Annotated in this window: 49 protein-coding genes (2 of these 49 only partly in view); 18 read left to right on the top strand and 31 right to left on the bottom strand. The window is 33.5% G+C overall.

What is annotated here, in order from left to right:
- The 4 genes in view from OD917_RS09425 to OD917_RS09410 are tightly spaced (at most 49 nt apart) and all read right to left on the bottom strand, a layout consistent with a single transcriptional unit that may run on beyond the window.
- Positions 1-848 carry the 5' portion of a hypothetical protein gene (locus OD917_RS09425; protein WP_263523286.1) on the bottom strand. Its footprint begins 370 nt before the window's first position, so only the first 848 of its 1,218 coding nucleotides appear in the window; its start codon is at positions 846-848; its stop codon lies off the left edge, out of view.
- Positions 849-858: 10 nt separating this feature from the next.
- The gene (locus OD917_RS09420; protein ID WP_263523285.1) at positions 859-1,299 is read right to left on the bottom strand and encodes a hypothetical protein; all 441 of its coding nucleotides are present in this window, start codon (positions 1,297-1,299) and stop codon (positions 859-861) included.
- A 49-nt stretch (positions 1,300-1,348) separates the two neighbouring features.
- Positions 1,349-1,795 (bottom strand): hypothetical protein, encoded by a 447-nt coding sequence (locus tag OD917_RS09415; RefSeq protein ID WP_263523284.1) that lies wholly within the window; start codon positions 1,793-1,795, stop codon positions 1,349-1,351.
- A 40-nt stretch (positions 1,796-1,835) separates the two neighbouring features.
- Positions 1,836-2,012: a hypothetical protein gene (locus OD917_RS09410; protein ID WP_263523283.1), complete on the bottom strand. Its 177-nt coding sequence runs from the start codon at positions 2,010-2,012 to the stop codon at positions 1,836-1,838.
- A 351-nt stretch (positions 2,013-2,363) separates the two neighbouring features.
- On the opposite strand from OD917_RS09410, the gene OD917_RS09405 reads away from it, so the two are divergent.
- Entirely contained in the window at positions 2,364-3,386 is a 1,023-nt protein-coding gene (locus tag OD917_RS09405) for an LLM class flavin-dependent oxidoreductase (protein WP_263523282.1), read from the top strand.
- A 51-nt stretch (positions 3,387-3,437) separates the two neighbouring features.
- On the opposite strand, the gene bioB is transcribed toward OD917_RS09405, so the two are convergent.
- The 5 genes from bioB to OD917_RS09380 all read right to left on the bottom strand — a co-directional run bounded on the left by bioB (position 3,438) and on the right by OD917_RS09380 (position 6,942).
- Complete coding sequence (gene bioB / locus OD917_RS09400) at positions 3,438-4,427, bottom strand: biotin synthase BioB (RefSeq protein ID WP_263523281.1); 990 nt, start codon at positions 4,425-4,427, stop codon at positions 3,438-3,440.
- A gap of 234 nt (positions 4,428-4,661) precedes the next feature.
- Positions 4,662-5,513 carry an alpha/beta hydrolase gene (locus OD917_RS09395; protein WP_263523280.1) on the bottom strand — a complete coding sequence of 284 codons (852 nt, stop codon included), beginning with the start codon at positions 5,511-5,513 and terminating at the stop codon, positions 4,662-4,664.
- A 56-nt stretch (positions 5,514-5,569) separates the two neighbouring features.
- Positions 5,570-6,124, bottom strand: a complete 555-nt coding sequence (locus OD917_RS09390; RefSeq protein ID WP_263523279.1) for a carboxymuconolactone decarboxylase family protein — start codon at positions 6,122-6,124, stop codon at positions 5,570-5,572.
- A gap of 18 nt (positions 6,125-6,142) precedes the next feature.
- Positions 6,143-6,712, bottom strand: a complete 570-nt coding sequence (locus OD917_RS09385; RefSeq protein WP_263523278.1) for a cupin domain-containing protein — start codon at positions 6,710-6,712, stop codon at positions 6,143-6,145.
- Between the two features lie 11 nt (positions 6,713-6,723).
- Positions 6,724-6,942, bottom strand: a complete 219-nt coding sequence (locus tag OD917_RS09380) for a 2TM domain-containing protein (RefSeq protein ID WP_111290709.1) — start codon at positions 6,940-6,942, stop codon at positions 6,724-6,726.
- A gap of 220 nt (positions 6,943-7,162) precedes the next feature.
- Between OD917_RS09380 and OD917_RS09375 the strand changes: the two genes are divergently transcribed.
- On the top strand, positions 7,163-7,738 hold the full coding sequence (locus OD917_RS09375; RefSeq protein ID WP_263523277.1) for a Crp/Fnr family transcriptional regulator: 576 nt from the start codon (positions 7,163-7,165) through the stop codon (positions 7,736-7,738).
- A 74-nt stretch (positions 7,739-7,812) separates the two neighbouring features.
- Here the strand turns inward: OD917_RS09375 and OD917_RS09370 are convergent, their stop codons facing one another.
- From OD917_RS09370 to OD917_RS09350, 5 genes are all read right to left on the bottom strand, one after another.
- A complete protein-coding gene (locus OD917_RS09370; RefSeq protein ID WP_263523276.1) occupies positions 7,813-8,610 on the bottom strand; it encodes a DJ-1/PfpI/YhbO family deglycase/protease in 798 nt (265 codons plus the stop codon).
- Positions 8,611-8,827: 217 nt separating this feature from the next.
- The gene (locus OD917_RS09365) at positions 8,828-10,252 is read right to left on the bottom strand and encodes an antibiotic biosynthesis monooxygenase (RefSeq protein WP_263523275.1); all 1,425 of its coding nucleotides are present in this window, start codon (positions 10,250-10,252) and stop codon (positions 8,828-8,830) included.
- 348 nt (positions 10,253-10,600) lie between these two features.
- Entirely contained in the window at positions 10,601-11,167 is a 567-nt protein-coding gene (locus OD917_RS09360) for a Crp/Fnr family transcriptional regulator (protein ID WP_263523274.1), read from the bottom strand.
- Positions 11,168-11,386: 219 nt separating this feature from the next.
- On the bottom strand, positions 11,387-13,294 hold the full coding sequence (locus OD917_RS09355; protein WP_263523273.1) for a sigma 54-interacting transcriptional regulator: 1,908 nt from the start codon (positions 13,292-13,294) through the stop codon (positions 11,387-11,389).
- A gap of 6 nt (positions 13,295-13,300) precedes the next feature.
- On the bottom strand, positions 13,301-15,760 hold the full coding sequence (locus tag OD917_RS09350) for a histidine kinase dimerization/phosphoacceptor domain -containing protein (RefSeq protein WP_263523272.1): 2,460 nt from the start codon (positions 15,758-15,760) through the stop codon (positions 13,301-13,303).
- 229 nt (positions 15,761-15,989) lie between these two features.
- Here OD917_RS09350 and OD917_RS09345 point away from each other — a divergent pair, with 229 nt between their 5' ends.
- The 11 genes from OD917_RS09345 to OD917_RS09295 all read left to right on the top strand — a co-directional run bounded on the left by OD917_RS09345 (position 15,990) and on the right by OD917_RS09295 (position 26,214).
- Positions 15,990-16,613 (top strand): TetR/AcrR family transcriptional regulator, encoded by a 624-nt coding sequence (locus OD917_RS09345; protein ID WP_263523271.1) that lies wholly within the window; start codon positions 15,990-15,992, stop codon positions 16,611-16,613.
- A 34-nt stretch (positions 16,614-16,647) separates the two neighbouring features.
- On the top strand, positions 16,648-17,889 hold the full coding sequence (locus tag OD917_RS09340) for a TolC family protein (protein WP_263523270.1): 1,242 nt from the start codon (positions 16,648-16,650) through the stop codon (positions 17,887-17,889).
- 11 nt (positions 17,890-17,900) lie between these two features.
- Positions 17,901-18,803, top strand: coding sequence for an HlyD family secretion protein (locus tag OD917_RS09335; RefSeq protein ID WP_263523269.1), 903 nt, complete (start codon positions 17,901-17,903; stop codon positions 18,801-18,803).
- An 8-nt stretch (positions 18,804-18,811) separates the two neighbouring features.
- The gene (locus OD917_RS09330) at positions 18,812-19,774 is read left to right on the top strand and encodes an ABC transporter ATP-binding protein (RefSeq protein ID WP_263523268.1); all 963 of its coding nucleotides are present in this window, start codon (positions 18,812-18,814) and stop codon (positions 19,772-19,774) included.
- On the top strand, positions 19,752-20,492 hold the full coding sequence (locus tag OD917_RS09325) for an ABC transporter ATP-binding protein (protein ID WP_263523267.1): 741 nt from the start codon (positions 19,752-19,754) through the stop codon (positions 20,490-20,492). Before OD917_RS09330 ends, OD917_RS09325 begins: the two co-directional genes overlap by 23 nt.
- Before the next feature lies 1 nt (position 20,493).
- A complete protein-coding gene (locus OD917_RS09320; protein ID WP_263523266.1) occupies positions 20,494-21,600 on the top strand; it encodes an ABC transporter permease in 1,107 nt (368 codons plus the stop codon).
- Positions 21,597-22,721 carry an ABC transporter permease gene (locus OD917_RS09315; RefSeq protein WP_263523265.1) on the top strand — a complete coding sequence of 375 codons (1,125 nt, stop codon included), beginning with the start codon at positions 21,597-21,599 and terminating at the stop codon, positions 22,719-22,721. Before OD917_RS09320 ends, OD917_RS09315 begins: the two co-directional genes overlap by 4 nt.
- 216 nt (positions 22,722-22,937) lie before the next feature.
- Complete coding sequence (locus OD917_RS09310; protein WP_263523264.1) at positions 22,938-23,516, top strand: Crp/Fnr family transcriptional regulator; 579 nt, start codon at positions 22,938-22,940, stop codon at positions 23,514-23,516.
- 163 nt (positions 23,517-23,679) lie between these two features.
- Positions 23,680-24,537 carry an SDR family oxidoreductase gene (locus tag OD917_RS09305; protein ID WP_263523263.1) on the top strand — a complete coding sequence of 286 codons (858 nt, stop codon included), beginning with the start codon at positions 23,680-23,682 and terminating at the stop codon, positions 24,535-24,537.
- Positions 24,538-24,580: 43 nt separating this feature from the next.
- Positions 24,581-25,588 (top strand): VOC family protein, encoded by a 1,008-nt coding sequence (locus tag OD917_RS09300; RefSeq protein WP_263523262.1) that lies wholly within the window; start codon positions 24,581-24,583, stop codon positions 25,586-25,588.
- A gap of 146 nt (positions 25,589-25,734) precedes the next feature.
- Positions 25,735-26,214: an energy transducer TonB gene (locus OD917_RS09295; protein ID WP_263523261.1), complete on the top strand. Its 480-nt coding sequence runs from the start codon at positions 25,735-25,737 to the stop codon at positions 26,212-26,214.
- 444 nt (positions 26,215-26,658) lie between these two features.
- On the opposite strand, the gene OD917_RS09290 is transcribed toward OD917_RS09295, so the two are convergent.
- The gene (locus OD917_RS09290; RefSeq protein ID WP_263523260.1) at positions 26,659-27,948 is read right to left on the bottom strand and encodes a hypothetical protein; all 1,290 of its coding nucleotides are present in this window, start codon (positions 27,946-27,948) and stop codon (positions 26,659-26,661) included.
- 539 nt (positions 27,949-28,487) lie between these two features.
- Here OD917_RS09290 and OD917_RS22580 point away from each other — a divergent pair.
- Entirely contained in the window at positions 28,488-29,480 is a 993-nt protein-coding gene (locus OD917_RS22580) for a GNAT family N-acetyltransferase (RefSeq protein ID WP_318013875.1), read from the top strand.
- 110 nt (positions 29,481-29,590) lie between these two features.
- Here the strand turns inward: OD917_RS22580 and OD917_RS09275 are convergent, their stop codons facing one another.
- A complete protein-coding gene (locus OD917_RS09275; RefSeq protein WP_263523259.1) occupies positions 29,591-30,385 on the bottom strand; it encodes a polysaccharide lyase in 795 nt (264 codons plus the stop codon).
- Between the two features lie 367 nt (positions 30,386-30,752).
- On the opposite strand from OD917_RS09275, the gene OD917_RS09270 reads away from it, so the two are divergent.
- The 4 genes from OD917_RS09270 to OD917_RS09255 are packed head-to-tail and all read left to right on the top strand — an operon-like array spanning position 30,753 to position 33,429.
- Entirely contained in the window at positions 30,753-31,451 is a 699-nt protein-coding gene (locus OD917_RS09270; protein ID WP_263523258.1) for a DUF1826 domain-containing protein, read from the top strand.
- 27 nt (positions 31,452-31,478) lie between these two features.
- A complete protein-coding gene (locus tag OD917_RS09265) occupies positions 31,479-32,117 on the top strand; it encodes an MEDS domain-containing protein (protein WP_263523257.1) in 639 nt (212 codons plus the stop codon).
- 17 nt (positions 32,118-32,134) lie between these two features.
- Positions 32,135-32,737 (top strand): hypothetical protein, encoded by a 603-nt coding sequence (locus tag OD917_RS09260; protein WP_263523256.1) that lies wholly within the window; start codon positions 32,135-32,137, stop codon positions 32,735-32,737.
- Positions 32,734-33,429 (top strand): XAC2610-related protein, encoded by a 696-nt coding sequence (locus OD917_RS09255; RefSeq protein WP_263523255.1) that lies wholly within the window; start codon positions 32,734-32,736, stop codon positions 33,427-33,429. The genes OD917_RS09260 and OD917_RS09255 overlap by 4 nt, the downstream gene beginning before the upstream one ends.
- A 3-nt stretch (positions 33,430-33,432) precedes the next feature.
- Here OD917_RS09255 and OD917_RS09250 read toward each other — a convergent pair whose 3' ends face one another.
- From OD917_RS09250 to OD917_RS09180, 15 genes are all read right to left on the bottom strand, one after another.
- Positions 33,433-34,737 carry an ATP-binding protein gene (locus OD917_RS09250; protein WP_263523254.1) on the bottom strand — a complete coding sequence of 435 codons (1,305 nt, stop codon included), beginning with the start codon at positions 34,735-34,737 and terminating at the stop codon, positions 33,433-33,435.
- Positions 34,738-34,740: 3 nt separating this feature from the next.
- Entirely contained in the window at positions 34,741-35,559 is an 819-nt protein-coding gene (locus OD917_RS09245; protein WP_263523253.1) for a peptidoglycan-binding protein, read from the bottom strand.
- A gap of 96 nt (positions 35,560-35,655) precedes the next feature.
- The gene (locus OD917_RS09240) at positions 35,656-39,795 is read right to left on the bottom strand and encodes a DUF4157 domain-containing protein (RefSeq protein WP_263523252.1); all 4,140 of its coding nucleotides are present in this window, start codon (positions 39,793-39,795) and stop codon (positions 35,656-35,658) included.
- A 3-nt stretch (positions 39,796-39,798) separates the two neighbouring features.
- Positions 39,799-40,971 (bottom strand): DUF4157 domain-containing protein, encoded by a 1,173-nt coding sequence (locus tag OD917_RS09235; protein WP_263523251.1) that lies wholly within the window; start codon positions 40,969-40,971, stop codon positions 39,799-39,801.
- A 40-nt stretch (positions 40,972-41,011) separates the two neighbouring features.
- The gene (locus OD917_RS09230) at positions 41,012-41,872 is read right to left on the bottom strand and encodes a DUF6734 family protein (protein ID WP_263523250.1); all 861 of its coding nucleotides are present in this window, start codon (positions 41,870-41,872) and stop codon (positions 41,012-41,014) included.
- 10 nt (positions 41,873-41,882) lie between these two features.
- On the bottom strand, positions 41,883-42,710 hold the full coding sequence (locus OD917_RS09225) for a DUF6734 family protein (protein WP_263523249.1): 828 nt from the start codon (positions 42,708-42,710) through the stop codon (positions 41,883-41,885).
- On the bottom strand, positions 42,707-43,285 hold the full coding sequence (locus OD917_RS09220) for a hypothetical protein (RefSeq protein ID WP_263523248.1): 579 nt from the start codon (positions 43,283-43,285) through the stop codon (positions 42,707-42,709). Before OD917_RS09220 ends, OD917_RS09225 begins: the two co-directional genes overlap by 4 nt.
- 11 nt (positions 43,286-43,296) lie before the next feature.
- Positions 43,297-45,099, bottom strand: a complete 1,803-nt coding sequence (locus OD917_RS09215; RefSeq protein WP_263523247.1) for a contractile injection system tape measure protein — start codon at positions 45,097-45,099, stop codon at positions 43,297-43,299.
- Positions 45,083-48,511 carry a hypothetical protein gene (locus OD917_RS09210; protein WP_263523246.1) on the bottom strand — a complete coding sequence of 1,143 codons (3,429 nt, stop codon included), beginning with the start codon at positions 48,509-48,511 and terminating at the stop codon, positions 45,083-45,085. The genes OD917_RS09215 and OD917_RS09210 overlap by 17 nt, the downstream gene beginning before the upstream one ends.
- A gap of 11 nt (positions 48,512-48,522) precedes the next feature.
- Positions 48,523-51,225 carry a hypothetical protein gene (locus OD917_RS09205; protein WP_263523245.1) on the bottom strand — a complete coding sequence of 901 codons (2,703 nt, stop codon included), beginning with the start codon at positions 51,223-51,225 and terminating at the stop codon, positions 48,523-48,525.
- Positions 51,213-54,572, bottom strand: coding sequence for a baseplate J/gp47 family protein (locus tag OD917_RS09200; protein WP_263523244.1), 3,360 nt, complete (start codon positions 54,570-54,572; stop codon positions 51,213-51,215). The genes OD917_RS09205 and OD917_RS09200 overlap by 13 nt, the downstream gene beginning before the upstream one ends.
- A 13-nt stretch (positions 54,573-54,585) precedes the next feature.
- Positions 54,586-54,996, bottom strand: a complete 411-nt coding sequence (locus OD917_RS09195) for a GPW/gp25 family protein (protein ID WP_263523243.1) — start codon at positions 54,994-54,996, stop codon at positions 54,586-54,588.
- A gap of 2 nt (positions 54,997-54,998) precedes the next feature.
- Complete coding sequence (locus tag OD917_RS09190; protein ID WP_111290781.1) at positions 54,999-55,289, bottom strand: PAAR domain-containing protein; 291 nt, start codon at positions 55,287-55,289, stop codon at positions 54,999-55,001.
- Between the two features lie 64 nt (positions 55,290-55,353).
- On the bottom strand, positions 55,354-57,099 hold the full coding sequence (gene vgrG / locus OD917_RS09185) for a type VI secretion system tip protein VgrG (protein ID WP_263523242.1): 1,746 nt from the start codon (positions 57,097-57,099) through the stop codon (positions 55,354-55,356).
- On the bottom strand, positions 57,100-57,671 hold the 3' portion of the coding sequence (locus OD917_RS09180) for a CIS tube protein (RefSeq protein WP_263523241.1). 118 nt of this gene lie beyond the right edge of the window; only the last 572 of its 690 coding nucleotides appear in the window; its start codon lies off the right edge, out of view; the stop codon is at positions 57,100-57,102. It lies immediately after the preceding gene.

Below are 57,671 nucleotides of genomic sequence, written 5' to 3'. Positions count from 1 at the left end.
TCATCGTTAAAATTTCCTTTTTGAATATATGGGAAAAGGCATTCCATAAAAATGAAAAGTAATAGAATAGCTTTTAAAATAAATCTTTTTGATTTTGAAAAAATTAAATCAGAGCCTTTAAATGGAGATAATAAGCTAGGTTTATTCAAGATAAAAAATTGTGCTAATTTTTTCAAACTCGGAACAAGCAATAAAAAACAGATCAATAATAAAAACAAAGAATACAACTTCACTGAAATATCAAAACCGAAATTGATAGAAACCACATTTATTAAAACTCCGAAAAGAATAAAAAGTCCAAGAATTCTTGTTCTGTTGTAAAACAACATTAGAGCAGGGATAACTTCCATTAATCCCATAAAAAGATTATAGCGATAAGAAGTTCCCATAGTGCTCCAGAACAAAATATCTTTATCGAGCATTCCTAACGGCGTATATAAAATGTTAGGTTCTGGGAGATAAAACTGAGCTTTAAAAATTTTATCAAAACCATATTTAAGCATTATACAAGCAAGATAATAGAGCAAAACAATCTGAATTGTATTAAGAATTAAATTTTTATTGATTTTCCAAAAATCGAAAAAAGATATAAAAGTTCTAAACGCAAATGCTAAAACAAATAAAAGTAAAAACAATAAATAAAGCGTTGTTGAATCTGAAGTGATTTCTGGATTTGAAATCGAAATTTTTTCAAAATAAGAGCCAATAAAAAGAATTAGATCTTCAAAAAGGAATCTCGTTATTTGATTTTGAAAATCAAGATATCGAAAAGAAAAAGGCACAAATAGAACTCCTAACAATGCAAATATTAGAAAGACGTGATAAAAAAATGAACCTATTTTTTTCATTTAGAAAGTATTATTTTTTCTTAAAACCGATGAATACTATTTCATTAAGTGGCGTCAAATCATGCCCCTTAGCAAACTCGGTATTAAAAGCCTTTATTGATTTTACCGTATTTTTTTTATTGTATATAGGATGATTTTTAAGCGTATCTGTTTTATGGATGAATGCAGATTTCTCTAAATCTTCAAATTTTACTCCTTGTTTGTATTCTTTTTTAGATTGTCTATATTTTACTAAAGTTATAGAGTTGTTTATTGCTATAATTGTATCTACCTTATTAATATGACTTTCGTATAAACCGAAGTTAGAATGACCAATATCAAACAAATTATTGTGATATGCTTTTGCAAATGTACTTATAGAACCGCTATGGCTTTTGTGTGAGATTAATTTGGTTTGTGCTTGGCAGATTGTAGCGATAAAGAATAGAACAAATAGAAGGGCTGTTTTCATAATTTAAATTTTAGTTAGTATCTGATAAACGAAAACGTATGTTTTTTTATTAAAAAGGTTTTTTAAATCCTATAAAAATAACACCTTCTATAGGATTAGCAAAATACATTGGGTATCTATATTCGGGCGCTAATTTTATAACTGTAACTGAGTTTTTTCCATTGAACAAGCTATCTTTTATCATTTTGGTTTTAAATCTAAAATCTGATTTTTTTAGATGTTTATAGTTTACACCGTTAGGATAACTTTTAATAGACTCTCTAAATTTTAGTATTGTAAGAGAATTGTTTAAAGCAATAACAGTATCTAAAACTATGATTTTGCGACTTTCAGGAGGTGTTCCAAAGTTAGAATGACCAATATCAAACAAATTATTTTGATATGCTTTCGCAAATGAACTACTGGAACCGCTGTGACTTTTGTGTGAGATTACTTTGGTTTGAGCCTGAGTTATAGCACAGATAAACAAGAAAATTGATAAAATGGTTGTTTTCATAAATTTAAAATTTGGCTGGTTTTATACTCCATTTTTGGTTTTACTGAGTTAAAATATAATCCCATATTTTTCCTGGGAAAGTATCGTAAATAGAGACTTCAACTTTGTTTTTATTAATAATTTTATAATGCAAATGATAGGCTCTTCTGCCTTTATCAACTTTATAGTCAAAACTATACTTTTTTATAGAGGCAATAAAAGCAGAATATAATACCATTTATTTAGGCTTTTTTCATTCCTTTTCGCTTTGTTTGCTAAATATTGCTGAAATACACTAAATATCATTTTCTTGGTAATTCTAACTTATAAATATATAGATGTATTCCAATTCAAAAAGGTTGGGAAACAGATTATTTTTACACTAAATTTTGAATAATTGCTTTTGCGAATATTCAATGCTAATATATAGATTACTTTTTTAATCAGATTACAATTGCTCAGGAATAACAGCCATACGGTTTAGAGATTATAAAAGCTAAAAGTTAGGTATTCGTTAATTTACATAGAAAGTACTAGTCTGCTCGCTATATGATGCGTATATTTGAAATACTAAAAAAAGGAGTCATTTATGAAAAAAATAGGATTTTTATCTTTTGGACATTGGTCTAATAATCCGGCATATAAGACTCGTAATGCAGCAGATACTCTGCTTCAATCTATTGATTTAGCGGTAGCTTCGGAAGAAATTGGCTTAGATGGAGCTTATTTTCGCGTGCATCATTTTGCACAGCAATTGGCATCGCCTTTTCCTTTGCTTTCTGCAATTGGTGCAAAAACGAGCAAAATTGAGATTGGAACAGGTGTAATCGATATGCGATACGAAAATCCGCTATATATGGTGGAAGATGCTGGATCAGCTGACCTAATATCTGGAGGACGATTGCAATTAGGAATAAGCAGAGGATCGCCAGAGCAAGTTATTGATGGCTGGAGTTATTTTGGTTACAAACCTGAAAATGGTGAAACTGATGCTGATATGGGCCGCAAGAAAGCAATGGATTTTTTGGAAGGATTAAAAGGCGAAGGGTTTGCAGAACCAAATCCGTATCCTATGTTTCCAAATCCGCCAGGCTTATTGCGCGTTGAGCCACATTCTGAAGGATTGAGGGAGCGTATTTGGTGGGGAGCCGCATCTAATGCTACTGCTATTTGGGCAGCAGAAAATGGTATGCACCTGCAAAGTTCGACTCTAAAGTATGACGAAAACGGAAAACCTTTCCATGTGCAGCAGGCAGAACAAATAAGATTGTATAAAGAAGCTTGGAAAAAAGCGGGACATCAGCGTGAAGCAAGAGTTTCTGTAAGCCGTTCGATTTTTGCAATAGTCAACGATCAAGACAGATATTATTTTGGCGGACAAGCTAAAGCCAATGATAGTTTTGGTTATATCGAACAAGATAAAAGAGCCATCTTTGGAAAAAGTTATGCTGCCGAACCTGATAAATTAATTGAAGAATTGGCTCAGGACGAAGCTCTTCAGGAAGCAGATACGATATTACTCACTATCCCAAACACTTTGGGCGTTGATTATAACGTACATGTATTGTCCTCTATTCTGGAACATGTTGCTCCTGGATTAGGCTGGAAATAAGCAATAAATAAAAGCCCTCTGATTTGAAAATGAGGGCTTTTTTTATGTTTTTTAGATAACAGGACAACTGCTTTTATTTTCTTTCTTTAAAGGCTTAAGTCCAAGATTCTGAAACATCTGCATATCTTCGGATACTCCTGGATTTGGCGTTACTAGTAAAGTTTCACGTTCGCCAGTAAAAATAGAATTGGCTCCAGCCATAAAGCACCACGCTTGTTCTTCTTCGGTCATTTCGATGCGTCCTGCACTTAAACGGACAATAGAAGCTGGCATAATAATACGCGCTGTAGCAATCATTCGCACCATATCCCAAATAGGGACTTTTGGATTGTTTTCTAATGGTGTTCCTTTTACTCGAGCCAATGCATTTACTGGAACAGATTCAGGATGAACTGGCATCGTAGCTAAAGTTAACAGCATAGAAACACGATCAGCATTACTTTCTCCCAGCCCGATGATTCCGCCAGAACATACTGTGATTCCAGCTTTTCTAACATTATTGATCGTGTCCAAACGCTGATCAAATTTACGTGTGCTGATTATCTCATCGTAATAGTTCTCAGAAGTATCTAAATTGTGATTATAGGCATATAAACCTGCTTCTTGAAGACGTAGTGCTTGTTCTTCGGTTAGCATTCCTAGCGTGCAGCATACTTCCAATCCGAGATCATTAACGCCTTTAACCATTTCAATTACACGATCAAAATCTTTGTTGTTTCTAACTTCTCGCCAAGCAGCAGCCATACAGAAACGAGAAGAACCATTTTCCTTTGCTTTTTGCGCATGTTCAATTACAGTTTCAGTTGGTAAAAGAGCTTGAACTTTAATATTGGTATGATAACGTGCTGCTTGTCCGCAATAAGAACAATCTTCGGGACAACCGCCTGTTTTTACAGAAAGTAATGTGCAGACCTGTATTTCAGATGCTTTATGCCATTCGCGGTGCACAGTAGCAGCCTGAAAAACCAATTCCAATAAAGGCTGGTCATAAATAGTCTGAATTTCTTCTTTGCTCCAATCGTGTCGTATTTGTTTGTTCATTTTTAATCTTGTAAAATCGTTGATATACATTAGCTATAGCCAAATGTACTATCTTGCGGTATATTCAAAATAAACCACTTTTTAGATTATGGGTGGTCCGGATGATTTTATAGATAGAATTTTTGAAGAAAAAAATATCCAAATGAATATTATAAAAACGAAAAAAAAACTCTAAATCATTGATTTAGAGTTTTGAAATTGTAAATTCTTATTGCTTAAAAGTTTATCAAGAAATTACTTTGTTATAATTTCTTTTATAAGTTTAGTCAGCTCATCAGATTTTGATATAAACGGACTATGCCCAGAATTGATCGTATAAGTATTTGTAATTCCAGCTTCTTTTGCCATTTTCTGCTGAAAATTATAAGTAATGGTATTATCGGCAGTTGTGAAGATGTAATATTTTTTTCCTACCGAATTATAATCTTCTGTTTTGTAAGTCAAAGGTGTTCCTAGCGGAATTGTAGGTTCTGCTTTGTATTTTTCTACAAGAAATTGCTTTTGCGCATCTGTAGCATCTTGAGCAAATATTTTTGGAAGATTCACTTCTGGATTTACGATTCCGGCCAAAGTTTGGTCATCTGATAATTTTAATGATGGAGGTAAAAGTGAAGCCGTATCCATTTGAGAATAATCTAAAACACTTTTTCCGCTTTGTGGAATAAAACCAGCAACATAAATCAGTTTTTTGATTTTTTGAGGAACTTCAGCAGCAGTCTGAGTAATTACAGCTCCTCCTAAACTATGACCAATTAAAATTACAGGCTCGCTGTATGAGTTAATGACTTTTTTCACTTCATCAACGTAAGTCTGAAACGAAACCTGATAAGCAGGAGTTTTATCGTCTCCGTGTCCAGGCAATTTTACAACAGTAACATTATAGCCATCAGCTTTTAAGTCTTTCTCGGTTTGATCCCATACGTATGACGCCTGCCATGCACCGTGAACCAATACAACAGGAGATTTTTTGGCATTTGCATTGTCATCGTTAGAACATGATACACTTGCAATGGAAGTAAACAATAGCAAGAAGAGTTTTGATATTGATTTTAAGGAAGTTTGAGAATTCATTTTTGATTTTTTCATTGTTTTTAAAATTTTCATTGTATTATTTTTTATTAAAATTGGATGTCTTTTTTTAGTTAGGAAAGAACATCAAAACCATTTAAAACAGTTGCGAGCAAAGTGTAAGCGCCAACTAAAAAGATAAGTTCAGCAACTCCATCTTGTCCTAAGATTTCTTTAGCAAGATTATAAGCCGAATCTGGAACAATTCTGCCTTTGGCTAAAACAGAAGCAATTTCATAGGCAATAGCTTCTTCTTGATTCAATTCATTTGGACGAATTCCTGATGCCAACGAAGCAACTGCTTTGGCTGAAAAGCCAAAATGTTTAGCCATAATTTCATGAGCATAAAGTTCAAAACGTGCGCCAAATGCAGCGCCAACAGATAGAATAGCCACTTCTCGCGCTTTTTTAGGAAGTGTTGCATGATTGTCTAATGAGCGCACAAAACTTAAAGCAGGAATTCCAAATTGCGGAAAACCGAGCATGGGCGGAAAAGGCCCAGTTAAAGCACCTTCGTTATTAAGCATTGAAACTGGCCCTTGGCTTGTTGTAATAAGTTTTACAACTTCGTCGTGCACATAGCGAACTTCATCGTTCATTGTTTCTGGATGTATCGGATTTACTCGCATGATAGTAGTTATTTAGATTTAGCGAAGATTTTCTTCAAATTGTCCATCAATTAAAATGAAAACAACACGGCAGACTTTTCCAGATCGATTGCTCCAAGCGTGATTGGTGCCTCTTTGTACAATGATATCTCCTGCTTTTGCTGTTGTTTCGCCTTCGTCTAAAATCAAGGTTAGTTCGCCATCCAAAACAATTCCGTAATCAATAGTTTCGGTTTTATGCATTAAAGGATGAGGTGCATTTCCGCCTGCTTTTGAAGCTTGTTCGCCACTCATCGTTTTGAAATGCTCAAAAGCTTGCTCTTTAGTGAGATTTCGAATTTCATCGCTTTCAGGCGGAAAATCGATTACTCGTATTCTTGTTCCTTGTTTTGGAGGACCAAGAATAAGTCCATTTTCTTCAGGATCTTTAGATATGCTGTCTATAAGAGCAGGAGTTTCTTTTGTATTCCAAACCTCATGAAATTTAGCTCCATTTGGTCCGCCAACCATATAAGTTCTTGCTGGAACTTCATCAGAAACTATAATTGCCTTTCCTTCTGCATTATGTCCTGTTACGATGCGTCTGAATGTTGTGTTGTTTGTTTCCATGATTATCGAGATTAGATTTTATTTTTTCTGAAGACAAATACACCCAAATAGTGAAAAAGAACTCCAACTGCCCAAGCAGATGTAGACCAAAGCGGCCATGGATAAGTCGTATCTGTTAAATACCAAATAAGAAAGATTATAGGAGTTGCCAATAAGAAAACAAGAAAGTGAATTTTGAATCCTAATTTTGGATTGTGTGCTTTAGCGTCGATGTTAAATTTAGTTTTCATGATTAAGTTTTTTTAATGATTAGTAATAGATTGTTTCTTTTATGAAATGTTTTTAATTGTTTGATTTTCAATTTATTTACACGACAAAGGTAGAGCGGGTACTTGACGAACATCGTTGACTTTGGTTAAGAACGAATCATTTAGATTTTAAAAGAAAGCATTTTGTATTTAGCAGAATAAAATCTAATTTTAGACAAGTTATTTCTCTTAACTTCTTGCTATGGATGCACTTAAAAAAGTTATAACATCATTTGTTCCGATGTCTGATGAAGAGTATGATTTGATGCTTCCGATTATCGAAAGGAGGGAAGTGCCAAAAGATACCGACCTTTTACAGCAGGGAGAAATCTGCCGTCATATATACTTTATAGAAAGTGGTTTTTTCAGAATGTTTTATGTGGACTATAAAGGAAACGAAATCAATTGCCGATTTGCAAAACCGGATGATTTTCTAGTAGATTTCGCTAGTTTCATTACGCAGAGAACAGCTCAATACTATTGCAGAGCGATGGAAGATTCGAAAGTAATTGCTTTAGAATATGAACAAGTAGAAAAATTATATCATAGTTCTCCCAATTGGTCAAAATTCGGAAGATTAATTGCCGAATATGCTTATCTAATTATTATCGAAAGAGAAGAAATGCTTCACTTTCAAACTCCCGAAGAACGCTACAAGACCATTTTAAAAAAAGAACCTTATCTTTTTCAGATGGTTTCGCAGAATCAGCTTTCGTCTTACATTGGCATAAAACCAGAATCTCTAAGCAGACTTCGTAAACGAATGATTGGCAAGTGATTCGTTAAAATAAATGATAACGGAAGACAAAATTTTATCTCCCGTTATTTTTAATTCAGCAGTAATGTATCGAATTACTTTTTCTTAACTAACCAGCTTTCCACTGCTTTCGAAAAATCAGCCACATCAATTGGGTGTCTGCTTGTTATAATGTTGGCGTCAACAACTACAGGTTGATCGGATACAATTCCGCCTGCATTTTTCAAATCGATTTGAATGTTCCAATATCCCGTTAATTTTCTGCCTTTTAGAATATCAGCCGAAGCCAAAACTACTGGTGCGTGACAAATAGCTGCGATTAATTTCCCCGATTTATTAAAATCTTGAATGAATTTAATAACGTCTTTGTCGTAGCGAAGATTATCGGGATTCCACGCGCCACCAGGAATAAATACAGCATCATAATCACTTACTTTAATCTGATCTGCTGTGTGATCAAATTTGATCCATCCAACAGGCTGCAAATATTGAATCGCCATAACGTGCGTTTTTGCCATTTCTGGACTGCTTAATCCATATCTTGCTGGAGCAGGATTGTATTTTGGAGACACAATATCAACCTGTGCACCCAATTCTCTAAAATACCATACAGGTCCAGTCAATTCGATTTCTTCAAAACCATCTGCAGCAAGCACTGCGATTTTTTTGCCTTTTAAAACTGTTTTATCTTTCACAGGATTAAAAAAGAAGGCTCTCAAAGCTTCATTTCCTGGTGCATTCAACAGCGAGGAAACAGGCATTACAGAAACATGAGACGGAGTTGTCAATTGGTTGATCACATCTAATTTATGATCGATATCTTGTGCTTGTGCATCGGTTAATGCAACGGCGCTTAATAAACTTGCTGTCATAATTTGTCTTAATTTTTTCATGATTTTTATTTTTAACTATTACTACTGATTTTTTTAAGTTGTTAATGAAATTTTTCCAACACATAGAAACATAGATTTGATGTCTAATAAAGGGGTCAAAGAGAAAATAGTTCTTTCACATAGTTCACTATGTGCATTTAAACTAGTGAAACGCCTTTTTATACTTCTGCAAAAAACTATGTCTCTATGTGTTTAAAAATATTTTCACCAAATGTTTTTATTCTCTCGTCATCGGAGCAAATTCTATAAGATTATGCAGTCCGTTTTGAAAAGGAGGTTTCTTAATGCTGGTTTCCAAATATTCTATTACAGGTTTAATAGGAGGAAAGTTGAGGTGATATTGAAAAGCATCATTGCTTCTAAATTTCTCATAGGTTACAAACTGAGTTTCATCTCCTTCAATTTCTGAAAGCTGATACGTTACGACGCCAGGTTCACTGCGAAATTGCGGCATCGCGATATGATAAGTATCTTTAAAATTTTGTTCTGTACCTTTTTTTCCGTCAACAAAAAGCATAATCACAAGTTGATTGTCTTCTTTTTTTGAAGTTTTTCTCCATTGCTCTTTGGTTAAAGGTTCCAGATCTTTTACATAATAGATTTTAGGTGCCGTTTTTAAGGATTTTTCAGTTAAAGATTGTAGTGCTTTTGCCTGAGTTTTTTTGCCGAAATCTTCCAATTGTTTTTTTCCATTCCATCTTTCAATGAGCCATAAAATATTGGGTTTGTCTTGTTCGTAAAAAGCTTCAGCCATAATATTTTCTTTGGATGAAAGCGAAGCCGTTACGTAATCTTTTAATGCTTTTCTGAATGATTCTGTAGCATTTTCTGGAACTTCATACATCGTTAATTTCGCGATAGTTTGAGAGGCTGTTAATTGTTCTAAAAGTACCTCGCCAACTGCTTTTGCCGATTGAGGATTCTGTCCTGTAACCAAACGTTGGTCAACTGTTACGTGTTCTTGCCATAAACCCGATTTTTCAAAAATGGCTCCTCTTTCTATAAGTTTAGATTCTAATAAAAAAGGTGCGGCCTTATCTAGTTTTACAGCGGTTTCTTCTTCATTTGTAAAGGCATTAATTTTTTTGCCGTCTACAAGATATTTATCATCAAGTTTAATATTTAAAAGACCAGCAGAACCATGTGATACAGCACTGATAAAACCGTTATTTTCATATATTTTAGAAGCTAATGCAATGATTTGTTTATTGTTTGGTAAATCCCATAATGCACCATGACCGCCAGCAAAATGAATGGCAGCATATTCTTTGGGATTGATGTTGTCAGGTTTGAGCGTATTTTCTATTTTTTGTCTGTATATTTCATCAAGCCAGAATTTTTTGTTTGTCAAATCACTTAAATTGAATCCTTCTACGGGTGCTTTGCCTCCTTTCGGACTCACAAAATCAACTTCGTATCCTGCACTTGTTAGAACATCCCAAGGATGTGTTACTTCAGAAAGATAAAAACCTGTTTTCTCTCCCGTATTTCCCTTTTTTTCATGATTAGTGACCACGAACAAAATTTTCTTTTTCATGCTTTCAGAATTTTTAGCTTTAACATTGGCTGTGATACTCATAAACATACAGAATGCGACTATCAAGACTTTTCGGGTAATTGAATTATATTGTGTTGTTTTCATATTTTTTCGGTTTTAAATTTTCAGTTATCTCTCTAACAAATTTCCATTTTGCATATTCGCTAGAAGTTGATTCAAATCACTTTAAAAGTGTGATTACGATCACTTTGTATTTAAAAACAAGGCAAAATTATATCGGTCATTCTTTCCAAATCATTGACTTTGGTTAAGAATGGATTTTTTTAATTATGAATTATGAATTATGAATTATGAATTGTGAATTGTGAATTGTGAAATTGATTAACTTCTTGACAATTTTATTCAACATAGCCCAAGGTTTCAACCTTGGGAACGCAAAAGAGAGGTGATTAGTGTTGCGTACCAATGGTTGAAACCATTGGTTATGTTTTATTAGTTATTGAGATATAGCCTGCTTAGCGTTTCCCGACAAACGCCAAGATATTCTGCGATATATTTTTTGGGTATTTTCTGCAAGATGCTTGGATAGTAACTCGCAAATTTTTCATAACGCTCTTTCGGATTGTCTGATAATAAAGAGATAATTCTTTTTTGCTGAGAAGAGTAGAGAAGGGTTAATTTCATTCTAAAAAAATGCTCCATTTTATGAAGTTCAGAAGCAAGTTTTTCTCGCGCATAAAGTGTCAAGCACAATATTTCGGCATCTTCCATGCAGACAATATTTATAGTAGATTCTGTTTGATTGAAATACGCGTTATAGTCAGAAATCCACCAATTTTTTATGGCAAACTGAAGAATATGCTCCTTGCCATCTTTATTAATGTAAAATGCTCTTAGTGTACCTTTTATAATCCAATATTCGCATTGCACTTTGTCTCCGCTCTGAATTAAGTACTGGTGTTTTTTTATTTTCTTTTTGGTAAAGAAAGTTTTGATATACGCAAATTCTTCATCGCTTACAGGAGTAATTTCTTCAATATGATTTCGCAGCTGATCCATAGACAATACATCTTTTTTAGACATGAATATGCTACGGAAAATGACTAAGAATATGCCAATAATTTTATAAAATAGAAATAATGGCAATAATAAAACGTCAAAGACTATTGTTACTGTTGATTTAGTTTTTATTATTTAAATGTTAGAAAATCAGAGTTTTGTATTTCTACGAAGATTTCGGAGAAACATAAATTAGTTCCGAAAAAAATGGAGTAATTTCTATTCTGAGTAATCGTCTTTTTTAATAGCCAGTTTACTCATTTTAGACTCTAAAGTCGTAGGTTTTATATTTAGTATTGAAGCTGCACCAGATGTTCCGCGTATTCTGCCTTTTACTTTCTTTAAAATTGAAATGATGTAATCGCGTTCTATTTGCTGTTGTGCACTTTTTACATCTTCTAAATTCTGGACATTTTCTGTATGAAACGATTCTGAACGAGGAGAAAAATTCAGATTAAGATCTAATTCTGATTTTCCGTTATTAAGTATGACAGCTCTTTCGATAAAGTTTTCCAATTCACGAATATTTCCCGGCCAGTTATATTCATTCATTTGCTGCATCATTTTAGAACTTATGCTGCTAAATTTTTTGCTGAATTCTCTTGAGAATTTCTCTGCAAAATAATGTGCTAATTCTGGAATGTCGGTTTTGCGTTCTCGTAAAGCAGGCATGGTTACAGGAAACACATTTAATCTGTAGTAAAGATCCATTCTAAAATTGCCTTGAGAAACTTCTTTTTCGAGATTTCGGTTTGTTGCGGCTACAATTCGTATGTCAACTTTTCGGGCTGTATTTCCCCCAACAGAATCAATTTCTTTTTCCTGTAAAACGCGTAATAATCTAATCTGCATTTCATTAGATAATTCACCAATTTCATCCAAAAAAATAGTTCCCCCATCAGCTAGTTCAAATTTTCCTTTTTTGCTTTCAATTGCGCCTGTAAATGCACCTTTTTCGTAACCGAATAATTCAGATTCTATTAAAGTTGGCGATATCGCAGCACAGTTCACTTTTATAAACGGACCATCTTTCCGAATGGAAAAATTGTGAATAGATTGAGCCGCTTTTTCTTTTCCTGTTCCGCTTTCTCCAAGTATCAGAACCGATGTGTTGTAAGGAGCAACTTGTGTGATAAGATCAAGAGCATCCAATAAAAGAGGATGTTTTCCAATAATATCATTAAAGCGATGAGTAACAGATTCTTTATGGCTATCTTTCGTGTTTTCTTTTAACGATTTCTGCTGATTTGTAACCTGATTCATGAGGTCGTGAAAACTCTTTTTTGCATTAGCCAATAATTCAATATGATATTGCGAATAGATTTTTTTCTTTTGGCTGCAGCATATAAATTGGATGTTTATTTTATCATTTAATGGAAAAGGAAATATGAGAAAAGATGCTGCTCTAAAATGATTTTTTATAAAAGACAAATTCGAATTGAAAACCTCAGTTTCGTAAATAACCGCCTCATTTTCCAGATAATTAATTTCGGTAAAAGTATTGCTTTTTGAATTTGTAATATTTTCTAATTCTCTTTCGCCAATGTATTGATATTCGTCAAAACCTATGCGCAAGTAAGCCGTGCATTTTTTTTGATCTGATTGTTTTATCTCGAATACAATAAGATCGAAAGGAATAAAAGTTTGTAATAAACGAGCAGCTTCGCTTAAATAATCTTCATATTGAAGTGTCTGACGGTTTATTGAATTTAGCTTTTCTTGTAAAAGCTTTTCTTGTTTCGAACGAGATTCTATGCTGTTTTTATGTCTGTACGATGCAATTTCTAAAGTGATAAGCAAATCTTTTTCTCGAAATGGTTTTACAAGAAAACCGTAAGGATCAGTTTTCTTTGCTTCTTCGAGTATAGTTTGATTGGAATTGGCAGATAAATAAACAAAAGCAATATTTTCAGTTTTTAGTTTTTTTGCCAGATCAATTCCTGATTGTTTTCCTTCCAAATAAATATCCAATAATACAAGATCAGGTTTGTTTTTTGCGATATGTTCTTTCGCTTCCTCAGCCGAAACAGCAATTCCGGTCATAATATAACCGGCTTGTTTTAGTATTAGCTGTAAATCATTTGCGACTATAAATTCATCTTCTACAATTAAAACTTTACTGCTCATTGTAAATCAATTATTTAGATATATAAATTTAATTATTATATTAACGCCGTTATTATTTTCGATGCTAAAACTGCCTTTTAATTGTTTTGAAAGCCCTTTTATAAGGTTAAGCCCCAGAGAATTAGTGTCGGTTTTATTAGTAAAATCGGGTAAACCTATTCCGTTGTCAGCTATTTTAAGGACAATATTTTCTTTGTCTTCATGATAAAGGCTGATTTCTATAACTCCGTTTTGTTTTTCTAAAAAGGCATATTTTATTGCATTTACAACACTTTCGGTAATGATCAACCCTAGCGGAATTGCTTGCGAAACATGAAGATTGATTGCTTCGATATTCTTTTTGAAAACAATCTGATTTTCGCTATCAAAACTCTCATGTAAATAATGCACCAGCTCATCGATATATTGTGGCATTGCAATAGCCGAAATGTTGTCGTCATGATACAATTTCTGGTGAATCATTGATACGGCTTGCATTCGGCGTAGACTGTCTTTTACAGCCATTTTAGCATCGCTATCTTTGAGATAAGCAGATTGTGAGTTAAGAAGACTTGTAACCATCTGCAAATTATTTTTTACTCGATGATGCACTTCTTTAATAAGCCATTCTTTTTCTTTCAGTAATTTTTGCTGTTCATTATTTAGGTTTTCTAAAAAGGTGTTTTTTTGATCTAATTCAAATTGATTAGCTTTGAGTTTGCGATTGATTTTTTGTTTGATTATATAGCTGTAAAGCAACAAACACACAATTACAATTAATAACAAAGCACCAATTAAAAGAATGTTTTTTTCTCTTTCAGTTTCCCGAGATTGAACAAGCTGCAACTGATTTTGAGTGTGTAGTAATTTAATGTTTTTGTCTTTTTTGTCGGTCTCATATTTAATTAATAATTCAGCAAACTTTTTTTTCTGTTCGTCATTAAAAGAGGAGTCTTTATATTTCTGGCTTAAAAGCAGATTTTTAATGGCATCATTATATTTTCTTTCGGTAGAATCAATTCTAAAAAGATTGTAGTAATACTCGCTTTTTTCTGCTACACCTATTTCAAAAGTATGTGAGACTCCATTTTTTAACAGCTGTCTGGCCTTATCCGTTTTACCTATCTGTTGATAAAAAGAAGAGATCTGAAAAAAGGCAGCGGGAAATTCGTCGTGTACAAATTCAAGTGGATAATTTTTGGCTATATTTTGAAAAATAGAATAGTTTTTTTCTGCTAAGTCCATCTTTTTTAAACTTGCGTAGGTTTCTCCCAGTATGAAGGCAAAGTGCATTTTCTCAAAATCAGTAATAGGAGGGAATTCACTTTCTGTTTTTTTGAGTAGAGTCAGGGCTTCATTACTTCGATGGAGTTTGTTGAGAACCCAAGCTTTAGAAAGAAATGCTTTGTACCAATAAAGTTTAGTTTCTTGGGTTTTATTTTCCGAAGCTTTAGTGTACCAGAATAGTGCTTCTTGACTCTTTCCGTTGTGCTGATATAGCTGCCCTCTTCTCAAGAAAAACAAACCTTTGAAAATAGAATCTTCTTTGGAATGCATGCTTTCAATGCTTTTGTTGGAATAATACAATGCTTTAACCAAATCTCCTTTTCGATATGATAAATAGGAGAGCACATCAAAAGCATATTGATTGTGATAGTATTTTATTTCTTTTTGAAGTTGTAATATTTTATAAATCAATTTTTGCGAGTCATCATAACGTCTGGCGATAAAATATTCGATGTTGATTTGAGACAAGGTTTCGATTTCCTTTTCTTTTTCCTTCAGATTCTGAAATATAGAAAGAGCTTTTTGAAAATAAATCAGTCTCTCTGGATCGCCATATTGTAAAGTTTTTCCAGCTTCTAAAAGTGCTCTGGCCTGATCCAAATTATTTCCAGATTGTTTGCACTGTTTTTCAATTTCTGTATATAATTTTTGACTTGCGTCTGAATTCCCTCTTTGATTGAGCAAATTGGCTTTTAACATCAAGGCTCCAATTTTCCATTTATCCCATTTTTTCTGCTGTAAAATTTCTTCTAGATATTTTTCTGCTTCGTCAAGGTCTTTTTTTTGCGCGCCAGATTTAAAAATGAAATAATTGCTCAGTTCTAGAAGCGTTAAAAAATGGTTTTCTCCTTTTAGTTTTGGAAGTAAGTTTTTGGCTTGATTTACTTTATCTTGTTCAAGAAGTTTAATTGCAGGAATACTTGTTCCATCACTATAACTTTCATTATTGGGAATTAGAATACTTAAATTATAAAGTCGGCATGAAGCTCTAACGGCGCTGTCTTTGTCAATTTGTCCCTGACTAATTGTATGGAGGTAATCTGAAGTAATATGAATTAATAGCCTTTGTTTAGCAATATCAGTATAACCACTTTTATTATACTGCGCATAGAAGTTTAAGCTACAAAATAGTAAGAGTAAAAAGGTCTTTTTGCGTATTATGTATTTGGTGTAAAACGGTTGAAAAAGCGTATAATTCACAATATTGGTGATTTGTTAATTAATATGATATTTCACTTTTAAGTTTTTGATTAAACGATAATGGTTTGATATATAGCTTATTGTCAAAAATACAATAAAGTATTTGATTACTATAATGTATTTAAAGACTATTAAAAATAGATTAAACAAAATATTTAATCATTTGATTAAATATTTTGTTTAATTCGTGATTATATTTTTATATTTGTAGGAAATAAAAAAAATAACTGTGTTAGAACCGAAAAAGAAAGATATTACGACAGAAGAAAAAATAAAAACAGCGGCGAAAACTGTTTTTTATAAAAAAGGGTTTGCAGCTACTCGCACGCGTGATATTGCGGAAGAGGCCGATTTAAATTTGGCTTTGCTTAATTATTATTTTAGAAGTAAGGCTAAACTTTTTGAAATCATAATGGCAGAAACTTTAACTGTTTTTGTAAAGAGCATTGCCAATGTTTTTAATGATGACAAAACCTCATTAGAAGAAAAAGTAGAATTAATCGTTTCGCGATATATTGATTTTATCATAAAAGAACCCGAAATACCAACATTCATTGTAACTGAAATACGTAATAATCCAGAATCGCTTTTGAAGAAATTGCCAGTAAAAGAACTAGTGAATAATTCGGTTTTCATGAAGCAATTTCAAGAAGGGGTGGAGAAAAAGGAAATATCAGAACCAAATCCACTTCATTTTTTAATGAATCTTTTGGGGATGATTGTTTTTCCATTTATTGCAAAACCAATTATAAGAGGAAGCAGAAATTTAGAAATCGATGAATTTAATGCTTTAATGGAAGAACGTAAAAAGAAAATTCCAATTTGGATTAAGATGATGTTTGCTTCAATCTAAATGCTTTAATAGAAAGTAATTTTATTTATTAAATATGAGAAGATCACATTTACTAAAATACCTGTTTTTATTGGTAATGATTAGCACAGCAAAAGCTCAGGATCTGACGATTGAACAAAGTCAGAAACTTGCTGTTGATAATTATCCTTTGATTAAACAATACGAATTGATTGAAAAAAGTAAAGAATATACCATAAGTAATGCAAATAAGGCTTATTTGCCTCAGTTAAGCGTGACGGCTATTGAAGGTTATGTTTTTGGAGATTTTCCTAGCATGGGATCTGGAGACGACAGTAAATTCAAATTTATTGGTTTAGCTCAAGTAAATCAGACCATTTGGGATGGCGGAGCAACCAAAACGCAAAAGAAAATTATCGAAGCATCTTCTAATGTCGATAAAGCTTCAGTAGAAGTTTCGCTTTATGATTTAAGATCAAGAGTTAATCAGCTTTATTTTGGAATATTATTAATTGATGAGCAGTTAAAACAGCTGGAAATTCAGAATAAGATTCTTTCCAATAATATAGATAAAGTCAATAAACTTCACGAAAATGGACTTAACTATAAAACGGATGTCGATGAAATGAAGGTCGAACAGTTAAATCTCAATAGACAAAAGAAAGATTTTCAATACACTAAAAGTGGTTATCAAACCATGCTTTCGTATCTTATAGGAAAGGACATTAGCCAGATTAAACTAGAAAAACCTTTAAATGCTATTGACCTCGACACAGTAATAAAACGCCCAGAAATACAGCGATTTGAAATGCAACGCAATATGATAACAGCGCAGTCTGATATGCAAAAAGTAAGTCTGATGCCAAAAGTTGGGCTTCTTGGCGCTGGCGTATTACTAGCTCCAGGAATAAATTTAGGAGCTAATAAAATATCAACAGTTGGAGTAGCAGGTTTAAGTCTTGCTTGGGATACTAAAGGTTTGTATAAAAATTCGAATGAAAAAGAATTGACAAAGCAGGAATTAAATAAAATTGATGTTCAGGAAGAAACATTTTTATTCAATACAAAGTTTCAAATGAATCAGAAAAAGGCAGATATCGAAAGACAGAATGCAATTCTTAAGGATGATGATGCTATTGTAAAACTTCGCCAGACTATTCGCGAAGGCTATCAGTTGAAATATGACAATGGTGCTGGACCATTAATAGATTTATTAAATGCTACAGAAAAAGAAGGAAATGCAAGAGCAGATAAGGCTCTGCATGAAATTCAGCTGCTTATGAGTATTTATGAGTATCAAACAATCAAAGGTAATTAATCTCTATAATTATGAAAAAAATAAAGCTACTATGTCTTTTACTGCCTGCTTTTTGCTTGTTTTCTTGCAATAATAACGAAAATGACTTCGATGCTTCGGGATCTTTTGAAGCTGTAGAAACTATTCTTTCAGCAGAAACAAATGGACAGATTTTAAAATTGAATGTGGAAGAAGGCCAGCTGTTAGAAGCGGGACAAAAAGTTGGATATATTGACAGCACACAATTGTATATCAATAAAATGCAATTATCACAAAACAAAAAAGCAATTCTTAGCGGAAGACCTCAAGAAGATATTCAAACGGAAAGCTTAAAAAAACAACTTGCAAATGCAGTTCTTGACCGTAACAGAACAGATCGTCTGGTAAAAGGCGGTATAGCTTCTCAAAAAATGCTTGATGACGCCAATGCTAAAGTTGCCACTTTACAAGCTCAGATAAGTGCACAGAAGAGTTCTCTGGATATTACAAACGAAAATTTGACAGAGCAAGGAAATACAGTTGGTGTTCAATTAAAAGGAATTGATGATCAATTGAGTAAAAGTGTTATTGTAAATCCAGTAAAAGGAACTGTATTGGCTAAATATGCTGAACGATATGAAATGGCAATGGTTGGGAAACCACTATATAAAATTGCTAATCTCGAAATATTAGATCTTAGAGCCTACATTACAGGAACGCAATTGTCTCAGATTAAAATGGGGCAGCAGGTAAAAGTTAGAATTGATGAAGGGAAGGAAAAATATAAAGAATATCAAGGTACAATTAATTGGATTTCAGATAAATCAGAGTTTTCTCCAAAGACGATTCCAACCAAAGATGAAAGAGCCAATTTAGTATATGCTTTAAAAATCAGAGTCAAAAATGACGGCTATCTTAAAATAGGTATGTACGGAGAAGTTCTTTGGTCTAAATAAAATGCAATATGCCAGCAGTAACTCTTAAAAATATAACCAAAAAGTACGGAGATTTTACGGCAGTAGATGACGTGTCTTTTGAAGTGAAGAAAGGAGAACTTTTTGGATTGATTGGTCCGGATGGAGCTGGAAAAACTTCAATTTTTCGCATTTTGACGACATTATTACTCGCCGACAATGGTATAGCAACAGTTGAAGGGCATGATGTTGTAAAAGAGTTTCAGGAAATTAGAAATAAAGTAGGATATATGCCTGGTAAATTTTCGTTATATCAGGATTTGACAGTAAAGGAAAACCTAAATTTTTTTGCTACTATTTTTGGAACTACTATTGAAGAAAATTACGACTTGATTAAAGATATCTACGATCAGATAAAACCTTTTAATGACAGACGAGCAGGGAAACTTTCGGGTGGAATGAAACAAAAATTGGCACTTTGCTGTGCTCTAATCCATAAACCTGATGTACTATTTTTAGATGAACCAACAACTGGCGTTGATGTAGTTTCTAGAAGTGAATTTTGGGAAATGTTAGCAAAATTAAAAGAACAGCAAATTACGATAGTGGTTTCTACTCCTTATATGGACGAAGCAAAGTTATGTGACCGAATTGCACTTATTCAAAGCGGAAAAATAATGAGTATTGATGAACCGCAAAGTATTATTAAAAAGTTTCCCAAAGTTTTATTTGCTGTAAAAGCCAAAAATATTTACAAACTGCTAAAAGATTTAAGAACTGATAAGGAAATCGAAAGCTCTGATGCTTTTGGAGAGTTTATTCACGTAACGCTTGTATCGGAAGATTCTAATGAAGAAAAAGTTCGAACTATAGCACAAAAATACAATCCTGAGAATCTTGAAATAAAAAAGATAGAACCAACTATTGAAGATAGTTTTATTAGGTTAATGCGCGAGCAAAATGATTTAGCAGAATCAAAAGAAATAGAAGATGGAAAAAGCTATAGTTTGTAAAGATTTAACCAAACAGTTTGGTGATTTCAAAGCGGTTGACAAAATCAGTTTTGAAGTCAACGAAGGGGAAATATTTGGATTTCTTGGTGCTAATGGAGCCGGAAAAACTACAGCGATGAGAATTCTTTGCGGACTTTCTTTTCCTACTTCTGGTGAAGCTACCGTTGCAGGCTTTGATGTCTACAAGCAGCAAGAAAAGATTAAGAAGAATATTGGCTATATGAGCCAAAAATTTTCTTTGTATGATAATTTGACCATTCTGGAAAATATTGAATTTTATGGTGGTGTTTATGGTGTTTCGCGTTCTGAAATAAAAGACCGAAGCGCCGAGTTGGTCAAAACTCTTGGTTTAGAAAAAGAAGCAAAAAAACTGGTTGGAGGTTTGCCTTTGGGATGGAAGCAAAAACTAGCTTTTTCAGTAGCAGTTTTTCATCGCCCCAAAATTGTTTTTCTTGATGAACCTACGGGAGGAGTTGACCCCATAACGCGAAGACAGTTTTGGGATATGATTTATGAGGCCGCGGCCAATGGAATTACAGTATTTGTCACAACACATTATATGGATGAGGCAGAGTATTGCAACCGAATAAGTATTATGGTTGACGGAAGAGTTGAAGCAATAGATTCGCCTGCAGAATTAAAAAAACGCTTCAATACAAATTCTATGGACGACGTTTTTTATGAACTGGCACGAAACGCTAAAAGAGCAGCAGATTAATATGAAAAGATTACTTGCTTTTATTCGAAAAGAATTTTATCACGTTTTTAGAGACAGGAGAACTTTACTGATTCTTTTTGGGCTTCCTGTTGCGCAAATTGTTCTTTTTGGTTTTGCGCTCAGCAATGAAGTCAAAAACATTGGGATAGCGATGCAGGACAATTCGCATGACATTCACACAGAAAATATTATACGAAAAATACAATCGAGTTCTTATTTTAATGTAGAAGCTCCCATTCTAAATTATAATGACATTGAAAATAGATTTAAGTCTGGAACTATAAAATGTGCCGTTATTTTTCCTGCTAATTTTGGTTCCGATTTACAGCGTATTGGTGGCGCAAAAATTCAGGTAATTGCAGACGCTTCTGATCCAAATACAGCAACAATAGTAACCAATTATTTAAATGCAATTGTAAATGATTATCAGCAGCAGTTAAATCCAACGGTCAAATTAAAATATCAGATAATTCCAGAATTAAGACAGCTTTATAACGAAGAGCAAAATGGCTCACTCAATTTTATTCCAGGCGTTATTGCTTTAATATTCATGATTGTCAGTACAGCATTAACTTCTGTTTCTGTTGTGCGCGAAAAAGAATTAGGAACAATGGAAATCCTTCTTGTATCGCCTTTTCAACCTATTATGGTTTTAATTGCCAAAGCTATTCCATATTTGGTGCTTTCGCTGATAAATTTTATGCTTATTATGTTTCTTTCTGTATATCTTCTCAATGTAGAAATCAAAGGAAGTTTTTTACTGCTTTTTGCTGAAAGTATTCTGTTTATTATTACCTGTCTTTCGCTTGGTTTGCTTATCTCAAATGTTACAGATTCTCAGCAGACAGCAATGTTGATCTCTATGATGGGAATGATGCTTCCTACCTTAATATTAACTGGTTTTATGTTTCCGTTAGAAAATATGCCTTGGATATTTCGTGTTGTATCACATATTGTTCCTTCAAGATATTATTACAGTATTGTAAAAGCAGTTATGCTTAAAGGTTTAGGATTTGAATTTGTTTGGAAAGAGACTTTAGTTCTTGCGGGAATGGCAGCGCTTCTATTGACAATAGCTTTGAAAAAATTTAAAATTCGATTATCATGAAAGTGCTTGGATTTATATTGCAAAAGGAGTTTCGCCAGATATTTAGAGATAAAACTATTTTGGCGATGATGTTTGCAATGCCAATTATACAGTTGATTATTTTGCCCTTGGCTGCTAATTTTGAGGTTAAAAATGTGAATATTGTTTATGTTGATCACGATCATAGCTCTTATTCCAATAAATTGATCAATAAAATTGGTTCATCAGGTTATTTTAAAATTATAGAAAAATCAGATTCATATTTAAAAGCTTTAAAACTGATAGAAAGTGGAGAAGCTGATTTAATCTTGGAAATTCCATCAGGATTTGAACGAAATCTAGTAAGAGAAGGAAGTCAGAAAGTTTACATCGCTGCCGATGCCATAAACGGAACAAAATCAAATATTGGAAATGCTTATTTAAATGTTGTAATTGCAGATTTTAGTCGAGATCTTGATATTAGAACTAAATTAATACAGCAAACGGCTTCGATATCTCCTTCATTAATTTCATTGTCCAGTACAAATTGGTACAATCCCAGAGCGGAATATAAATATTATATGGTTCCAGGGATTTTAGTATTGTTGCTTACCTTAATTGGCGGTTTTATTACCGCGCTCAATATCGTAAGAGAAAAAGAAATAGGAACAATTGAGCAGATCAATGTAACTCCTATTCAAAAATGGCAATTTATTTTAGGAAAACTCATCCCGTTTTGGATTGTTGGAATGATTGTGTTTACTATTGGACTTACGGTGATGTATCTTGTTTATGGAATATTTCCGAAAGGGAGTCTGTTAGTATTATATCTATTCGCTGCTATTTATCTTATTGCTTTATTAGGAATGGGACTTCTGATTTCTACTTTTGCCGATACGCAATTGCAGGCCATGTTTATTGCTTTTTTCTTTATGATGATTTTCATGTTAATGAGCGGATTTTTTACCAGTACAGACAGTATGCCGAATTGGGCAAGAGTTATGTCTGAATTTACTCCAGTTACTCACTTTATAAAAGTTGTGCGTTTGATTGTTTTAAAAGGAAGCGGTCTTAGAGAAGTTGGAAGAGAATTAATATACCTGATTATATTTGCTATTATACTGAATGCAATGGCAATTTATAATTACCGAAAAACAAGTTGAGGCAAATTGATGTAAATCATGATTATGTCTTAATTTCTATTGGCATCATTTGCTTGCCTGATCACTTTTGGATCTTAAATTGAAGTGATTAACATATTGCCTATTGGACGCAATAAATACAATGAAATTAAACACAAACTACTCTAATGTTTTTTAGTAGAGTACTACTTAATATTTATTTGCCGATCAAATCCCTTTTGTATAATTTTACATTCTATGTATGAAATATTCCAAAAGTATCTCGAAGAAAAAACGGAACTGACCCAAGCAGAATCAGAACGTATACAATCATTTGCTATTATTAAAAAACTTCGTAAAAGACAATATCTTCTTCAAGAAGGAGATGTTTGGAAATATGATGCTTTTATCACTCAAGGCTGTGTTCGCACCTATACTGTTGACGAAAAAGGAAGTGAGCATGTAAATAGTTTCAGTATTGAGAATTGGTGGACAGGTGATCGCGAGAGTTTGATGATGCAACAGCCGTCGCGTTTTAATATCGATGCTATTGAAGATACCGAGCTTGTACTTTTTACCCATGAAAATTTTGAATTGCTTTGCAAAGAAATTCCAGCTTTCAATAATATGGTTAATACTATTTTGCAAAGAAGTTTTATAGCCGCACAAAATAGAATTCAAGCTTCATTAACTTTAACCGCAGAAGAAAAGTATTTGAACTTTGTAAATAAATATCCAGGATTTGCTTCTCGAATTCCTCAGACTATGATTGCCTCATATTTAGGCATGACACCAGAAACACTAAGCCGTATTCGAAAACAAACGGCAAAAAAATAATAACGTAAGGGGCTTTTAAAGCTCCTTTTTTTATGTCTTCTTCAAACTCTTGATCTATATCAAGTTTTTACTTATTTCTAATCAATGTACAGGTTTTGCATTCGTCGCAACTTTGTAATGTTCAAAAGAAACAAACATTATAAACATTTAAAATTTAGAAATCATGTCAAAAACAATTTTCATTACAGGAACAAGTACAGGCTTTGGAAAACTAACAGCTGTTACATTAGCTAACGCAGGTCATTCAGTAATTGCAGGAATGCGCAATACAAATGATAAAAATGCCGCCGCAGCGAAAGAACTAGGAGCAATAGAAAACATTGAAGTAGTAGATATCGATGTTACAGATGATGCATCAGTTAATAAAGCAATCGAAAAAGTAATTACTAAATACGGAAAAATTGATGTGTTGATTAACAATGCAGCCGTAAGCGGTTTTGGTCTTCTTGAAGGTTATTCGATCGATCAGGTTCGTAAAATGTTCGACGTAAACGTTTACAGTGTATTACGTATGTATCAGGCAGTACTTCCTTCTATGAGAAAAGAAAGAAACGGACTTGTGATTAACATTACAACAGGAGCAAGCGGACACACACTTCCTTTTATGGTTCCGTATATCGCATCAAAATTAGTAGTTGAAAGTTTTACAGAAGGATTGCAAGATGAACTTGCAGATTACGGAATTGAAAACGTAAGTATTCAGCCAGGAGTTTATCCAACAGAAATGAATAACGGATCTAAAGCTGGTATTCATGCTGATAAAGAAGAAATTATAAAAGAATATGGAGAATCAGCAACAGAAAAATTCAACGCATTAGGAACAGCATTATTCGGAAAAATGGCGCAGTTTGATATGAATCCGCAAACTATTGCTGACGGTATTTTGGAATTGGTAAGTATGAAGAAAGGGGAGAGACCACTTCGTTTTCCGCTTGATGCCATTGCGCAAGGAACTGATAAGGAATTTATTGAAGCTCGTGCCAATATTAAAGCAAAATGGGTAGCTGCTTACACAAATTAATTTTAGACAATATCAATATCAATATCAATAATAAATATATATCATGAAAACAACTCATAAAAAATCAAACAAAAAAATACAGACTTCAGCAGCAGCAATGCTTAATGTATTAATACTCTTTTCTACTTCAGAAAAAACAGTCGCACAAACTAGCGCGGGAATTGTTGGAATCGATCATGTTGGAATTAATGTTCCAGATCTTAAAAAAGCGGTTACATTTTTTAATGATGTACTTGGTTTTACGCCAGTAACACAATTAGGACCAATTCCGCTTGATGCCGAATGGAAAAAATTAAATCATATTAATCCTGAAACAGGAGCAGTTACTATCAAAATGATAAATGCAGGAAATGGAGCAAGCATAGAAGTATTTGAATATGCAGACAATAAAGGAAGTAAAGCGCATCCAAATACAGATGATATTGGAGCATCACATATTGCTTTTTATGTGAATGATATTCATGCAGTGGTGAAATATTTGAAAAGTAAAGATGTCAAAATAATAGGAGAACCTTTTACAACACCTTCTGGAGATACAGCGGGTGAATCATGGGTTTATTTTGAAACACCTTGGGGGTCTAAAATGGAATTGGTTTCTTATCCAAACGGAAAAGGATATGAAAAAACACATCCAAAAACAATATTATGGTCTCCAAAAAATACAGAAGTAAAAAAAGTTTCAGCTGATGATTTCGATGCAAAAAAGAATACTTTAATAGTTGAAAATCATCTTAAAATTTGGAATGAAAAAGACGAAACAAAACGTAAAGCTTTATTAAATCAAATTTATGCGTCTAATGTTGAAATGGTTGATCGTCATTTTATTGCTGAAGGAATTGAGGATATTAGTAAGTTTATTGTAGAATTACAGACTAAAAATCCTGATTTTAAGTTTACTCCAAAATCAGTTGAAACCAATCATAATATAGTTCGATTATACTGGCAGTTTGGTTCAAAAGAAAAACCTTCTGTCGTAAGCGGAATGGATTTGTTTGTGATCGAAAATGGAAAAGTACAGAAATTATATGTTTTTGTGGATCAAAAAGAATAATTTTTGACTGATTCCAAAAGTTTTAAAAAGCCAGAAATAATTTCTGGCTTTTTAATTTAGTTGTGCTATTGTAAAGAATAAATTTCGTTTTTTTACTGCTAGAAAATAAACGAAAATATTATCTCTTGTTCACTAAGTTAAAGCCTATGATCAGAATATTTTTTGCCACCGTTAGTTTGATATTATTTTTTAGTTGCCAGAATAAAAGCATTCCAGCAGTTAAAGATTCTGAAAACAATAGAAAAGTCTTACCTCAAAAAGCAGTAAAAACAATAAGACAAGAAAAAAACTCATCTGTAAATGATAATGAAGTTTATAAAATAATGGATGTTGATGTTAAGCCATCTTATATTGGGGGAATAGATAAATTTCATGCATTTTTAAATAAGAATTACATTGTGCCAAAAGATTTGGATAGTGATGATTCGGTCAGGGGTGGTGTTTTTGCCAGTTTTATAATTGAAAAAGATGGCAGTGTTTCTAATATAGATATTATTCGAGATTTTGGTTACGGAACTGGTAAGGAATTAGAAAGGGTTTTGAAATTATGCCCTAACTGGATTCCGGCTATGAAAAATGGAAATCCTGTACGATGCTTATATAGTGTTCCGTATTATGTTCAGTAGGTAATCTTTACTGAACAATCGATAAATCTTTTTATGAAGAAATTAAATTTCAATTATTCCTGATTTTTTCACGAAATTCTAAAGGAGCCATTTGGGTTCTTTTTTTGAATAGTATACTAAATAATTGAGGATGTTCAAAATTAAGATCGTAAACAATTTTCTTCCTCAAAACCTGTCATTCCCATACATGCTGAGCCAATAGGAGGGATAATTAAACCTTGATTTCCTAATTTAATTTGTTTCATTTTTAATAGTTTTATTTGAAATACAAATTTCGAAAGAAAGGGGAGGTATAGGTTTGCAGATTACGGAAGGTTGTATTTAAATTACAGGAGTTTAAACTTTGTGAGTTTTTTTATCTTGCAAAACCTGAAATTTAGAAATAAAAAAAAGGAAACAGTTAATATCTGTTTCCTTTTTCTTGTCTCTATAAAAGATTTTTATCTATTTACCGCTAGAAGCAGTGATTTTTCCTATTTGAAGTCTGAAGTCAGGTCTTCTTGCGTTGTATACGTCAACAAAAGTTTCTTTGTTGTCAGTATTTGAATAAACGTTGAAGAAAACACTGTTTCCATACCAGTTCTCTAAATCTGCATTGTCGGTTTTATTTTCTGTAAAAATATTACCGCTGCATTGGTTGAAAAACATTTCTTCAAATTTAATTTTCTTTAAATTAGTTGAATTGATTTCAGTTTGGCTGTCTATTAATACAGCAGGATTGAAACCTGAAACAACACTTCTTTTTAATTCTAAAGAAGCACTTTCTGCAACATAAATAGCTTCTTTTACTAAACCAGCTTGCATATCAGCTTTAATATTTTCACTGTCATTTAGCATAGTAATATTTGTAGCTGCAACTAAAGTAGATTTTTTAGTAAAGTCAGTGTCGCTTTTCTTTTCGTATGATTTAACCTCTAAACATCTAGAACCATCTTTGTTACTTGATAAGTAAGAAGATCTAACAGCTAAAGAGTTGTATAAACGACATTGTACGCCTTGAGTGAATTTAAAGTCATCGTTAATTGATTTGTATGAAACCAATTGAGAAGCATTTACATCTCCACCATAGAAAGCAAATGAATCACCTCCAGAGTAGCTTACCATTACATTCTCTAAAATTGTTTTGTTTCCAACTCCTGCAATAGTTAATCCGTTGAATGTATCTGCACCTTTTACTTTTTTACCAGCAAATTCAATTCTAACAAATTTTAAAATTCCTGAGTTTCCTGCAACATTGTTTCCTCCGTACACAGTAAGTGCAGGATCAAGATCCATGTTATAAGAACCAACGCTTCCAAATTTATTAATAGGAGCATCTCCAAGAACTACCACACCTCCCCAGTCGCCAGCTTTTTTCATGCTACGATTTGAAGTAAATACAATAGGATCTGTTTCTTGACCTTGTGCAATAATCTGAGCTCCTTTTGTAATAACTAGTGTTCCTTTTGATTCAGCATCTCCAATAATTACTGTACCAGGTTCAATAGTTAGAACAGCATTATTAGTTACATATACATTTCCCTGAAGAATGTATACATTTCTTTTCAAAAGTTTTGTGTTTTCCTTGATGTTTCCAGCTAAAATTTGATTCGGTTCTTTCGAATCAGCTTTTTGAGGTTTGAATTCTGTCCAGTTGTCTAACCAGTTAGTGTATCCAATAATTCCTTTTTCTTGTTGCGCGTTTACACCGGCAGCTGTCAGCAGTAAACAAATTAGTAGAGTAATTTTTTTCATAGTCTTGGGGGCTATTAAATTATTATACATTTTTTGACACCTTTGGAACGAAGAAATATTCAAAACAGCTGATTTTGATCTTCGAGAATTGATCTGGGAAAAAATTGGTTTTAACAATTAGAAATACCAGAGTAACTTTCTTGCAGTGTCTTTAACAAAATTAACAAAATAAATTCAAGTAAACACTGATTTTACTGATATTTAACATTTGTTGAGGAAGATTTAATGTAGCTTAATTTATTTAAAATATGTAAAAGCTTGTTTATTAGTGGTTGTAAGTCATTTTTTTGCATTATTATATTTTTGAAAAGAAATGTTTTCTTAATACAGAGACCTATGTTTATGGGATGAAAACGTATGATTATTAAATAATGGAGAATTAAAAAACGCGTTTCATAGATCGTGCATAAAATTCATTTTATAATAAAAAAAGGAACCGTAATGCAAAAAATGCATAAACAAATAGAAAAATAGCATTTTTAAGCATAAGGTTTTTGCCTAGTTTTATCTTTTGAAAACACAACTACAAATTACTGAAGATGATTACGACCAAGAACCTTGTAATAAAACCTTATAAACTAGAAGATTCTGAATGCTTTTTTAAGAGTATTACTGATAATAGTGAATACTTGTATGATTACTTTGCGAACATGATAAAAATCAATGATAGCTTGGAGTCAACAAAAAAATATCTGGAACAGAAAGATCTAGAATGGCAGGAAAGTAAAAGCTATGCCTGTGGTATATTTTTAAAAGAAAGTAATGAGTTTATTGGACATATATCTGTTAGAGAAATCGATTGGAGAATTCCTAAAGGTGAACTTGCGTATTTTATTTTTAAGAAACATAATGGTAATAATTACGCCTCTGAAGCATTAAACGCATTCAAAAATTGGTGTTTTGCAAACAAAAAGTTTAATAGGCTCTTTATGAAAATTGCTGAAGAAAATACTGCTAGCATTAAAGTTGCCGAGCGTTCTGGATTTGTATATGAAGGACTTCTAAAGAAAGATTACAGAAGGGGAGAAAAAGACTTGACTGATATGAAAATATACGGATATACCGAAGATCTTGAACTGGAAAGAACAACTTCTAAAAATGCAGATTTTTCAAATTTGATTGTAAAACTAGATGAGAACTTAGCAAGCAGAAATGGTGAAATGCAGGAATACTTTAATCAGTTTAATAAAGTCGATGCGATTAAACATGTCGTTATTGCTTATGTCAATGGAAATGCGGTAGGTTGTGGTGCTATAAAACAATTTGATAGAGAATCTGCAGAGGTAAAACGCATGTTTGTTTTGGAAGAGTATAGGGGAAGAGGAATCGCACATAAAATTTTAAACGAGCTTGAAAAGTGGGCTTCAGAATTAGAGTATGTATCGACCGTTTTAGAAACCAGCAATGTGCAGATAGAAGCTGTAGCATTGTATGCTAAAAGTGATTACATCATTATTGAAAACTATGGACAATATGCAGGAATAGAAAGCAGCATTTGTTTTAAAAAGGAATTGGAAAAACATAAAAATTAATATTCGCAAAATTTTAATTAACTATTAACTTCAATGCTGTCTTTACTTTTATAAACAGCATTGAAGTTTTGGTTTTTATTTTTTGATCAATTTTGTTTAAAACTTATATGCTATAAAGCATCCCAAGACGCACTTGGATAATAAATAGAACTTGTTACTGGAGCCGTCCAATAATCTTGGCTACCACCACGGAAAGTGTGAAGACTTACTGCATTTACATTTCGCTTAGAATCGTTTGTTACCCAACGTATTTTTTGATTTAATATCTCCGTGCCATTCACATAATATTTTACGTATCCGTCGGTATTTGATCCCGTATTTAACTTAACAGATATTTGACAGTTGTATGTTACTCCCTCTTGAATATAGTATTTTTTTCCAAAATCATTTCCATATTGTCCCGGCTGATCTCTATAATAAACATAAGGCTGAAGATAAGCTCCGCTTCCTTTGGTGGTGTTTGAACCGTTTGGGCAATACCACATAAATCTGGCACTACCGCCATTTCCGTCCCAACCTGGATCACCACCCGTATTTTGGTCACCAATTAAGATTCCATATCCGCATTTGCCACCTCGGCTCCAATAAAAACCTGAATTAAATTTCATTGTGAACCAAACAGTGTAAAGTCCAGTTGACCAAACTCCATACGATGTACACAGACCTCCAGGACACGATAATGTATTGGTTTGTAATGTGATAGTTCTTGCACCAGCGCTACCAGCTGCTAATGCGGCAATTCCATCTGTAGCCAAGGTTTTAGCCGAAATTTCGTTATCAACGATTTTCAGCTCATCTTTTGTAGTAGCTTCCTGTTGCACATTTCCTTCTTGTTCCTTTTCACAGGAATTAAATACTAATGCTGTAATAAACAGTAAACTAGATAATTTTAAGATTCTTTTCATTTTTTAAAGTGTTAAGGTTAGTGAATAATTAATAGTTAGCAAATAATTGATAGTGGTTATATCATTTGATATTAAAGCTGAGAATTTTCGCTCCATCAAATCAATTGATCGGAAAATAAAAACAATGTAAAGTTGATTAATATTAAGCTGTACAAGGGGTAATAAAGTGCGTTTTTACGTACACAAAAATCCAGCCTACGTTAAATCGTCTGTTTTTAGCTGTAAAAATTTAGTAAACCGAAAGAGAAAGCATTAAAATTTAAATAATAAAGTTGCAAGCTTGCAAGGATGTAATGATAAATTTGTGCCAACTAGCTACTATTGCATAATTTTGTAAAGCAAAAAGCAACTAACTTCTAAATATTATATGAATAATACATTTTCTGCCAGCAATCAAATTGGTTTAGTATCTACTTTCTCAGAACTTGTGCATACCAATTTCAAAGGAGAAACAAACGCGCTATGCTGGTACAGAAACTTGGATGGCGATTTTAAGGAAATTGTTGGCAAGCTATCTCTAAAAGAAAACATAACGGAAGTTTCTTCTACAGATTTAATCGCGCTCCAACTTTCAGAAAAAGGAAATATAGCTAGAGAAATAATCTTAAATGATTTAAAATTATTAACCGATTTTGGAGCTTCGCCATCTCTAAATTTGCTGAAGTGTTACGAACGTGATAATGAATTTGATTTCATATCGACTGATGTTTATTCGTTTCATGTCGATCGTTCGCCTATTGCAACCGATACTTTTTTATGTACCTATCACGGAGCGGCAAGTGATATTGTTTCTAATTCGCAAGTAGAGCAAAAAATTCTAATTCCAGAAATTAGAGCAAAGCTAAAAGAGCTTCATGATGGAGCAGAAGAGGAGTTTGAAAACTTTTTGAAGGAGAATTATTTTGATTTGCATTATCAGTTACAAGCAGATGCAGAACCAATTAATTTAGGTTTAGGACATCTTTGGCGTCTGGCTGTAGATCATCCAAAACAAGAAGTGTTGCCTTGTGTTCATAGAGCGCCAGTAGAAAATGAAGGAGAATATAGGTTGTTGCTTATTTGTTGATGAAAACTAATTATGTATATTTGATACATGAACAAACAGACATCTTTTTCAGTATGTGGAGAATCATTGACAGCTCCAATGCACATTTGCGGTTTTTTCGATTCGAGAGAACAGCAATATGAGGTAATCATTCCTTATATCTTAGAGGGCTTGGATGCCAATGATAAAGTCATAAACATTCTTGAGGGAAACCGTCACGGAGAGCATTGCCGTTGTTTGGCTGAAAATGGAATCTCTATTGCTGAAAAACTTTCGAGCGGTCAATTAGAAGTACTAGCTTCTGAAAATACGTATATAAACAATGCCGAGTTTGCTGCGGACAAAATGTACAAAACGCTCGAACAAACTTTATTGTCAGCATCAAGAGCTGGTTATGATAGCGTTAGGGCGTGCGGAGATATGGTTTGGGCGCTTAAGAACCTGCCAGGAACTGATGAACTCTTGGAATACGAAGCTAGACTAAATCTTCTCACACCACAACATTCGGTTTCACTAATTTGTATGTACGATGTCAGCAGTTTCAGCCAAGGTACACTTACAGATATATTACTTACGCATCCGTATGTTATCAAGGACGGAAAAATTAGCAAAAACCCACATTATGTAGAGCCTTTGGAATTGCTTTCTAGTATTTCGAATTCTCGATCTGGTGCGCTTAAGTCCTAATTTTTAAAAGAAAATAAATGGAGACGATAAAGCAGCGAAGATTATTTACAAAAAGAGAATATAATATTCTTGATAATAAAGTGAATTATAAAACATCTTATGTAGGAGGTGAAAGTGAAGGAATGATTGCCTTTGAAAATTTGTCAAAAGAGAAAACGACATATAAAACTTCTAATAATATTATATTACTACTTTCACTGTTTATTTTTGGAATAACAGGAATTTCTTTTTATTTCCGTAATGATAAAGATTCTGATCCAGATGCCTGGATTGCTTTTGCATTTATAGCTATTGTTTTATTTACTATTTATTTTTTTATGAATGAAAATTCATGGAAAATTAGAACTTATAATAACGGACAGCTTCTTTTATTTAAAAAGCACCCTAATAAAAATTTAGTAGACGAATTCATAACAACTTTGTTTTTGGAGAGAGATAATTATTTGCGTGAACGATATTTAAGTTTAGATCCAAATTTAGATTATGCAACTCAGGTAAGCGATTTGAGATGGTTGCGAAATGTGGAAGCAATTTCAAAAAATGAATTTGATCAATATTATTCAGATTTAAAATTGTTATATGCGCCAAAAAGGGGTACAATTGGTTTTATAGATAAATGAAAAATCTTATTTCGATATTTATTATTCTACTTTTAACGAGTTGTAGAAATACGACAGAAAGTGTTTCTGTAAAAAAAGATCTTAAAGATGGGGCTTCTGAAAAAGAGATTTCTCAAAATAAGATAATTATCCCTGTAAAAATAAGTCAGCCTTTTGCTCTCAATGGTATAAAATGTATTTGGAAACAAATTGATTCTATTTCCGGAGCAACAACATTAGAATTAAGAGATTATAAAACACAGCGAATTTTATTAACTCATTCAGATTATTTTAAATCTGAAAATGATTTTAATGAACAAGATTATTTTAATGAGCATTTTCAGGATTTAAATTTTGATGGTTTTAAAGATTTTCTGATCACAAGCAGTGGAAGTTCTCAAATGACGGATATGATAAATATATTCGTGTTTAATAAAAAAACAAAATCATTTGAGTTTTCAGAAGAGCTGTCAGACAATGCGATAGAAGAAAAAGATAGTATTAATAGAATACTATCTACAAGTTCATTTACTATAGATGGTGAGATTAGAAAAAAGCATTATTTTAATAAAAACGGCACCATAAAATACTCTGAAATTATAACCAGAATTGACCTTAGCGAAAACGATTCGACTTCGCATTATAAAAATAATTATGAAAAAATTGTCAATGGCAAAGTAGTTATGACAAAAGAATATACTACTATGGAATGACAACTACATCATTTTCCCTTCTTTTGCATATTCTTTTTTAATTCCTTGAAGCAGATGATTAAGGTTAATGCTTTTGTTTTGATCTTCTAAAGTTTTCAGACAGGCATATTGAATGATATTGACAATGTTAGCGCCTGTAATGTCGTATTTTTTTGAAAGTTCTTGCAGATTTACATCTTCGGCAATTTTAATTCCTTTCGGCAGATTATTTTGCCACAATTTTAAACGTTCGCCGTAAGAAGGGACTTCAAACTCAATTATGGATTGAAATCTTCGGGTAAAAGCACTATCAATATTTGTTTTAAAATTTGAAGCTAAAATCACTAATCCAGGATGATTTTCGATTCGCTGGAGCAAATACGAAACTTCCTGATTGGCATATTTATCGTGTGCGTCCCGTACATTGGTTCTTTTTCCAAAAACAGCATCGGCTTCATCAAAAAACAGAATCCAGTCTTTGTCTGTCGCTTTGTCAAAAAGAGAAGAAAGATTTTTTTCGGTTTCACCAATGTATTTCGAAATCACCATAGATAAATCAATTCTATAAACATCTCTTTGAGTATATTTCCCTAAAAGTGAAGCCGTAAGCGTTTTTCCTGTTCCCGGTGCGCCGTAAAACATAACTCTAAAACCGGGTTTTATTTTGGCTTTCATATTCCATTCGTGAAGCAAAATATCGTTGAATTTAAGCCAAGTTTCTATTTCTTTTATCTGATTTAAAGTATTGGAATTCAAAACCAAATCGTTCCAATCTAATTGCGTTTCTATTAATTGCGCAGGGAAAATACTGCTCAGTTGCGGTTTTAAGATTTTTCCAGTTATGAATTTTTCAATGTATTCCTCTTCTAAAATTAATAAACCGCTCAATTTAGGTTCGCCATTTGGAACAGATTCTACTTTGACAATTCCCTTTTTATGCAAAAAAGATTGATTGTGCAGATAATTATAAAATGATATTCGGTTTTCGAGATCATTTCCCGCAACTAAAAACTGAGCAGTTTCACCAGTTGGCAGAATTCCGCGATGATTCTTTGTTTTCATTCCGCCAAATTCTGGCAGCTCACCACCATTGGGTAAATATTCAGCAATAATCGAACTCAAAAAATCGGGCTTCACGTGAGGAACTAGAGCGAGTCCCAAAACAAGAATATCAATTTCGGACAGATTATTTTCGATAATAAACTCGTCAATAAAACCATTTGAATCAATTTGATTGAATACAGGTTTTGCCATTGGATTTTCAGCTTGAAAAAGAGCATCAAGCTGAAATACAAATTGGTTTTTGAGATATGTAAATACATTTTCCATTTTCTATACTAATGATTCGATTGAGAAAAAATCAAGTTTAGACTGTTTATAATTTCTGATTTTGTCCAACACAGCGTTTCCGTTATTAGAACCACCAGAATTTGTGTTGCCTTCAATAGTTTCTATAGTGTCAGCATGAACAGCAGTTACAATTCCTGTATGGATCCAGTCGTTTGGTGTTTTTTGAAGAAGAAATATATCGCCAGGTTTTATTAAAGCTGGATTAGTTCTGGTTTTTTGGTAACGTGTCAATATATTTTTCTGAAGACCAGTTGTGCCCACAGTATCACAGCTATAAGTCAACGGCATCAATGTCTTAAAGTTCTTCCCCTGAACAGAAGCGGCCTGATCAATAATAGCCTGAACAAAACCCATGCACCAAAACCATTCAGTTCCTTCGTGTCCATCCATATAGCTTCGAACCCACGGTCCAGTATTGCTTTGGTTATTTATGACAAGTTCAAAAGGTTGATTTTTAAGATGATTTTTAGCTGTATTCAGTATTAATTCTCTCAGATTATTTCCCGATATCGGACTTTCAAAAGCTTTTTTGAGTGGTGACGCCAATTTATCAAATAAGTTTTGATCTACAGTTCCGTTTTGAGGCAAACCGTTGAATTTTTGATAATTCAATACAGCTTTTTCTGTTGCAGGACCAAAATCGCCATCGATACCCGTTGCCGTTCCCGAACCTGGATTCTGCATAGCAAATAAATTAAGCCAAGACTGAATTTTTTCAACGTCTTTCTTGTTGTTATTTGCTCCATTTCTTTGTTGTGTTGCTTTAATAAGCAGTTCTTTTTGGTAGAATGTTTTTTGCATGACTTTAGTGTTTTAGATGTTTTAAAATTGTTGTCTCTACAACCTCTCTAGTTTTATTCATTCATTAATATTGAAAGCGGTAAATCGTTAACATTTTCAAGGAGGTGTATTTAATCTCAAAAATTCATTAATCTTAGCAACAAGTGCAGCCCTTGCCTGAGTTTCTCTTCTCATCATCGTTCTTCTAAATACACTATCAACAGAAATATTCAACTTATCATGACGAGTCCATTGTGCATACGATCTTGAATTTTTTGATAAATTTGCTCTGGGACTTAATGCAACAAAGTTTTCCATTAAGTTTAAAACAGCAATTTTTTGTTCAGTGGTCAGGAAGTCAAAATCAGACATTTGTACAATTACTGTAAATGGTATAATATGATCCGCATGTGCAGTACCATCAACAGTTAATGATGGAAAAGCAGGATCTTGAGCACTAGGTGGTAATGTGGATTGTGCCCAAGATTGTAGTTCTGGAGAAGGTGTTTGTTCTCTCAAATAATTAACATCTTCATTTATAACGATTATTTCCCCAGTACTTACTTTTGTTACAAAATTGCTAAATACAGTGCTGAATTTAGCACTTTGTCTGCGGAATCTATAAGAAACTAAACCTTGTCTTTCTGGTTCCACTATTTCAGCTATATAAGATCCTGTTATATAGGGAGCTTTAATATGTTGTCCAATACTCACGGGTGAGCTGCCACCGGGAACGAGTTTTTCCCAAGTTCTTTGTTCAATACCTTGATTTATAGTGGCGGTATTATAAACAACAGTTGAAGCAGGTTGATTTAAAATTTTCACTGTCAATTGTTCTGTAGCTGAATTTATTGCAGTAACTAAATAATATGTGTCATTTGTTTTATCCAACAACAAATCTTGAATCTCTATTTTAGTTCCTGATTTTGGAATTTGCAAAATAGATCTCTGAACATAGTTAAAATTCCAATTTTCTCCTCCGTCGGTAACAGATGAAATATTAATAACATTAGCATGATCGGCATTGATTTTATTTTTTACTGCTTCTGCTTCATCAATCGTAATACTTCCTCCATCTTTTTCTTTTTCACTTTCAGAATTAATTTCCGCTAAAGCTCCTGCAATTGCACCAGAAGGTGTTGCTGTTTCTGGTTGACTTCTTCCCATCACTCTGTCCAGCAACGCCATTCCTCTATCTACAGCCTGATTCACTAACCATGTCAGCGCTTCATCAACCATTTGGCGAACAGCAATAAGCATTTCGCCAATTCTTGCTCCAATGCCAGTTAAACCAACTTGATTTGCCAAGAAACCTATTACAACAGGCATTGCTTGTCCCATGGTTCTTTCTAGATAATCTGCTGCTGTGGCGACATTGCCTCGGGCTAAATCGGCTACACCATTGACAAACGAATTGACCACTTCGAGCATTTCGCGCAAGTATTTGATAAAACTTTGAATTGCATTAAAGAACGCCATAGCACCATTTATCACAGCCATGATTCCCGTTGGGTCAAGCATGCTTAAAAGTCTGGCTGTAATTCTATTGACAATACGTTCCATAACAAAGTTTTTCACGGCATCGAGAACGGTATTCCATAAATTGCTAAGCTGTTCTTGTATTTTGTCCCAAATGGCGGCCATACCACGTTCTTGAACATCTTTAATAAATGTCCAAATACCTTCGAGCGTATTAATCATACTGCGGATTCTGGCCACTCTAGCAGGGCCAATGCGTGGATGCGCGGCTAGTTTTTCCCAGATTCTTTCCATCGAGATATTCAGCACTTCTAATATCCAAGAAATAACACCGCGTAAAGAAAAATCAGTAAGTACAGGAATATTGGCATCTTTTAATTCGCTCATTAGCCAGCCCGTTACACCATTGATTAAGTGGGTTACGATATTATCAAAAAACTGTACGAATCCTTGTTTAAGCGCTCGGAGTATGTTTTTCAAGAAACCAATTGGATCTTTCTTAATGTCTTCAATAGCTTCTAAGGCTCTGGTAATGATATTTCCGATGAGATCGAATGGAAAATTCATGATTTCGAGAATAGCCATAATAACGATTCTGACAATTTCTGCCACAAAAGCAATTAATCGGCCTATAGGTTCTCCAAACTTCTCAATGATTCTCATGAAAGCATCTATTGGATGAATAAGGTCATTGATAGTCATAGAATCCCAGATATCGGTAAATAGCTGTATGATAGATTGAGGTGTCATGTTGAGCGTCTCTACTGCAGCTTCAATTTCGCCTGTAATTCTGGCTATTGCACCAGATTCCACCATTTGTGCATATTGTTCTTCTCCGCCATCCATAAGGCTCATGAAACCTCTTATCATATTTGGAACTGTACGGGGTACTACCTCTTGCGTAAAAGGATCTTTTCCAATAATCACTTTAACAAGCGAATAGCCTCTTACAGTGGCAGCCTGAGAAGAAAGCCATCCTAATAGCGATTCTTTCACAAGCTCTAATACTTTTAGCGCTACACCTGATGCAAAATCCCAAACTCTTTGTAAAAAGTCTCCAGCTTGGTCGGCAAGCGCTGAAAGATTATCTGAAATATTGGCCAGATTTGAAGGCTGAATAGCATTCCAAGCTGACGTTATAAGTCCGCTAAGTTCGCTTAACAATGAATCGAAAGTTCCGACTTGTGTATCAAGCCAATCGGCGGTTTTTTGCAGCGTGCCTTTTTCACGCATTTGCTCAAGCTCTGTCTGCTTGTCTATCAGTATTAAGAAATCTTCTAATATTTCTACAGTTGTTGCAGTAACTTCTTGATTACGCAGCGGATCGTATTTGATTATTTTTTTGAGAAGTGAATATGCTTTGTTTTCGGCTAATAATGGTTCTGCAACATCAATCAACGCTTCTTTTATCCAAGTTATGATTTGATCAACAAGCGAAGTTGCAAAAGTAGTTACCCGATTTACTAAGTCATTAAATTTAGTTCTAGCAACATCTATGAAAGTTCCAATTGAAGATTCGTTCCAAGCATCTTGAACAAGTTGAAGTAACGCATCCATACTAAGACCCAATTCGCTCAAACGACTGTTGACCCAATCAAAAACACGATCAATAATGCCATATTCTTGTAATTTGTCAAATATGGCTGTTCCAAATGGAATTAATCCCATAAATCCTTCAATAAGATTGATGGCATTTCTTTTTACATTTACATCATTTAAGGGATCGTAACCTGCTACAACTGTAAGTAGTGTATAACCAGGAATATGTCTGACATTGTTTTTTATAAAATCAGGAATAGCGAAAGACAATAATGACTCTTGAATCATTTCTGGAGCAGGGGAGATGGATTCAGGTTTTCTTCTAATAGCTGCTCCCTGTTGTACAGTATGTGTTAATTCGTGGGCGAGTAAATGTTTGCCTTCTTTAGAATTCGGATTGTATTTTCCTTCGTTAAAATAAATATTGTTTCCAGTAGCAAAAGCCTGTGCGCCTAATTGCTTATTCATTTGAACAGCATTAGAATCATTATGGATACGAACATTGCTGAAATCGGCTCCAATACCAGATTCCATTTCGGTTTTTACTTTTCCCGTAAGGGGAGAACCTCCGCCTTTACTGCTGTTTAATTTGGACTCGATATTAGAATTATCGCTAGGATTGGCATCGCTAGCAGTACTTTTTTGAAGTTGTTTTTCTTCGTCTGAGTTTTGTTTCTCTTCTTCTTTTTTCTGCTGTACGTTTTCTTCTTCTCCTTTATTTTGAATTAAAGGTTTGATTGATGAAGCACTTTTTGAAACAGTTTCTGGTTTTTTGATTTCTTTTTTATTCGGAACTGTTTCTTCTTTTTTCTGAGTTTTCTCTTCTAGCTTATGCTGAATTAACGTTTTTGAAGAAAAAGCTGGATTGATTTCTCTTTTTTCTGTTATTCTAGAATCGAGTTTATTTTGGATTAATTGCTCTTTAAGCTGTACAACAGGTGTTATAGTTGGGGCAGTAGTTTTTCGCTGCACTTCTTTATTTTTCTCTTCTTGTTTTTGAACATCGCGAGCCAGTTTCTTTTGCATTACTGGCGATGGCGAAAAGAAAGAGTCTGTTTTAGCCGTTTGTTTATTCGCTACTACGTGGTCTGCGACTCTATCAGCTTCTACTTCAAATTTATCATTAGATTTTCCTATATTCAATTTTGCCTGAACACCAAAAAAAGATTCCTTCCCCTTGTCATGATGTGACGCGGAGTGCGGAGAATTTGAATTTGTTTTTTTGGTTAAGACTGGCATATTTTATTGACTTACGCTATAATTTGATTTTAAAGCTGAACTAGATCTTGAATATATTCTAATGAAATATTTATCTCCGGGAGTTACACTTGCAATCTTAAATTCTAAGGTCGAAGGGATATTATCCGACGATAGCCTTTTTGAACCTATATTAGTGTCATCGAATCGACCACATTTTATAACCTGAGCACTGAAATCTTCTTTAATCCAAGAGGCAGGAGGTTCCATATAATCTACATCAATAACTATTTTTAAAGCGTCACTTTTAGAAGGGATAAAAGTTTCAGTATAACAGGTATTGTGATAATTAGAACACGATCCGGATAAATTTAAGGTTGTAGTTGTATCGCAATCCGAATCGGATAGTTTCTGAACACTATTTGTTTTTTTGCTGCCAGTCTGCTGAATCGTATGTGTAAGTTCATGCGCCAGCAGATGTTTACCTTCTTTGGAGTTTGGATTGTATTTTCCTTTATTAAAATAGACGTCGTTGCCATGAGTGAAAGCTTGTGCGCCCAATTCTTCACTCATTTGAACGGCTTTGCTGTCTGTATGGATGTTTACATTGCTAAAATCAGTACCAAAACCCGATTCCATTTCACGTTTTGTGTTTTTGTCCATAGCATTTCCGCCACCTTTAGAGCTGTTGAGATTACTTTCTACGTTTTCATTTACTGAGTTCGATTCCTTTAGCTTTGCTTGAACTGGTTTCTCTTCTTTTTTCTGAGCCTTTTTGTCTTCATTTTCACAATCGGCGCATTTTTTTTGCACTTTCTTGTCTTCTTCCTTATCCGATTTCTTTTGAACTTTTTTGTCTTCTTCTTTTTCTCCCTTTTTCTGTACTTTTTTGTCTTCTTCCTTATCGGATTTCTTTTGAACTTTTTTGTCTTCTTCTTTTTCCGCACCTTTTTTTTGCAGAGGCTGTTCTTGTGCCAAGTCTTGTTTTTGAACAGTTGAAACGGTTTCTGCAATAGGTTTTTGCTGTACAGCTTCTTCGCTTCTGGATTGCAATAAACCTCCAGTTTTACGCTTGTTCACTACTTTATCAGCAACATTATCGGCCTCTACTTCATATTTATCTCCTACAGCGCCCGTAGTTAGTTTCTTTTGAACTTTTGGTCCAAAAAAAGTAGAAGGGGAGTGATTAGCTATTTTCTTTTGTTCAAATTCTCTCATGATCTATTATTTTACCATTCTGAAATACTAATTTGTTTCTCTAAACAAACTGCGGATTATTTGCGATAACACCTTCTTTCTCTAATGCATTTTTTATTTGCTTATACCAATACGGAAATATTTTAGAGAGTCGAAGTTCAATTTCATCAACAACATATTTTTCATATTTCTTCATTCCAAAAAAATGAGAATACCCAATACTATCGGCATGTTTTCCTTGTTCTGTTATGTTTTCTCCTTTTAAAAGCATTGTTGGATTATTGTTTTTATAATTCAATAGCGATGCAAGAGTATATTGTTCTATTAAAATGCAGGTTTCATAACCTTCTTGTTTTAATTCAGTTAAGTTTTCTTGGTTTTCGATATATATTTTCTCCAAGTCATAATAGCTTTTTATAAATTCATCGCGGAGCTTGAGATCATTAAAACCAAATATGCCACAGTTATAAGAATAGCCTAAATTGGTATGCCAGTAAGGCAGATTCTTCGTGTATTTATTAAAAAACTCTACCTGCTTCTTATAATGGATTTCATAAGTATCTTCCTTGCGTTCTACTATAACAGCATCAAAAAGAAAATCTATTTTTTTCTTAATAAAGATGTCAGTGTCTATGTGAACAAATGGTTCTGTTTGAAGTTCCATAGCATTAATTTTTGATTTCATCCAAAGGTCAATTTTATTGTCGTTTTGCACCTTGGTAACGGCACAAGGAAGCATATACAGGAATTCAAAACCTATTTCGTCCACATAAAGCTCAATCTCTTCATACCACAAATGGCTGTATAATACACTTAGAGCAGTCATGTAGACAGTTTCCCTTAATTTGTCTCCCATATCCCATCTGTTGTTCATTATAGGAAGTACATCGAGGCTGTAAATCATTTTGTGTCGTTGCTTCATATCTTTTATTTTAAGCAATACCTTCATTCTCTAAGGCATTCTTTACTTCTTTGTACCAATACGGGAACAGTTTAGAAAGCCTATTTTCGATTTCCTGAACAATGTCAATTCTGTATTTTTTTTGACCCACAATGTGTGAATAACCAATTTTATCTGCCAATTGGAAATTTTCGAATAAGTTTTTTTTCCAAAGCAATAATGTTGGTTTAATATTATGATGATGTAATAATGACGCAAGATTATACTGTTCTAAAACAATACAGGGTTCTATTTTTGCTATTTTGGGATTATGATTTTTTATAAATATTTCTTCTAAATCATAAAAAACTTTCAAAAACTGATCTCTAAGCCCAAAGTCTCTAAAACCTAGTACTCCGCAATTATATGCATATCCTAAATCGGGTTTCCAATACTCTAAATTTTGAGTAAATTGATTAAAAAAATCCAACCGATATTGGTACATGCCGTATAATTCATAATCGTTTTGTTCAACAATTACCTTATCAAAATCAAAATTTATTTTTTTCTTTATAAAGACATCATTGTCAAGATGTACGAAAGGTTTTGTTTGTTTTTCCATGACATCAATTTTCGATTTCATCCAGATGACAGTATCCTCATTGCTCTTAATTTTAGTAACTCTGATGGGAAGCATATAAAGAAACTTATATGCATTGTCATCAGCATAAAGTTCGATATCTTGATACCATAAATGGCTGTATAGTATGCTTAATGCAGTCGAATAAATAGTTTCTTTAAATTTATTGCCTTGATTCCATCGATTATTACTGACAGGAAATGCATCTAAACTGTAAATTATTCTAGGCTCTTCCTTCATAAAATATTCTTTTTAATGGTATGAATTAAGTTTTTTTCTTCTAAGAAAGTTACATTGTTGTACAAAGAAGCTTTTCGGCTGTGCTTGTATAATCGCTTCCATTCGTAATTTTCTCCTGCTATTTCTGAGGTTTTTAGATGTATCTCACTGTTGTGATATTTTTTCATTTCATTAAATGAGGAGTGCCAAACCATTTTGCCCAAAAGAGGTGATTGCGTCAAGGTTAGTCTCGAAAAATCATTTGGAAAATTATCTACATTTATTTCCTTGCCATTGATTTTGAATTTATAAACCAATGTTTCTCCGTTTTTGGTTCTGTAAAATTTAGAGGTATATCTCTTTATGTCTACTTTATTCTTAATTGGGTTTAAATCTTCTTCGTCTTCATACAATATGTCCAAATCATTTACGCGCATTTGATAGTACTGGCGAAGGTTCAGATAATCTGCAACGCCTCCGCAAAAAGCAATTTTCGACAAATCAAGATTATCGAATACAAATCCCAACGCTTTTTGCTGTTCAATGAGAATATTTCTTTTATCGTATTCTAAAAAAGAAGTGTTATCAGCATTCATACTTTTAATTTTTACCAGTTGACGTATATGATTCGTTTTTTCCAAGCCAATTTTACGATGCTCAAATTCCAGCTTAGTTTATCTAATAAAACATCTTGTGTTTTTCGCTCCATTGTAATTACAGGACTATCTTCTCCATTGATGTTCAGTTTTCCAGGTCGCTGCAAAAATTCATTTTGAAGTAATTCTGCCGATGATGTTTTCATTATTTCCCAATTGCTCAACACGGCTTGTAGCATTGCGGAAGCTTCTTTTTTCATTTCTTTAGAGAGTACAATGTTTCTTTCAATAGGTTCAGCTATTGGAATATTACACAAAAACTTTTCGAAGAGCATAGCGTTTTCATAATCCTGTTCTTTTCCTGTGGCTACATAATGCAAGAGGTGCGCGGCAACTTCGGGATTATTTATAGTATTGTCTTTATTGAGCAGTTTGCAATTCTCAAAAAGAGATTTCAAAAAGGGATGAATTAATACTAAACCTGCATTGTCAACATAAGATTCGTTAATATCTGTACCTAATATCTCTTGTTCTTTTTTTTCAAAAGAAGGCTCTTTTTTATCGATTATTTCTTCGTTATTATTTGGAGTTTCTTTTGAGTTGTTTGATAGAGTTTCGGTATTTTTATCATCGTTGCTAATAGTCGAATCTTTGCTTTTCAACAAAATCAAATTTGGGTCGGGTAATAGATTTTCATTGTTTTCCTGAATTCTTTCTGTTTCTATTTTCGCCTCGTTTTCTGCTTCTGTCTGATTTTCTAGTTCTTTTGCATTTACTATTTCTGCCTTATTTTCAACTTTCGCTTCATTTTCTATTTCTGTTGCGTTTTTTGTCTCTGTTCCAGTTTTTATCGTCTCTAGATCGTTTTGAACAGCTTCTATTTCTTTTTCTTTTAAAATAGCATGGTTTAGTTTTTTTTCGATAATTGCAATAATTGCATCAAGATTAGCTAGTAATTCCAGTTCGTTTTGGCTTTTTGTCTGATTTTCGATTTCCTTTAGAAAAAGTTCTTTGTGTTGTAAAAAAATGTTCTTTTTACGAAATTCAAATACATTGCAAATCAATCTGAAAAGCTTTTGTTTGACAATTGAATCGCTTGTCTCCAAAAGATTTAAAATGACTATCTCCCACATTAAAAATCGTTGATTAGGAATCAATTGATTTTTAGCCATACTAGTTTCAATGTGTTTTTTAATGGCTTCGATACCGATTATTTTAGCACTGCTGTAGGTATTATTTTTTTTAAGCAATATTCCTTTTTTGATAATGTTTACAATGTGGCTGTCACTAAATTGTTTGATAAATCTTGTTCTTACAATTGGTTTTTGGACTGCATTAGTCCATTTAAAAGAAAAATTTTTATCATTTAATATTTTTATAAATGATTTATCTTCAACTGTTTTAAAGTTATTATCTAAAGTTGTCCACCAAGGATTTATGCCTGTTTCCAGAAAATGAAAAAAACGTTCTATTTCCTTTTCTTGCGGTTTGACCAGTTTATAGCCTTCGACATTTGTATCTTTCTTTTCAAAAACTTCTTCAACTTGTTTCGTGATTTTTTTCAGAATCTGTTCTTTGAAATTTTCGAAATCTAAATTTTGATTTATTGAAATGTCAAGGTTGAGTTTGTCTAATTGTATGCTGTATAAAGGATTTTTCGAATCTACTTCATTAAAATAATTTTCTAAAAGCACGAATACTTCCTTTTGCAAAAACGCATCAATATTATCCTTGAGATAATATCCTTTTTCTTTAGAATTGGTATTTATCTCAAGGAAAACCTTATTGATAATATGTCTATTTAAGCTTTGCACTGGCTGTAAGGGCTTCTATTTGTATGTTTAAAGAGGATATGATAAAATCGATTTTAGGAAATACTTTTAACATGCTTGACAAAAACTTTTTCAAGGAACCATCAGTATCTGTGTTGAATTGTATTTCGACAAAACTTTTAAATAAATTAGTAAAGAGTATTTCGATTGGGATAATTTGTTTTTCTGATGCTTTAAGCGTTTCTGGATCCTGACATCTCAAAATCGTATAAAACAATATAGTATTTAGCGATACAAGCGTTTGTACTGCACTAATCAGAACCGGATTTTGCAGTTTAATGGCAGAAGCAACAACTGCAGATAGTAAATTGAAATTTTCCTGCGTGAATAATCCAGATAATTTATCATTTGACTTACCATTGATGTAACTCTCAAGGTCTTTTTGAACTTCGACCAATCTGTTTTCCGTTTCAGAAATTAAGCGATTAGTTTCTCTATTGAATTTATTTGAAACGGAGATTTCTTTTAAATTAGAAATTGTTTCAAGTGAGTTTTTTACAAATAAATCAGCATTGTCAAGACAGGTATTTACCTCAACGGTTTTTCTAATTTCAATAAACCTTGGACCATCAGTGGCCGAACCGCAGTTGCCTTCAGCAGTTAATAAAACAGAAATAGAAGATTCATTATATAATGAAGTTTGTCTTGTGATAGGATCTTTTTTATCTGTGACTATTACTTCTTTATCAATTTTCCAAGTATATGTTTTAGCATTTAAAGAATTGTTGGTTAAGGTTAGAATTCCCGCCGCATCTATATTAAAGCTAAAACTAGCAGTAGGAAGCTCTAAAAGTGTAATGGTAAGATTAGATGGTTTGTCGTCTATAAAAATGGTTACCGTTTTGACATCTTTAGATACTTCGCCTGGAGCAAACATATATTTTTCTCCGAATGTTACTTGAACTCCTTCTCCTAAAATTTCTACCCCTTTTATATTAGGTTGTAGAGTAAGCTCTACAGGTTTATCGTTTCGGCAAAAGGATATTTCGTTTACTAATTTGCCATCTACCAACACTTTTGGATCTTCAATTTCAAAACTTACAGGATGAGTGACTTTAAAATCGCAATTGCCATTGTCTGCATAAAGTACAACGTCAAATGTGAAGTTCTTTTGCGATTCACTATTATACTTGTAAATATGTTTTATTTCTGTTTTATCATCTGTTATAGGATCGGTTTTGTCTCCAAAATCCCAAGTATATTTATTGCCTTCAATATTTTCTCCAGTTATGGTAAAAGTAACTTCAGTTTCGTCAGCTCCAGAAGGTTTTGAGGGAACTGCAACAAAATCGAATTTTGGTTTTTCAAAAATGGTTATCTTACAATCAGTATCAAAATTATTGACTGTAAAGGTTATAGGCTGGCCTATCAGCTCTTTACTGACTGCATTTGGATCAAAAACAAGTGCGCCAAATTCATTTACTTTTATTCCTCCATTTTGATCGGATCTAATGTTGGCTTTTACAAAACCTCCTGCTGGAGATACTTTAAACGGCAGAGTAGGTGTTTTGCTGTCAAAACAAATTTTATCTACTGGCAAACTAAGGCCTATATTGTTTTCGTCACAACATAAATACGGTATTGAGAAATCAGCAACAACTGGATTTAAAATGTTTATGCCTTCCGCAAATTTTTCGAAGTCACCAGTTAAAGATAATCTGCGGTTTTTATAGTAAGGAATTTTTTCTTCCAGATAGATCATTATGAAAGTTCCTCCCGGAATTACGCCTGCTTTATGCTCGTAGCCGTGATTTTTGTTTAGGTAATATTTGGTGAAATATTGGTTGGTTTTATCCAATTCATTTGCATTTACTGCTAGAATCATTATATTGAATCCAAGTCCATTATCTAATCTAATTTGCTGAATTGCTTTAAGTACTTCTTTGTAATTGCGCCCCTGATGTCCTTCAATTCTATAAAAATCACTATCAAGATATATTTCGAGCGGATTTTTAGTATTCAATAAATCGTCATGGTAACTGACATTGTTTTTTTCTAATCCTAAAAAGGTTTTATCAAAATCCCAAGCTTTAATAAGCGAATCAGTTACATTGTTGTAAAAAGGAATGGCTTTTTTGCCCAATTTGCCCATTTGTAATGAAGGCGTAATTTTTATAAAATCATGTAACGGATTGTAATTTTCTAGTAATTCTGCACTTCGAAGAATGAGATTGTACATTCTTTGTCTGGCTGTGTTTTCGCCATAGCATATTTTTATTTCATCTGATGTTAAGTCTTTTTCTTCAGAATCTTTATCATCTGCAAGGCAGTCATTACAAGTGTTAAGGCTTTCTCCTGTAAGCAAAGGCGATTTGTAAAAAGCATGACGAAATTCAAAACAAGGTTCTGTTTTTATTAATTCGCCTAACATTAAGTGCTTTGGAAACGCATTAATATCAGGATAACAATAACTATCCTCTATGTCAAGTAAAAGTGCTCTGATTTCGTTGTAAGTATCAACAAGATCGTTAAGTAGATCATATCGATATTGAAAATCTGATGGAAGTACAGGATCTCCTTCAAAATTAAATAGTTCGGTTATCTTTTTTTGAATTGCATCTAAAACAATTGGCATATTTAAGCCTGTCAGCAGCTGATTGTAGCCTTCCTGCAAATTTTTAACTGCATTGTTTTTGAAAATTCCTTTCGTAAAAGTTTGTTTTATAGCCTCAAGATGAGCGAAATCTTCTTTTTTTAGTACAATTCTGTTCGATTTTAGATCTGGTAATGTATGGTATAAATTGACAAAATTGATTTTACCAATCATGCTGTCATGATTCATTATTTGTGTGGCAACGGTTTTGCTGACAATTAAAATTTTATAATTGCCTACAATTTCCAGTCCCTGATTGTCACAAGAAAGGCTTACGCAAAGGTCAGATTCTTTTTCATAAGACTCCAAATACAAAAGGATTACAGCATCTTTAAACTCAAATTCTGTATTTGCTGTAAATTGAGTTAAAGGAAAATTAGGATCTTTTTCTTTTTTTTGCTGTTCTTCTGTTAAGAGTTCAAAAAGAGGCAATTGTTTGTTTGATCCATCATAAAAAAATGGTTTATAAGCCGCTTTTGTATTATCATAGACTTTACAGTGCGTATAGGTTTTGGAATCAAAATCGATTTTTTTGTTTCCCAATACATCTGCCTGATATAATTTAAAAAGATCACCATCTGTAGTTATGCCAGTTCCTTGCGTTGTTGAAATCGTTTTTTGTGCTTCATTATAAGAAGGATAAAGTCCGCAAACTATACCAACGCCACTTAGGTAAATGCGGGATAGGCGATCCTGATCGTCAAAAAAATCTACAACCTCATTAAGGTTTCCTTCTGTAAGTACCTGATTCTTTGTGAATCGTCGGTATTGTGTTGTTATTGTTGAAAGTTTTGCTGACATGGCAATAGTTTTTATAGTGATCCTAAATTCGTTTTTCCTAGTATAATTTTATCTGACAATCGTTCGTTTTCATCACTGCAGTCAAATAGACGTCCTGTTGGGTAAACATTGTCCAGACTGGTTAGTGATTTAATAAAACTGATTAATTGCGGTTCTGGCTGTTCTTGATTCAAATCGGTTTTGGCGAATAAATAGTCTTTGTAGTTTTTTTCAAATTGAACGAGCTGGTTTTCTGCGGGGTCTTTCACATCTTTTTCCCGATATCCAATCCAACATACTTTTGCTAGAACATGAGCTGGCAATTCTTCCTTGATTATTTTTTCTATATAATTTCTAAAATCGGTATTGGCAAATCGCAATGTATATCCTGGCAACACTACGCTCACGCGGTAGGAGTAAGGATCTATTGGTTCGCAATCGCCACACTCTTCGGCGCAGATAGGCATGAAAGTATCTGGATTTACTGTCGTCTGGTTTACATCTGGACGAAGCATCATGTGTTCTACCAAAAACATTCCTTCTTCGGTAAAATCTTCTTTCATGAATTGAATCAAATCCAGAATCGATTTTTCTAAATCTGCTAGATTATTATAGTATTCAAATCTTCGGGCAATAATGCGGTCTGGATTTTTCTTGTCATCAATTGCTGGATTTATGATGTCATAAGAGTATTTTCCAGCGTCTGACTGCTGAATCAAAATATTATCGATAATAGTTAAGTCTTTTACTGTACCGTTTTTAAAAGCCTCTTTTATTTTATATTCTCGAGTCTGAATAATCTGTAATACAGCAAAATAAAGCTCTTTATTTGCAGCAGAAGTGTCAAAGTATTCTGCTGTTGAAGAAAGTACAATTTCATTATTCTTGTCCACAATACGCCATCTATAAACCGATTGATTGTCTGTATCAATAAAATTGTACATCTGGACAAACGAATTGGAAAGATTTCTGCGGCTGTAATCTTTAATACCAATAAGTCTCGAAATCCTTTTTTCTGCTCCCGAAACATTATTCGTATTCCATAAATTGGCAATAGTCTGTTTGTAATAATCAAAAGCATTACCACGCTCTTTGCTTACGACTTTATAATCTTTCAAAAAGTTTTCTTTGTCTCGCAATACGACCTGATCTGTAGTATTGCCGTAAATGGTTTTATTGACAAAAACATATTCTGAAAAGTTTTCGGCGAAACGAGACAAGAGATGGTCTAAAATTTTATTTCTGCGTTCAATATTATTGTCCTGCTGATCAAAAAGAAGTTCTGTGATGCTATCATCAGTGTAATTTTCATATCCATCTACAATGTCATTTGCTCCTTCAATATCTTTAACGACTTGAGTAAAAAGCGTACGAGTTAAATTACCACTTACCGAAAGCAATTCGCTTACTTGTCCTAATTGTTTAAAATAACTTCCTAATATCTGATCAAAAAATAAAAGATATCCTTTTAACTGTTTTGCTTTAGCTTTACGTTCAACAGACGCTCGGGTTGGAAGGCCTACTTCGCCAATTCCATAAGTTTCAGGAAAATCATTTTGTATAGTAGTATAAAAATCGGTGTTAAGGTATTCGCCATTTGGTATTTCTAATTCTTTATTCTGGCTGGCATTGGTTGTAGCTTTGTCTTTTACGGCTTTTATGGCCTCTAAATAAAATTTTACCTGTGTCTGATTGATGTTTAGAGGCAGTAATCCTTTGTTGTAATTGAAAACACTTTTGACACAAATAACTGGTTTTTGGTAAGGTTTAAGACAGATAAGCCATTTGTTTTCCAAGTCATCACCGCCGCAATTTCCCAAAGAAATATCTTTAATCAGTACAACATCTGGCACAGACATAATGATTCTCATAATGTCTGAAAGACGCACTTCGTTTCGCAAATCGGCTATAAGCAATTCTTTTGTGTCAATAAAACCGTTCTTTAAAGAAGGGCCATCAAAAATTTCCAGAGTCGAATACCCTTTGTCAATCATTTGTTTTAGTGAATAAAAATTGACTGTTGTAGATAAGTAGCTTTCAAGGGCATTAAGAACATTGGCATGAACCAATTCTTCATCGGCTTCCGTATTTACTTCAATATCTGCGCATATTTTTATCGGGTAGTCTACTACTTTTTTGATATCGACAAGATCTTCGCAGAGATTTCTGTTTGCATGATACTGCTTTCTTATTTGTTCTTTAACAGCTTCTATATCTGAGGGTTTTGAACTTTCAAAATCTACATACAAATCATACAAACCATTTAGCTCAAAAGATTTTCTTAAGTTATCGGGTAGATTTTCATAATCCTTAAAGTCATAAGAAAGCTGATTTTTTTTGCAGTCTACATAAACTGTTTTCTCATGTTTTGCTAGCCAGCAGTTTCGAACTCCTTCTATGTCTATAAATAGTTTTCGGTAATCATTTTGTGTGACTGGACTTGATGACAATACTTCTGAGGCTTTAAAAAACTGTTTTGGAATGTCTTTATTAATGTCATCAGATGCTAATATATTTTCTATAGGAAGATTAAGTCTCATACCAAGATCTGAAATGGCATAGGAAATCATTTCTAGTATGGTTATACCTGGATCATGCTCATTAAAATCTGTCCAAAATTTACTGCCAAAAGATTCGATATACTCGATTCCTTTTTTTCTTAAATAAAAGAAATCTAAATCGTCCTCTGATGCTGATTTTTTAGGAATGGTGATATGTGGGTTTAGTAGCGACATTTTTCAGGTTCTTGTGGGGTTATTTCTTTGCAAGTGTCTATTTTGGTACTGATAATATGGTTTTTAACAGAGACTAAAATGTTTTTTGGACTTGATGGTGACAATGTTGTTTGAAAGTCTAAAAGAGGTATATTGACATCATTGTTTTCTGTATCTTTTAATGTTTCAGTATGTTCTTTATCTGTTTTCTTATTGATATAGATTGCCATTTCTAGCGTAGATAGAAAATCTACGTAATATAAATTTTCGATATATTCGATAACAATACTTCGTTGCAATTCCACTCCGAATATGATTTGCTTTGAGGTGTCAAATGCCCAAGGTGATAAAAATTTTATAAGATCTTCGTTGAGCTGTTTTTTATAAAAATTCTCATCGTATTCTGGATAAAACTTTACATTAAGTTTTATTATAACTTTTTCATAATCAGGATTGATCACTTTTGCAGATACTAGCATGGAGTTTTTAGAATTAATAAAACTCTCAATGCTGTTTAATGTTGCTGTACTCACTCTTGGCTCATATATATCAAATACATTTTTATCAACGATATCCGGAATTACAACTAGCGTTACTTTTCCTGGAGATAAAAACGAGGTTTCTGTACCCGAAATAAAAGTATGGTTAAGGCATTTTACTCTAAAAACATTTGGAAATTCCTGTAAAATAAGATGCTCATAATCCCAAAGCGTTATAGCTCTGTTTTTGTGGCGCAAGCGTTCGCTTACACGCAAATAATAGGAGGGATCAGATTCTAACGGTTTTCCATCAAACGAATTAAAAGGCTGTTCAACGCTTTTAATTTGCGGAACTCTAGTAATTAATTTCGATATTGTTTTCGCAGGTAATGTGCTGTCTAAATGAGCTAAATTATTGTTGTTATCAAAAAACTGGGCGGTAACAACTCGAGTTTTTACATCGATAACTTTACAAACGGCATCATAAGCTTTGTGCATTTTTGCTTTTATCCAAATAGTATTGGCTGGAAACAGCGTATTGTCATTTGTCGTCTGTTTTGGAATGCCAAATTTTATGATACCAGATTTTAAGAAGTTATCGATACCATTTGCTAAAATATCCTTATCCAGATTTTTCCAATAATTATCGCATAAGATGTACCATTCCACCTTTTGTATTCCTGTAAAAGTATCAACACTGGTGTTTTCGCTTCCTTCTAATATTTGAAATAATAACGAAATTTGCTGTGATATTTCGGCATCTTGAAGACCTAGATAAAATTCGCCTCCGTTGCAATAATCCGGAACCAAACAATTGGTAATTGAAGTGGAAGGATCTAAAATTTCTTTACTTATAGCCTGCTGTTTTAAATAAGAATGCTCTTCCTGCTGACCAAAAGGAGCTTCATGAAACAATTTTATTCGGTTAGATTCGTAGGTTGAAGCATCAAGCTCAGTAGTTTCTTCAGCAGAATAATTGAGACTTATGCTTTCTACGACAGGCGTGTAAGGCTCATTTGGAATGGGCGTTGATGCGTCTTTCGCCACATTCATTATCGCCAAAGTATATATTTTTGGAAATAACGAATGCAAAAAGGATTGATTTAAGGTCAATCGAATTGGACCGTTTTTGCCAAGCTCATAAGTGCCTTTAACATTGACATTAGTTTCAAATACTTTGTCATTATCTGGATCATCAAATAAATTGACAGCGTTATTTTGTTCATCCCAAACTTCTTTGTTTAAAACAGATAATGTTGCTTTAAAATAGTCCTTTGTAACAATAGCATTCTTTTTATTTAAAACTCTTAAATTTTTAGTTTCTGAAACAGCCTTTATTTCTGGAACGACTTTTTCATCTTCAGGCTGATTGGCCTTCATTTTGGCTTCACGGCTAATATCGTGGAATATTGCGTTGTCAAAAATATTTTGGCTTATGGTCTCGAGGAAACTTTTTTTATAAGCGGCATAATGAGTTACAAATGATGAGGGAGTATTTTTCCATTTTATGTTAATAGCTGCATCTGTCCAATTTTTAGAAAAAATTTCAGGATAATTTATGATAAATGCACTGTTCTTTTCGGGTTGAGTTGTAAAAGGATAGAAGGGTTTTGTGGCATTAAGCAAGCCAGTATCACTTTCTAATATTAAAGATTTTACATCCGTAACCTCAACTTTTGCTTTAATACTTTTTATTGATTTTGTAACTAGACTTCTAAAAAGAGCATGTCCTTTTTTATCTTGCGTATTAATTAAGAATCGAATTACAGGCAGTTCAGTAGAGAAAAATTCGCCTAAAACTGTCTGATCGTAATTGACAATCGCTGGATTATCTTTTGGTATCTGAAAAACCAATCTTAATTGATTGCTGTCAATGTTTGAAGATTGATTCACATTTTTAAAAGTAATCGCTGTACTAAGTTTAATATTTCCGATCCATCCTTTTTTTCCACTATATAGTATGCTGATATTTTTCAAAAGATCATCTACGTTAAGCGGATGATGAAAAGTTAAAGCCTCATCAAAAGTAATAGTGATGTCAATGCTTCTATCGCCTTCTTTAAGATTAAATAATTCCGAAGCTATTGCAAAACCTAATTTAGCATCTTCTAGTTTTGGGTATTTTTCTTCATTGGAAGTATATCCAAATGGAAACCAATACGGCGCATCTTCTTTTAGAGGTTCGCCTTTTCCATCTAGAGAATTGGCAATTTCGCTGCATTTAATTTCACCTAAATCAACGTCATTATATACACTTTTTAAATACGCTATATTCGCTTTATTGGCAATAAATTCTTCTGTGGTTTTGTAAATTATTTTTTTTCCATCTGGATCTTTTCCTGCGTCAAGTTCTGTATTTGCGTCGATTTTTTCTTCGGCTATTTTTTTGGCTAATTCAAAAATGATATTGACTTTATCTGCTTTTGCAGGCAGTTTTTCGATTTGCAGGATGTCTTTATAGAAAAAATCTAAATGCTTTTTGGTAATAAGATTAAGCTTGTTTTGGGATAATTCCAACAACTTCAGGAAACACACAAACAAGGTTAGGTGAGGAGTAAGGTCTTGATTGATATTGGCGATTGATAATGTTCTGGCGATGTCTTCTTTTGAAGTGACATATTCTTTGTCTGTTCTTTTTGGAATATTATCTTTTGTAAAGCCAAAATAGTTGAAAAACTCCTGCCAGTCGCCTTCTGGTTTTTTATCGTTATTCGTGTCGAAAAAGTTGACCTCTTTGGCAAAATTATAAGCAAATAACAGCCAGTCTTCAATAGTAAAATCATGAAGTTTTAGGTTGCTAGGCTCTAATGCGTCACTAAAGCGTTCTTCCTGATTAACTCCATTTCTTTTAAAAATAACATTGTCTATTTGGCTGCCGTTGGTGCTCATAGCTTATAAACTTTTAAACATTAGTGCCTTCTTCTTTGTAAAAAGGATAAACAAGATTGCTTCTTGAGTTTGTACTTCTTATTCTGTAATCGATAATGACCAATAATTCCCCTTCTAATTCATTACCTTGTGTTATGTCAATTTTTTCAATATCAATTCGCGGTTCGTAATATAAAATCGCTGTTTTGATGAGTTCTGAAACATACGTTTTGCGTGTTCTGTCTAATGATTCAAAAAGCAGTTCATCCATATTACAACCATATCTGGGCAACATAATGCGCTCGCCGATTTTGGTAGAAAGCAATATTTCCAGACTGCTTTTAATATCTGCCTCGTCAGACGTCATTACGACCGCTTTGCTGTTCTTTTTGAACTCTGGCGGAAAACTCCATCCAGTACCTAAAAAAGCTTCTTTATTTTCCATAATTAACCTATTAAAACCGTTGGGCATCCTAATATAATTGTTCCGCCATGTGCCGTTGAATCTCCCATTCTTGCGGCTGGTTTTCCTCCAATTAGCACTGTGGCTGATCCCGCAATAATACTGTCTGGTGGCCCTGTACAAACAATCATGTCTCCTAAACAAGCGGCAGGCTGGCCGCCTATTAATACCGTAGGCGATCCTGGCGGTAATATTGGTCCGCCAACATGAGGTACAGTTCCTGTTACCATAGGGCAAACATGCATATCGTTAATTCTTGCTGCTGGTGCTCCCATAATTGCTTATTTTTATAGTTAATTTTTTAATTTAAGTATTGAAGGATAGAAAGCGGAATATGAGTTAGTTTATCTGTACAATGCTACCTTTTACAATCGCCACTGCTGCCGATGACATTTCTGCTCCAGCATTTCCTTCGGCTTTAAATTGGGCAGTTGCTTTTAGATTTACATTCATTCCTTCAATCTTTACATCGCCTGTAGCTTTTATCGAAATATCGCCCGCACTTTCCATTTTTATTCCTGCGCTGTCAATTGTAATCACGTTCGAATTTTCGTCTTCAACAACGATAGAGCCTTTGTCTTCGTCGAGTGTTATTTTTTTTCCCGCCGGAGTTTCAATGGCTATTGATTTTTTTTCGTCATCAAAGAGCATTTTCATTTCGCTTCTTGTAAAAATTCCTTTTTGATGGTTGTCGTCAGATGCTTTTAGTGGAGCGGGTTTTGCGCTGCTGTGGAGCATTCCTAAAACAATGGCATCATTTGGATCTTCGTTGATGAAGCCAATAATGACTTCGTCTTCAATTTCTGGCCTGAAAAATGTGCCTCTATTGTCACCTGCGTCTAAAGCTGCGACTCTGCACCAAATTCCCTGTTCCTCGTTATTGATGATTGGGATTTTTACCAAAATTCGGTCTTCGCCGTCGGGATCGTCCTGAAGTTGCGTTACAATACCAATATGCAGTCCTTTTATGGATGGAATTATTCCTGAAGCGGATGGCGTATTGACATCATAAGTTTCAGAAAACCATTCTGGATTTAATCCAAACTGCACATTTACAGTCCAGTTACCATTTGCTATTTCATGGAAAACTCCAGTAACATATGCTTTGCCATTAAAGCGGTCTCCAACGCCTTCAAGCGTAATAATGGTATTGGGTTTTACAGCGGGAATACCTTGAAATTTAACTCTTCCGCGAACTTTTGACAGCTGTTGAAATAGTAATTTTGCATCGGCCCAATCTTGCAATTCGGTATCGGTAACATGACCGCCGTGACGCAATTCTAAATTTTCCAGTTTTACGATATCGGATAAATCCGAAGCAGCTAAATTTCCGTTTAGACTTACACTAGGATCTTTAGCTTCAATTTCTAATAATTCCTGATTGGATGCATTCCAGCTATAGGATGAAACTTTGGCAAACTGATTTCTTGCATCAATCTCAGCATCAAAATCTAGCATAGTGGCACCAAAAGCAACCGTTTCAACTGATTCTGAAGTTAAATCTGGCTTTTTAACCGAGATTTTTCCATTTTCAACAAAACATAATTTTCCATTAGCCTGAGCACGAGAAACAATAAAATCCCAATCAGATGTATTATATTGCACTAACTCTTTGTGGCTATAATTTGTGCTTTCTACATCTTTTTGCAATCCGTAAGTGCCAATAATGTCTTCAAAAGCATCACTGTCTTTTACGTCATAAAAGTATTTGCTTTTTCTCCCGATAGTCATTTTTACGGCTTCGTCTTTGCATTCTACAATCAACAGGGACGATTTGTCTTTTATTTTTATGGAATGTTTTACGACGATTCCTTTGTAAATAGTCTCTTCGTCACTGTGATAACCCGCTTTGATTTCTATTTTTTTGCCCGGAATGAGCAAATCTTCATTGCTTAATTTAAAATCTCTTGAAGCAGCATCTCCATCAGTCAAAACAATCTGTGCCATAGGTATTCTGTTTACTTCATTATGAACTACAATGCTCATTACTTGGTAAACACCAGACAGCTCAGTTCCCTCAATGAGCAATTTATGCGTTACTAAATCGGCACTTTTACTGGTTTGTATGACGTCGCTATTGTTCATCTATTGTTGTTTTTGCAGTGGAGGGAAAAATATTTTCTGGCCAATTTTTAATTTTCTGAAATTGATAAGCTTGTTGGCTTTTGCCACTTCGAGATAATATTTTGAGTCGCCGTAGATTCTAAACGACATTAAAGGAAGCGTATCGCCCGCTTTTACAATTCTGGTATGCGTTAAATCAGGAGATTGATTGTTTTGCTGTTTTGCTCTCAATTCATCTTCAACAACACCTTTAAATTTTCCTTTTGCTATGGCTCTAATAGGCGTTCCATCTGGCCTGAAAAGTTTGTACTCAATGGTCATTTCGGTTAGAGAGCCTTTGAACAACAGACTTCCCCAAGCAATTTTCAAATAATTTGGCTTATGTTCTGTGCCATTATATTCTAGAATTACTTTTCTAAAATGTTCAATGTCTTCAATAACACCATTTTCGGTACTTTCTTTGCCTGCAATAACACCTGTTCGATCAAAAACAAAATCCAACTCTAATTCCTCTGGAGCAATTGCAGTAAACCTTGGTGCAGGACTGCTCGTTCCTGCGGCCTGAGTTGTGTCTTGCTCAATCTTGTAATGAA

This window comes from Flavobacterium sp. SH_e (assembly GCF_025717045.1).
Lineage (GTDB): Bacteria > Bacteroidota > Bacteroidia > Flavobacteriales > Flavobacteriaceae > Flavobacterium.
Note: the sequence above shows the minus strand (reverse complement) of the source record. Positions and strands in the feature narration are given on the sequence as shown.

Bases quoted from the DNA above. Each gene is read 5' to 3' on its own strand.
- OD917_RS09240 (WP_263523252.1), bottom strand. From the start codon at position 39,795: ATGCCAGTCTTAACCAAAAAAACAAATTCAAATTCTCCGCACTCCGCG.
- OD917_RS09195 (WP_263523243.1), bottom strand. From the start codon at position 54,996: ATGGAAAATAAAGAAGCTTTTTTAGGTACTGGATGGAGTTTTCCGCCA.
- OD917_RS09225 (WP_263523249.1), bottom strand. From the start codon at position 42,710: ATGAAGGAAGAGCCTAGAATAATTTACAGTTTAGATGCATTTCCTGTC.
- OD917_RS09320 (WP_263523266.1), top strand. From the start codon at position 20,494: ATGAAAAGATTACTTGCTTTTATTCGAAAAGAATTTTATCACGTTTTT.
- OD917_RS09335 (WP_263523269.1), top strand. From the start codon at position 17,901: ATGAAAAAAATAAAGCTACTATGTCTTTTACTGCCTGCTTTTTGCTTG.
- OD917_RS09250 (WP_263523254.1), bottom strand. From the start codon at position 34,737: ATGGAAAATGTATTTACATATCTCAAAAACCAATTTGTATTTCAGCTT.
- OD917_RS09315 (WP_263523265.1), top strand. From the start codon at position 21,597: ATGAAAGTGCTTGGATTTATATTGCAAAAGGAGTTTCGCCAGATATTT.
- OD917_RS09385 (WP_263523278.1), bottom strand. From the start codon at position 6,712: ATGGAAACAAACAACACAACATTCAGACGCATCGTAACAGGACATAAT.
- OD917_RS09255 (WP_263523255.1), top strand. From the start codon at position 32,734: ATGAAAAATCTTATTTCGATATTTATTATTCTACTTTTAACGAGTTGT.
- OD917_RS09370 (WP_263523276.1), bottom strand. From the start codon at position 8,610: ATGAAAAAATTAAGACAAATTATGACAGCAAGTTTATTAAGCGCCGTT.
- OD917_RS09415 (WP_263523284.1), bottom strand. From the start codon at position 1,795: ATGAAAACAACCATTTTATCAATTTTCTTGTTTATCTGTGCTATAACT.
- OD917_RS09235 (WP_263523251.1), bottom strand. From the start codon at position 40,971: ATGAGAGAATTTGAACAAAAGAAAATAGCTAATCACTCCCCTTCTACT.
- OD917_RS09245 (WP_263523253.1), bottom strand. From the start codon at position 35,559: ATGCAAAAAACATTCTACCAAAAAGAACTGCTTATTAAAGCAACACAA.
- OD917_RS09265 (WP_263523257.1), top strand. From the start codon at position 31,479: ATGAACAAACAGACATCTTTTTCAGTATGTGGAGAATCATTGACAGCT.
- OD917_RS09275 (WP_263523259.1), bottom strand. From the start codon at position 30,385: ATGAAAAGAATCTTAAAATTATCTAGTTTACTGTTTATTACAGCATTA.
- OD917_RS22580 (WP_318013875.1), top strand. From the start codon at position 28,488: ATGATTACGACCAAGAACCTTGTAATAAAACCTTATAAACTAGAAGAT.
- OD917_RS09270 (WP_263523258.1), top strand. From the start codon at position 30,753: ATGAATAATACATTTTCTGCCAGCAATCAAATTGGTTTAGTATCTACT.
- OD917_RS09360 (WP_263523274.1), bottom strand. From the start codon at position 11,167: ATGGATCAGCTGCGAAATCATATTGAAGAAATTACTCCTGTAAGCGAT.
- OD917_RS09260 (WP_263523256.1), top strand. From the start codon at position 32,135: ATGGAGACGATAAAGCAGCGAAGATTATTTACAAAAAGAGAATATAAT.
- OD917_RS09290 (WP_263523260.1), bottom strand. From the start codon at position 27,948: ATGAAAAAAATTACTCTACTAATTTGTTTACTGCTGACAGCTGCCGGT.
- bioB (WP_263523281.1), bottom strand. From the start codon at position 4,427: ATGAACAAACAAATACGACACGATTGGAGCAAAGAAGAAATTCAGACT.
- OD917_RS09220 (WP_263523248.1), bottom strand. From the start codon at position 43,285: ATGAATGCTGATAACACTTCTTTTTTAGAATACGATAAAAGAAATATT.
- OD917_RS09355 (WP_263523273.1), bottom strand. From the start codon at position 13,294: ATGAGCAGTAAAGTTTTAATTGTAGAAGATGAATTTATAGTCGCAAAT.
- OD917_RS09340 (WP_263523270.1), top strand. From the start codon at position 16,648: ATGAGAAGATCACATTTACTAAAATACCTGTTTTTATTGGTAATGATT.
- OD917_RS09295 (WP_263523261.1), top strand. From the start codon at position 25,735: ATGATCAGAATATTTTTTGCCACCGTTAGTTTGATATTATTTTTTAGT.
- OD917_RS09310 (WP_263523264.1), top strand. From the start codon at position 22,938: ATGTATGAAATATTCCAAAAGTATCTCGAAGAAAAAACGGAACTGACC.
- OD917_RS09300 (WP_263523262.1), top strand. From the start codon at position 24,581: ATGAAAACAACTCATAAAAAATCAAACAAAAAAATACAGACTTCAGCA.
- OD917_RS09395 (WP_263523280.1), bottom strand. From the start codon at position 5,513: ATGAAAAAATCAAAAATGAATTCTCAAACTTCCTTAAAATCAATATCA.
- OD917_RS09405 (WP_263523282.1), top strand. From the start codon at position 2,364: ATGAAAAAAATAGGATTTTTATCTTTTGGACATTGGTCTAATAATCCG.
- OD917_RS09190 (WP_111290781.1), bottom strand. From the start codon at position 55,289: ATGGGAGCACCAGCAGCAAGAATTAACGATATGCATGTTTGCCCTATG.
- OD917_RS09390 (WP_263523279.1), bottom strand. From the start codon at position 6,124: ATGCGAGTAAATCCGATACATCCAGAAACAATGAACGATGAAGTTCGC.
- OD917_RS09330 (WP_263523268.1), top strand. From the start codon at position 18,812: ATGCCAGCAGTAACTCTTAAAAATATAACCAAAAAGTACGGAGATTTT.
- OD917_RS09375 (WP_263523277.1), top strand. From the start codon at position 7,163: ATGGATGCACTTAAAAAAGTTATAACATCATTTGTTCCGATGTCTGAT.
- vgrG (WP_263523242.1), bottom strand. From the start codon at position 57,099: ATGAACAATAGCGACGTCATACAAACCAGTAAAAGTGCCGATTTAGTA.
- OD917_RS09365 (WP_263523275.1), bottom strand. From the start codon at position 10,252: ATGAAAACAACACAATATAATTCAATTACCCGAAAAGTCTTGATAGTC.
- OD917_RS09200 (WP_263523244.1), bottom strand. From the start codon at position 54,572: ATGAGCACCAACGGCAGCCAAATAGACAATGTTATTTTTAAAAGAAAT.
- OD917_RS09420 (WP_263523285.1), bottom strand. From the start codon at position 1,299: ATGAAAACAGCCCTTCTATTTGTTCTATTCTTTATCGCTACAATCTGC.
- OD917_RS09380 (WP_111290709.1), bottom strand. From the start codon at position 6,942: ATGAAAACTAAATTTAACATCGACGCTAAAGCACACAATCCAAAATTA.
- OD917_RS09205 (WP_263523245.1), bottom strand. From the start codon at position 51,225: ATGTCGCTACTAAACCCACATATCACCATTCCTAAAAAATCAGCATCA.
- OD917_RS09410 (WP_263523283.1), bottom strand. From the start codon at position 2,012: ATGGTATTATATTCTGCTTTTATTGCCTCTATAAAAAAGTATAGTTTT.
- OD917_RS09325 (WP_263523267.1), top strand. From the start codon at position 19,752: ATGGAAAAAGCTATAGTTTGTAAAGATTTAACCAAACAGTTTGGTGAT.
- OD917_RS09230 (WP_263523250.1), bottom strand. From the start codon at position 41,872: ATGAAGCAACGACACAAAATGATTTACAGCCTCGATGTACTTCCTATA.
- OD917_RS09305 (WP_263523263.1), top strand. From the start codon at position 23,680: ATGTCAAAAACAATTTTCATTACAGGAACAAGTACAGGCTTTGGAAAA.
- OD917_RS09210 (WP_263523246.1), bottom strand. From the start codon at position 48,511: ATGTCAGCAAAACTTTCAACAATAACAACACAATACCGACGATTCACA.